General features: G+C 58.2%; 55 protein-coding genes (2 of these 55 cut by a window edge). 15 read left to right on the forward strand and 40 right to left on the reverse strand.

Features of this window, described 5'->3' with window-relative positions; translation table 11 throughout:
* From C5P05_RS08925 to C5P05_RS08935, 3 genes are all read right to left on the reverse strand, one after another.
* Positions 1-1129: the 5' end (the start) of an EAL domain-containing protein gene (locus C5P05_RS08925; RefSeq protein WP_114969488.1), read on the reverse strand. It extends 1529 nt beyond the left edge of the window; the window shows 1129 of its 2658 coding nt (coding positions 1-1129); it begins with the start codon at positions 1127-1129; its stop codon lies off the left edge, out of view.
* 86 nt (positions 1130-1215) lie between these two features.
* Positions 1216-1851, reverse strand: coding sequence for an SIMPL domain-containing protein (locus C5P05_RS08930; protein WP_232834408.1), 636 nt, complete (start codon positions 1849-1851; stop codon positions 1216-1218).
* 222 nt (positions 1852-2073) lie between these two features.
* A complete protein-coding gene (locus C5P05_RS08935; protein ID WP_114969490.1) occupies positions 2074-2364 on the reverse strand; it encodes a hypothetical protein in 291 nt (96 codons plus the stop codon).
* Positions 2365-2530: 166 nt separating this feature from the next.
* Here C5P05_RS08935 and ompR point away from each other — a divergent pair, with 166 nt between their 5' ends.
* Positions 2531-3262, forward strand: a complete 732-nt coding sequence (gene ompR / locus C5P05_RS08940; RefSeq protein ID WP_114969491.1) for a two-component system response regulator OmpR — start codon at positions 2531-2533, stop codon at positions 3260-3262.
* Between the two features lie 50 nt (positions 3263-3312).
* Entirely contained in the window at positions 3313-4704 is a 1392-nt protein-coding gene (locus tag C5P05_RS08945) for an ATP-binding protein (RefSeq protein ID WP_420130735.1), read from the forward strand.
* An 82-nt stretch (positions 4705-4786) separates the two neighbouring features.
* Here C5P05_RS08945 and C5P05_RS08950 read toward each other — a convergent pair whose 3' ends face one another.
* Positions 4787-7165, reverse strand: coding sequence for a YgiQ family radical SAM protein (locus C5P05_RS08950; RefSeq protein WP_114969493.1), 2379 nt, complete (start codon positions 7163-7165; stop codon positions 4787-4789).
* Between the two features lie 124 nt (positions 7166-7289).
* Here C5P05_RS08950 and C5P05_RS08955 point away from each other — a divergent pair, with 124 nt between their 5' ends.
* Both C5P05_RS08955 and C5P05_RS08960 read left to right on the forward strand, forming a co-directional pair.
* Entirely contained in the window at positions 7290-8033 is a 744-nt protein-coding gene (locus C5P05_RS08955) for an MgtC/SapB family protein (protein WP_114969494.1), read from the forward strand.
* A 30-nt stretch (positions 8034-8063) separates the two neighbouring features.
* The gene (locus C5P05_RS08960; protein ID WP_114969495.1) at positions 8064-8984 is read left to right on the forward strand and encodes an acyltransferase; all 921 of its coding nucleotides are present in this window, start codon (positions 8064-8066) and stop codon (positions 8982-8984) included.
* A gap of 53 nt (positions 8985-9037) precedes the next feature.
* Here C5P05_RS08960 and C5P05_RS08965 read toward each other — a convergent pair whose 3' ends face one another.
* Positions 9038-9616 carry an MOSC domain-containing protein gene (locus C5P05_RS08965; RefSeq protein ID WP_114969496.1) on the reverse strand — a complete coding sequence of 193 codons (579 nt, stop codon included), beginning with the start codon at positions 9614-9616 and terminating at the stop codon, positions 9038-9040.
* Between the two features lie 27 nt (positions 9617-9643).
* Entirely contained in the window at positions 9644-10852 is a 1209-nt protein-coding gene (locus tag C5P05_RS08970) for an acyl-CoA dehydrogenase family protein (protein WP_114969497.1), read from the reverse strand.
* Between the two features lie 125 nt (positions 10853-10977).
* On the opposite strand from C5P05_RS08970, the gene C5P05_RS08975 reads away from it, so the two are divergent.
* The 7 genes from C5P05_RS08975 (at position 10978) to C5P05_RS09005 (ending at position 17999) form a co-directional block, all read left to right on the forward strand.
* Positions 10978-12183, forward strand: coding sequence for an acetyl-CoA C-acetyltransferase (locus tag C5P05_RS08975; protein WP_114969498.1), 1206 nt, complete (start codon positions 10978-10980; stop codon positions 12181-12183).
* The gene (locus tag C5P05_RS08980) at positions 12183-13598 is read left to right on the forward strand and encodes an enoyl-CoA hydratase-related protein (RefSeq protein WP_114969499.1); all 1416 of its coding nucleotides are present in this window, start codon (positions 12183-12185) and stop codon (positions 13596-13598) included. The genes C5P05_RS08975 and C5P05_RS08980 overlap by 1 nt, the downstream gene beginning before the upstream one ends.
* A gap of 69 nt (positions 13599-13667) precedes the next feature.
* Positions 13668-14564: an esterase/lipase family protein gene (locus C5P05_RS08985; protein WP_114969500.1), complete on the forward strand. Its 897-nt coding sequence runs from the start codon at positions 13668-13670 to the stop codon at positions 14562-14564.
* A gap of 36 nt (positions 14565-14600) precedes the next feature.
* The gene (locus C5P05_RS08990; protein WP_232834409.1) at positions 14601-15431 is read left to right on the forward strand and encodes an esterase/lipase family protein; all 831 of its coding nucleotides are present in this window, start codon (positions 14601-14603) and stop codon (positions 15429-15431) included.
* Positions 15432-15503: 72 nt separating this feature from the next.
* On the forward strand, positions 15504-16826 hold the full coding sequence (locus C5P05_RS08995) for an HD-GYP domain-containing protein (RefSeq protein WP_114969501.1): 1323 nt from the start codon (positions 15504-15506) through the stop codon (positions 16824-16826).
* Positions 16810-17406, forward strand: coding sequence for a chromate transporter (locus tag C5P05_RS09000; RefSeq protein ID WP_114969502.1), 597 nt, complete (start codon positions 16810-16812; stop codon positions 17404-17406). The genes C5P05_RS08995 and C5P05_RS09000 overlap by 17 nt, the downstream gene beginning before the upstream one ends.
* Positions 17403-17999 carry a chromate transporter gene (locus tag C5P05_RS09005; protein WP_269813913.1) on the forward strand — a complete coding sequence of 199 codons (597 nt, stop codon included), beginning with the start codon at positions 17403-17405 and terminating at the stop codon, positions 17997-17999. The genes C5P05_RS09000 and C5P05_RS09005 overlap by 4 nt, the downstream gene beginning before the upstream one ends.
* A gap of 4 nt (positions 18000-18003) precedes the next feature.
* Here C5P05_RS09005 and rlmB read toward each other — a convergent pair whose 3' ends face one another.
* On the reverse strand, positions 18004-18771 hold the full coding sequence (gene rlmB, locus C5P05_RS09010) for a 23S rRNA (guanosine(2251)-2'-O)-methyltransferase RlmB (RefSeq protein ID WP_114969504.1): 768 nt from the start codon (positions 18769-18771) through the stop codon (positions 18004-18006).
* Between the two features lie 83 nt (positions 18772-18854).
* The gene (locus C5P05_RS09015) at positions 18855-19541 is read right to left on the reverse strand and encodes an ABC transporter ATP-binding protein (protein WP_114969505.1); all 687 of its coding nucleotides are present in this window, start codon (positions 19539-19541) and stop codon (positions 18855-18857) included.
* Between C5P05_RS09015 and C5P05_RS09020 the strand changes: the two genes are divergently transcribed.
* On the forward strand, positions 19540-20238 hold the full coding sequence (locus tag C5P05_RS09020; protein WP_114969506.1) for an arylesterase: 699 nt from the start codon (positions 19540-19542) through the stop codon (positions 20236-20238). The two genes, C5P05_RS09015 and C5P05_RS09020, sit on opposite strands and share 2 nt — an antisense overlap.
* On the forward strand, positions 20235-21311 hold the full coding sequence (gene mnmH, locus C5P05_RS09025) for a tRNA 2-selenouridine(34) synthase MnmH (RefSeq protein ID WP_114969507.1): 1077 nt from the start codon (positions 20235-20237) through the stop codon (positions 21309-21311). Before C5P05_RS09020 ends, mnmH begins: the two co-directional genes overlap by 4 nt.
* 47 nt (positions 21312-21358) lie before the next feature.
* On the opposite strand, the gene C5P05_RS09030 is transcribed toward mnmH, so the two are convergent.
* The 23 genes from C5P05_RS09030 to C5P05_RS09140 all read right to left on the reverse strand — a co-directional run bounded on the left by C5P05_RS09030 (position 21359) and on the right by C5P05_RS09140 (position 43618).
* The gene (locus tag C5P05_RS09030; RefSeq protein WP_114969508.1) at positions 21359-21544 is read right to left on the reverse strand and encodes a hypothetical protein; all 186 of its coding nucleotides are present in this window, start codon (positions 21542-21544) and stop codon (positions 21359-21361) included.
* Between the two features lie 77 nt (positions 21545-21621).
* Positions 21622-22512 carry a DUF2189 domain-containing protein gene (locus C5P05_RS09035; RefSeq protein ID WP_114969509.1) on the reverse strand — a complete coding sequence of 297 codons (891 nt, stop codon included), beginning with the start codon at positions 22510-22512 and terminating at the stop codon, positions 21622-21624.
* Positions 22513-22565: 53 nt separating this feature from the next.
* Positions 22566-23774 carry a PLP-dependent transferase gene (locus C5P05_RS09040; protein WP_114969510.1) on the reverse strand — a complete coding sequence of 403 codons (1209 nt, stop codon included), beginning with the start codon at positions 23772-23774 and terminating at the stop codon, positions 22566-22568.
* A gap of 14 nt (positions 23775-23788) precedes the next feature.
* On the reverse strand, positions 23789-24313 hold the full coding sequence (locus C5P05_RS09045) for a phosphoribosyltransferase (RefSeq protein WP_114969511.1): 525 nt from the start codon (positions 24311-24313) through the stop codon (positions 23789-23791).
* 87 nt (positions 24314-24400) lie between these two features.
* Positions 24401-25777 (reverse strand): adenylosuccinate synthase, encoded by a 1377-nt coding sequence (locus C5P05_RS09050; RefSeq protein ID WP_114969512.1) that lies wholly within the window; start codon positions 25775-25777, stop codon positions 24401-24403.
* An 11-nt stretch (positions 25778-25788) separates the two neighbouring features.
* A complete protein-coding gene (locus C5P05_RS09055) occupies positions 25789-26937 on the reverse strand; it encodes an ATP phosphoribosyltransferase regulatory subunit (RefSeq protein WP_114969513.1) in 1149 nt (382 codons plus the stop codon).
* A 59-nt stretch (positions 26938-26996) separates the two neighbouring features.
* Positions 26997-27185, reverse strand: a complete 189-nt coding sequence (locus C5P05_RS09060; RefSeq protein ID WP_114969514.1) for a DUF2065 domain-containing protein — start codon at positions 27183-27185, stop codon at positions 26997-26999.
* Positions 27186-27201: 16 nt separating this feature from the next.
* The gene (hflC, locus tag C5P05_RS09065) at positions 27202-28101 is read right to left on the reverse strand and encodes a protease modulator HflC (RefSeq protein WP_114969515.1); all 900 of its coding nucleotides are present in this window, start codon (positions 28099-28101) and stop codon (positions 27202-27204) included.
* 9 nt (positions 28102-28110) lie between these two features.
* A complete protein-coding gene (gene hflK / locus C5P05_RS09070) occupies positions 28111-29499 on the reverse strand; it encodes an FtsH protease activity modulator HflK (RefSeq protein ID WP_114969516.1) in 1389 nt (462 codons plus the stop codon).
* Positions 29500-29538: 39 nt separating this feature from the next.
* On the reverse strand, positions 29539-30717 hold the full coding sequence (gene hflX / locus C5P05_RS09075; protein ID WP_114969517.1) for a GTPase HflX: 1179 nt from the start codon (positions 30715-30717) through the stop codon (positions 29539-29541).
* Positions 30695-30943 (reverse strand): RNA chaperone Hfq, encoded by a 249-nt coding sequence (hfq, locus tag C5P05_RS09080; RefSeq protein WP_114969518.1) that lies wholly within the window; start codon positions 30941-30943, stop codon positions 30695-30697. Before hfq ends, hflX begins: the two co-directional genes overlap by 23 nt.
* A 150-nt stretch (positions 30944-31093) precedes the next feature.
* Positions 31094-32437: a ribosome biogenesis GTPase Der gene (gene der / locus C5P05_RS09085; protein ID WP_114969519.1), complete on the reverse strand. Its 1344-nt coding sequence runs from the start codon at positions 32435-32437 to the stop codon at positions 31094-31096.
* Between the two features lie 17 nt (positions 32438-32454).
* Complete coding sequence (gene bamB, locus C5P05_RS09090) at positions 32455-33558, reverse strand: outer membrane protein assembly factor BamB (RefSeq protein ID WP_114969572.1); 1104 nt, start codon at positions 33556-33558, stop codon at positions 32455-32457.
* 41 nt (positions 33559-33599) lie between these two features.
* Positions 33600-34322, reverse strand: a complete 723-nt coding sequence (locus C5P05_RS09095) for a YfgM family protein (RefSeq protein ID WP_114969520.1) — start codon at positions 34320-34322, stop codon at positions 33600-33602.
* 12 nt (positions 34323-34334) lie between these two features.
* A complete protein-coding gene (hisS, locus tag C5P05_RS09100; protein ID WP_114969521.1) occupies positions 34335-35648 on the reverse strand; it encodes a histidine--tRNA ligase in 1314 nt (437 codons plus the stop codon).
* Positions 35649-35656: 8 nt separating this feature from the next.
* Positions 35657-36931: a flavodoxin-dependent (E)-4-hydroxy-3-methylbut-2-enyl-diphosphate synthase gene (gene ispG / locus C5P05_RS09105; RefSeq protein ID WP_114969522.1), complete on the reverse strand. Its 1275-nt coding sequence runs from the start codon at positions 36929-36931 to the stop codon at positions 35657-35659.
* Entirely contained in the window at positions 36931-37848 is a 918-nt protein-coding gene (locus tag C5P05_RS09110) for a helix-turn-helix domain-containing protein (RefSeq protein ID WP_114969523.1), read from the reverse strand. Before C5P05_RS09110 ends, ispG begins: the two co-directional genes overlap by 1 nt.
* A complete protein-coding gene (gene pilW / locus C5P05_RS09115; protein WP_114969524.1) occupies positions 37841-38677 on the reverse strand; it encodes a type IV pilus biogenesis/stability protein PilW in 837 nt (278 codons plus the stop codon). The genes C5P05_RS09110 and pilW overlap by 8 nt, the downstream gene beginning before the upstream one ends.
* 3 nt (positions 38678-38680) lie before the next feature.
* Positions 38681-39817, reverse strand: a complete 1137-nt coding sequence (gene rlmN, locus C5P05_RS09120; RefSeq protein ID WP_114969525.1) for a 23S rRNA (adenine(2503)-C(2))-methyltransferase RlmN — start codon at positions 39815-39817, stop codon at positions 38681-38683.
* Between the two features lie 8 nt (positions 39818-39825).
* Positions 39826-40251, reverse strand: coding sequence for a nucleoside-diphosphate kinase (ndk, locus tag C5P05_RS09125; protein WP_114969526.1), 426 nt, complete (start codon positions 40249-40251; stop codon positions 39826-39828).
* Positions 40252-40402: 151 nt separating this feature from the next.
* Positions 40403-41788: a pseudouridine synthase gene (locus C5P05_RS09130; protein WP_114969527.1), complete on the reverse strand. Its 1386-nt coding sequence runs from the start codon at positions 41786-41788 to the stop codon at positions 40403-40405.
* Complete coding sequence (gene scpB / locus C5P05_RS09135) at positions 41785-42477, reverse strand: SMC-Scp complex subunit ScpB (RefSeq protein ID WP_114969528.1); 693 nt, start codon at positions 42475-42477, stop codon at positions 41785-41787. Before scpB ends, C5P05_RS09130 begins: the two co-directional genes overlap by 4 nt.
* Before the next feature lie 130 nt (positions 42478-42607).
* Positions 42608-43618 (reverse strand): RluA family pseudouridine synthase, encoded by a 1011-nt coding sequence (locus tag C5P05_RS09140; RefSeq protein ID WP_114969529.1) that lies wholly within the window; start codon positions 43616-43618, stop codon positions 42608-42610.
* A 14-nt stretch (positions 43619-43632) separates the two neighbouring features.
* Between C5P05_RS09140 and C5P05_RS09145 the strand changes: the two genes are divergently transcribed.
* Positions 43633-44439 carry an outer membrane protein assembly factor BamD gene (locus C5P05_RS09145; RefSeq protein ID WP_114969530.1) on the forward strand — a complete coding sequence of 269 codons (807 nt, stop codon included), beginning with the start codon at positions 43633-43635 and terminating at the stop codon, positions 44437-44439.
* On the opposite strand, the gene C5P05_RS09150 is transcribed toward C5P05_RS09145, so the two are convergent.
* Both C5P05_RS09150 and C5P05_RS09155 read right to left on the reverse strand, forming a co-directional pair.
* Complete coding sequence (locus C5P05_RS09150; RefSeq protein ID WP_114969531.1) at positions 44402-46414, reverse strand: ATP-dependent DNA helicase; 2013 nt, start codon at positions 46412-46414, stop codon at positions 44402-44404. The genes C5P05_RS09145 and C5P05_RS09150 overlap by 38 nt on opposite strands.
* A 3-nt stretch (positions 46415-46417) precedes the next feature.
* Positions 46418-46621, reverse strand: coding sequence for a YdcH family protein (locus tag C5P05_RS09155; protein ID WP_114969532.1), 204 nt, complete (start codon positions 46619-46621; stop codon positions 46418-46420).
* A 113-nt stretch (positions 46622-46734) separates the two neighbouring features.
* On the opposite strand from C5P05_RS09155, the gene C5P05_RS09160 reads away from it, so the two are divergent.
* Positions 46735-47496, forward strand: a complete 762-nt coding sequence (locus C5P05_RS09160) for a PP2C family protein-serine/threonine phosphatase (protein ID WP_114969533.1) — start codon at positions 46735-46737, stop codon at positions 47494-47496.
* Between the two features lie 47 nt (positions 47497-47543).
* Here C5P05_RS09160 and C5P05_RS09165 read toward each other — a convergent pair whose 3' ends face one another.
* From C5P05_RS09165 to C5P05_RS09195, 7 genes are all read right to left on the reverse strand, one after another.
* On the reverse strand, positions 47544-48170 hold the full coding sequence (locus C5P05_RS09165) for a hypothetical protein (protein WP_114969534.1): 627 nt from the start codon (positions 48168-48170) through the stop codon (positions 47544-47546).
* The gene (zapE, locus tag C5P05_RS09170) at positions 48167-49264 is read right to left on the reverse strand and encodes a cell division protein ZapE (protein WP_114969535.1); all 1098 of its coding nucleotides are present in this window, start codon (positions 49262-49264) and stop codon (positions 48167-48169) included. The genes C5P05_RS09165 and zapE overlap by 4 nt, the downstream gene beginning before the upstream one ends.
* Positions 49265-49342: 78 nt before the next feature.
* A complete protein-coding gene (gene lpdA / locus C5P05_RS09175; RefSeq protein ID WP_114969536.1) occupies positions 49343-50770 on the reverse strand; it encodes a dihydrolipoyl dehydrogenase in 1428 nt (475 codons plus the stop codon).
* Between the two features lie 89 nt (positions 50771-50859).
* The gene (gene odhB, locus C5P05_RS09180) at positions 50860-52116 is read right to left on the reverse strand and encodes a 2-oxoglutarate dehydrogenase complex dihydrolipoyllysine-residue succinyltransferase (RefSeq protein WP_114969537.1); all 1257 of its coding nucleotides are present in this window, start codon (positions 52114-52116) and stop codon (positions 50860-50862) included.
* Between the two features lie 121 nt (positions 52117-52237).
* Positions 52238-55138 (reverse strand): 2-oxoglutarate dehydrogenase E1 component, encoded by a 2901-nt coding sequence (locus C5P05_RS09185; RefSeq protein ID WP_114969538.1) that lies wholly within the window; start codon positions 55136-55138, stop codon positions 52238-52240.
* 183 nt (positions 55139-55321) lie between these two features.
* Complete coding sequence (locus tag C5P05_RS09190; RefSeq protein WP_114969539.1) at positions 55322-57217, reverse strand: propionate--CoA ligase; 1896 nt, start codon at positions 57215-57217, stop codon at positions 55322-55324.
* 105 nt (positions 57218-57322) lie between these two features.
* Positions 57323-57671, reverse strand: partial view of an isochorismatase family protein gene (locus C5P05_RS09195; RefSeq protein WP_114969540.1) — the 3' portion only. The gene runs 254 nt beyond the window's last position; only the last 349 of its 603 coding nucleotides appear in the window; its start codon lies beyond the right edge, outside the window; it ends in the stop codon at positions 57323-57325.

The following is a 57671-nucleotide window of genomic DNA, read 5'->3' on the forward strand; positions in this document are numbered from 1 at the left end:
CATCATGCCGCCCCGAATTGATCAGGGCCAGCGTCTGCCCCACGGCCTCGGCCTCGGTGTAGCCCACACTGTGCGTGAAAGCCTGGTTGACCCGCAGAATGACCTGCTGCGGATCGGTCACGACGATCCCCTCCTGCGCCTCAAAAGCCGTTGCCGCAATGCGCAACTCGGCATCAGCCCGATGTCGCTCCGAGAGATCAATATCGATGCAGAACATTTCAGCCTCCCGCCCCGGCAGGTTCACAAACGCGTGGCTGGAAAACACAGGCACTGCAGAGCCATCCTTGCGCCTCAGCACCAGCTCCCCAGCGGGAATGGGCACCTGGGTTTCAAACATCTGGCGCATGGCCTGGTTCACGCCTTCGCGCATCCCGGGAGGAATGATCAGGTCCTGCAGCTTGCGTCCAATGGCCTCCTCGGCCGTGAATCCGTACAACTGCTCCGACGCCTTGTTCCAGTAGCGGGTCGTGCCATCCGGTGCATACCCTTGTACCGAGACCCCATTGATGTCTTGCAACAAATTGCGAAAGCGGGACTCGGACGCGCGCAGAGCCAACTCGGTTTCATGACGACCTTCACCATCCAGCAACAGCAAGCCCAGAAACAGCGTGGCCGGAGAAAACGTCAGCAGCATTGGCAGGGCAAGGTCGGCAAGACCGGTCTGGGCGTTTCCTGCCGGGAACAGGATGAACAGCAAAACCCCGATGCCGTGAATAAGGAAACCAAACACCAGCAGTTGCACCGCGCCAATTCGGGTCCAACCCTTGTCCACAGCGTGGCGGTAAAGCAGTCCGAGCAATACGCAGGAAACCACCAAAGCCACTGCGATATTGACGCCGCTGCCGCCGAGCCAAAACCGATAGCCCCCCGCGATGACGGCAGAGAGCCCACCTACCAGTGGCCCGCCAAACAAACCCGCCATGCTGAGCACAACAGAGCGCGCATCGACAATTACACCCGGCGTCACTACAACGGGTGTCATCATGCCAACAACACAGATCCCCCCGAAAAGGACCCCCGAAGTCACTTGCCCGGCCACTTTGTGATCACGCCAGAAACGGATGTTGACACCCTGCAAGAAGCTCAGTGCCAGCAACAAGGCGATCCCCTTGACGAGCTCAATGATCAACTGAGTCCTCCCCGGACGTGATGTTTTTTGGATTATGAACCGCAACGGCCCAAATCCAAACCGGAGACTAGCCTGGGAAAAAGACCCTATTTCAGTTGCACCGACCCGGATACTGTCACGACGACCGAAGTCTTGCCTGCTTCAACAGGCAGGGCTGCGTCGACTGAGGCCGCTTTGGCCTCCGCGGCCATCATCCGGGGTCTGGGGGTGAAACCCTGATCGTTGGCGCTGATGTTGACTTCCCGCAGGGTATAGCCGGCAAAACCGAAGCCTCGCGCGATCTCCGTCGCACGCGCCTTGAAACGTTCAATAGCCGTGCCTTGCGCATCACCCTCCACTTTGGTGCGTTGCTCGCGGCTCAGGCCAAAACCCACGCTGCCAATGGTCAGTGTCTGGATCTTGCCGGCGGTACTGCTGATACGGGCGAAATCACGCCCTTCCAGAACCAGTTCGGCCGAGCCCTGCCAGCCAATCGGTTTGCCATCACGGCCATAACGCGGATACAGGCTGAAGTTACCGGTGCGCACGTCAAGCTGGCCCGGCTGCGCCACTTTTTTGGCTTCGACCAGCGCTGCGTCGATGGCGCTCTTGAGCTGGCTTTGCACCGCACCGGCATCGCTGCCGTCGCGGGTCGTGTTCATGGAAATTGACAACAAATCCTGCTGCACCTCCACCGAACCACTCGCCGAAAGCTGCACCACGTTTTGTACCGGAGGATACATATTTTGTTGCGCAAACAGGCTGCTAGCCCCCGTCAATAATGCGTATACAGCTATTATTTTAGTAGCATTTTTCAAGTTGATTTCCCAAGTGAATGAAAGCAGGGATCGTAGCAAGCGGGAGCTGCCAAGGTTTGCCCGGCAATGCATTGAGGTTGGGCCGCAGCAAGCTGCCACGCGCGCGCCCCTCAAACTGGGGAAACAAAGCGCGCTGCTTCTAAAGCGTCATGGACGATCGGAGTTATCCGGGGTGGCCATTTGGCGCTGCTGACGCAACTGCTGCCGGAGGTCCGCCCGCTCCTGCGTCGACAAGTGCCGGATGGCTGAGACGTTCTCAAACATCTGATCCTTGCCTTGCTCCTCCCGCTCTTGCAGTGCTTTCAGGGCAGCCCGCAATTCTGCACGCCGCTGCTCCAGCGCCGCGGGTTCGGGGCGAACCGTCCGACTAACGGCCGTTTGAGCCCAGGCGCCAACAGCGCAAAGCGACAGTAGAAGAAAAAAACGAAAATGCTTCATGATTCAAAGATAACGCCAAATGCCTGCAGGCGTTCACATTGCGCTTGTATGGTCTTGCGTGCCAGGGCAACATTTGTAACAGTGTGTCAACATGCGCTGAAATTTCCGGATTTCACCTCGCCAAGCCTGCAGAATGGCCATTGTTACAAATTCGAGAGGAGCCATCATGAGCCAAGCCCCCAGCCGCAATGACAAAATAATGATCGTCGACGACGACGCCCGCATCCGCGATCTGCTGCGGAGATACCTGACACAAGAAGGCTTTGACGTTCTACAGGCCGAAGACGGCAAGTCCCTGACGCGCATCCTGTTGCGTGAAGCCGTTGACCTGATCGTACTGGACCTGATGATGCCGGGCGAGGACGGATTGTCGATTTGTCGGCGCTTGCGAGCGGCGAACGACAGCACCCCCATTATCATGTTGACAGCCAAAGGCGAGGATGTAGACCGCATCGTCGGCCTGGAGGTGGGCGCAGACGATTACCTGGGTAAGCCCTTCAACCCGCGTGAACTGCTGGCCCGCATCCATGCGGTGCTGCGTCGGCGACCCGTGCAGGAAGCACCGGGCTCGCCGTCAACCGATAACCATGTCGTGACGTTCGGGCCGTTTACCTTTGACCTGGGTGCACGCACGCTGCGCAAGGACACCGAAGACCTGCCGCTGACGACCGGCGAGTTCGCCATGCTGAAGGCGCTGGTACGGCATCCGAGCCAGCCCTTGTCCCGCGAAAAGCTGGCGCAACTGGCGCGTGGCCGCGAGTTCGAGCCATTTGACCGCAGCCTGGATGTGCAGGTGTCGCGCTTGCGCAAATTGGTGGAAGTGGATGCCGCGGCTCCACGCTATATTCAGACCGTCTGGGGTGTGGGCTACGTTTTTGTACCCGATGGTGCAGGTTGAACACCTTGTCATCCACATTTGACACACCGCAGCAGGACCTCACCAGCCCGATGCCCCTGGACACCACACCCGGGGGCCTCAAGGCGGGGGCGCGGGTAGGCCTGAGCCTGTTCTGGCGCACTTTCTTCCTGCTCGCCCTGCTGCTAACGGGCAGCATCCTGGCCTGGCTGCAATCGTTGCGCGCGCTGGAGTTTGAGCCCCGCGCCATCCAGACCGCGCAGCAAATCGCGTCGCTGGTCAATTTGAGTCGCGCCGCCCTGATTCATTCCGACGCCATCGCCCGGGTGTCGTTGATCAAGACCATGACGGAAGAGGAAGGCGTGCGCATCGTGCCGCGCGAGCCTGGTGACACTTATGAGCCGTTTGACACCGATGCGCTGGGCCAGCGCATCTCTCTGGAATTGGGTGCCCGGCTCGGGCCGGGCACGCTCGTGGCGAACAGTGTCAACCACGAGGAAGGGCTGTGGGTCGGATTCATGATCGACGGCGACAACTATTGGATGCGCACCGATCGTTCCCGCTTCAACGGCACGGCCGGAAGGACCTGGATGATCTGGCTTTTGACCGCCGCCGTGCTGTCGCTAGCCGGGGCAGCTCTGATCGCCCGCCTGATCAACCGGCCGCTCAAGCAGCTGTCGTTTGCGGCGAGTCGGGTGCGCGACGGGGATTTCGATGCCAGCACACTGGACGAAACCGTGGCGACCAGCGAAATCCGGGCCGTCAACATCGGGTTCAACCGCATGACCCAGAAGCTGGCAAAGATCGAGCAGGACCGGGCCATCATGCTGGCGGGCATTTCCCACGACTTGCGCACGCCGCTGGCCCGCTTGCGGCTGGAAACAGAACTCAGCGTCGACGACAACGAGGCGCGTGCCAATATGGCGGCCGACATTGCGCAACTCGACGCCATCATCGGCAAGTTTCTGGACTACGGACGCCCCGGCACGGTCAGCCTCAGCACGTTTGCTTTGCGCGAAGTCATCGATGCCTGCCTTTTCAGCGTGCGCAACCGCACCGATATGCGCTTCAATCTGGACCTCGGCGACAACCTGATGGTGCTCGCCGACGAAGTGGAACTGAGCCGCGCGATCACCAACCTGCTGGAAAATGCCCGCCGCTATGGCAAATCGCTGGACAGTGACATTGCCGTGGTAGATATCGTCGCCAAGGCGCGCGACAAGTGGGTGCTGATCCGGGTGCGCGACCATGGCGCCGGCGTCTCGGATGAACAACTCGCCAACCTGACCAAGCCCTTCTATCGTGGCGAAGCCGCCCGCACCGCCGCCAACGGCGCCGGATTGGGCTTGGCCATTGTCGAGAAGACCATTGCCAACATGGGTGGCACTTTTGTCCTGAGCAATACGTCGTCGGGCGGGCTGGCCGCGAACATCAAACTGCAACGCGCACCGAGCAGCACGGTGACGTTATTGAAAAGTCTGTAGGTGTTGAGATCTTGAATTCAATAGCGCTGCTGTCGAATTCAGAGTATTTTCCGCAATTGCATCGCGGGTCCAGGCGTTGATTTCAACGCTTCTTCTGTCCAGACTTCGCAGCGCACCCCGTACCCGTTTCACGCGGCGGCAAACCCGTGTGCTGAGTCAACAACTTGCCCTGAAGCGAGGGTTTGACGGCGCTTACCGTTGAATTCTTGCGCCGCGAACTGCTGTAGTTGCCGTCGGTCAGTGGCTGGAAAGTCGGAATCAAATGGTGTTTGCCATTGCCGATCAGATCGGACCGACCCATCGCCTTGAGTGCCTCACGCAACAATGGCCAGTTGTTGGCGTCGTGGTAACGCAAAAAGGCCTTGTGCAGGCGGCGCCGGCGCTCGCCGCGCACGATGTCCACGGTTTCGCTGTCGCGCGTGATCTTGCGCAGCGGGTTTTTGTTGGTGTGGTACATCGCCGTGGCGGTGGCCATGGGCGAGGGATAAAAGGTTTGCACCTGGTCGGCGCGAAAGCCGTTTTTCTTCAGCCAGACCGCCAGGTTCATCATGTCTTCGTCGCTGGTGCCGGGGTGCGCGGCGATGAAGTAGGGAATCAAGAATTGCTTCTTCCCCGCCTCGGCGGTGAATTTCTCGAACAGGGTCTTGAACTTTTCGTAGCTGCCGATACCGGGCTTCATCATCTTGGTGAGCGGGCCCTGTTCAGTGTGTTCAGGCGCGATCTTGAGGTAGCCGCCGACGTGGTGGGTCACCAGCTCCTTGACGTACTCCGGGCTTTGCACCGCCAGGTCGTAACGCACGCCAGAGCCGATCAGGATTTTTTTGATGCCCTTGAGCGCCCGGCCCCGGCGGTAGATTTTGATCAGCGGGTCGTGATTGGTGGTCAGGTTCTGGCAGATGCCGGGATAGACGCAGCTGGGTTTGCGGCAAGCCGCCTCGATTTCGGGGCTGCGGCAGCCCAGGCGGTACATATTGGCCGTGGGGCCGCCCAAATCGGAAATGGTGCCGGTGAAACCCTTGACCTTGTCGCGCACGTCCTCAATCTCGCGAATCACCGACTCTTCGCTGCGACTCTGGATGATGCGGCCCTCGTGCTCCGTGATCGAACAGAAGGTGCAGCCGCCAAAGCAGCCGCGCATGATGTTGATGGAGAAGCGGATCATCTCCCACGCCGGGATTTTGGTGGCGCCGTCATGGTTGCCGTTCTCGTCGGCATAACTGGGGTGCGGGCTGCGGGCATAGGGCAGATCGAACACCAGATCCATCTCCGCCGTGGTCAGTGGAATGGGCGGCGGCGTGATCCAGACATCGCGCGCCGTGACGCCCTCGCCGTGCGCCTGCACCAGCGCGCGGGCGTTGCCGGGGTTGGTCTCCAGGTGCAGCACGCGGTTAGCGTGGGCATACAGCACACCGTCGGACTTGACTTGTTCGTAGCTGGGCAGGCGAATCACCGAGCGATCGCGCGGCGGAACCTTGACGCTGCCCTTGCCGTAAAGCGCCGCGTTGGGCACAAAGGTCAGGGGCTGAATGACCGGATTTACCTCATTTTTCAAGGCTAATTGGCCTGTAGCCACCGTACCACCTGCAGGAGTAGCTACGTTATTAATAGCATTTTTTTCGCCGTCTTCCTTGGCGCAGGTACTGCCCTGCCCTGCGGCCTGCTCCGACGTCGTCATGTAGGGATTGATGTGAGTCTCTACCCGGCCCGGTTCATCCACGCCGGTGGAGTCAATCTCGAACCAGCCCTGGCCGGACTCGTCGTCCGGGCGGCGCACAAAGGCGGTGCCGCGCACATCGGTGATTTTTTCCACCGGTTCGCGGGCCGCCAAGCGGTGGGCGATCTCGACGATGGCGCGCTCGGCGTTGCCGTACAGCAACAAATCGCACTTGGCATCGACCACGATGGAGCGGCGCACCTTGTCAGACCAGTAGTCGTAATGCGCGATGCGGCGCAGCGAGCCTTCGATGCCGCCCAGCACAATCGGCACGTCCTTGAAGGCTTCGCGGCAGCGCTGGCTGTACACAATGGCGGCGCGGTCGGGCCGTTTGCCACCGATATCACCGGGGGTGTAGGCGTCGTCGCTGCGGATCTTGCGGTCAGCGGTGTAGCGGTTGATCATGGAATCCATGTTGCCCGCCGTCACGCCCCAGAACAGATTCGGCTTGCCCAACACTTTGAAAGGATCGGCGCTTTGCCAGTCGGGCTGGGCGATGATGCCGACCCGGAATCCCTGCGCCTCCAGCATGCGGCCTATCACCGCCATGCCAAAGCTGGGGTGATCCACATACGCGTCGCCCGTGACCAGGATGATGTCGCAGCTGTCCCAACCCAGTTTCTCCATCTCGGCGCGACTCATCGGCAGGAATTTGGCCGTGCCAAAACGGGCCGCCCAGTACTTGCGGTAGCTGGACAGCGGCTTGGCAGCGCGCACGAAAAAGGAGACGTCAACGGGGGCGTTCATAGGAGACACAAGTGGGGGCAACCGGCGAGTGTAAGGTTTTACGCTTGGCAACGCACTGGCGTGGGTACTCGACGCAGCCCGGCCGAGAGACCTTACAGGGTCAAAAATGCGCTATCGTCAGCCCATGCTTTCCCTTGAATCACTGCAAGCCTATTGGTCAGGCCCCATCATGGCCACCAACATCATTGTTTTCCTGAACCTGTTCGGGGCCTTGCTGCTGGGCTTGCTCGTCGGCTACGAACGTTCTTACCACGGGCGCGCCGCCGGCATGCGCACCTATGGCCTGGTCTGCATGGCCAGCGCCGCGTTGACTGTCATCGGTGGCTATTCCTCATCGTGGTACGGTGGTCAAAGCCATTTGACCACCGGGGACGACCCCACGCGCGTGATCCAAGGCATCGTGACCGGCATCGGCTTTCTGTGCGCCGGCGTCATCATGCGCGAGGGCTTCAACATCAGCGGTTTGACCACCGCCGCCTCACTCTGGGCCTCGGCTGTCATCGGCATTCTGGTGGGAGTGGGCTTCTATGCCGCAGCCATGATGCTGGCCCTGCTGAGCGCCGTTTGCATGGTCTGGATTTCAAAACTCGAAGAATGGCTACCTTCCCGCCAGGCCGTGGCCATCAACCTGAAATTCGACAAGAACTTCATTCCCATCGAAAAAGCCTTGCGGGACATGGCGAATGCGCGCGGCTATGACATCGCGGGGGGCACCATCAGCATCATGCTCAAGGATGAAGCGCAGGAATGGAATTTTGTAGCGGTCGCGCGCAGCCGGCAAAAAATGGGGCCGCTATCGGAACTGGCCCAGGGCATGGCCCAATTCAACGGCGTCGACAGCTTCCACCTGGCCTACGCGCGCAACTGACGAACTCTGGGAATGCAGGAATGAATCCAAATGCTTAATTTTTTGCCCGCGCTTCTGGTGGGCCTGATCGCCAGCGTGCTGATGGTGCTCAACGTGCTGTTGTGGGTGCCTTTATTGCTGTTTTTTGCCCTCCTGAAACTGATCATCCCGTTCAAACCGGTGCGCTTGGTGATCGACCCGATCCTGGTACGCATCGCGGAAAACTGGATTTCGGGCAACAGCGGCTGGATGCGGCTGACCCAGCGCACCACCTGGGACGTACAGGGCATTGACGGCCTGAACTACCACAGCTGGTACCTGGTGAACTGCAACCACCAGTCCTGGGTGGATATTCTGGTGCTGCAGCACCTGTTCAACCGGCGCATTCCGCTGCTCAAATTTTTTCTCAAGCAGCAACTGATCTGGGTGCCGGTAATGGGCCTGGCCTGGTGGGCGCTGGATTTTCCCTTCATGCGCCGCCACAGCGAAGAGTTTCTGAAAAAACACCCCGAGATGCGCGGCAAAGACCAGGAAACCACGCGCCAGGCCTGCGAGAAATTTGCGCTGATTCCCACCAGCGTGATGAATTTCCTGGAAGGCACGCGCTTGACGCCGGCCAAACAGCTGCGGCAAAAGTCCCCTTACAAACACCTGCTCAAACCCAAGGCCGGTGGCATGGCGCTGGCGCTCAACGCCATGGGCGACAAGTTCCAGGCCATTCTCGATGTGACGATTGTTTACCCGGACGGCCCGGTCGATTTCTGGCAATTCCTCAAGGGCGAACTCAAACACGTCATCGTCCGGGTGCGCCCCCTGCCCCTTCCCCAAGACTTGGTGCAAGGCGATTACGCGGGCGACCCAGCCGTGCGCGAGGCGTACCAGAAATGGGTACAGCAGCTGTGGCTGGAAAAGGATGCCCAGATCGAGGCCCTCACTTTTAAGCCGAATAAGCCTCTAGCCCCCGTTGCATAAGCGCAAGAAGCTATCAATTACATAGCTATTCAAAGCATCACTCAGAACCTCAGCTAGCGCATGTGCTTGAACATCTTGGCCTTGAATGATTCGATGATGCTCAGGCGGCGCGGGCCGGGCACCAGTTCAAACGACTCCCCGGCGCCGACGGGTCCGGTCTGATCTACCGCCAGGTAAAAACCACAGAACCCGCTTTGCGCCATGGTCTTGACCGCAGCGTTGAAACCCATGGCCGCGTTGAACTTGTAGCAAGGCTCGCGCGGTTGCGTCACCCGCAGTTCGCAGTTAGCGAACCTGAGCACATCGCCCACCCAGACGTCGGTCTCCAGCAGACCTTGCAGTGTCAGGTTTTCGCCAACCGAGCCAAACGGCAAGGCCTCGTCGATGCCAGTCAGCCCGGCTTGGGTCCGGGCCTCGCGCCAGAACGGGTAGTGCTCGCTGGGGTAGGCGTAGACGGCTTTGTCCAGCCCGCCATGGACCGACAAATCGGCCTGTTCGTCGCCGTCCAAGCCCAGGGGCATGACTTGAACCGCGCCTACAACCGGCAGTTTGTGAATCGCCGTCAGGATGGACCGGTCATTGATTTGAACGCGGCGCGCCGGGGCGGTCTGGAGGCTGAGGAGTGTGGGCATGGAGGCTGAATCTTTGGGACGGATGCACTATTTTCCACCCAGGCCCATCGACCGCGTAATCACCTCTTTCATGATCTCGTTGGTGCCGCCGTAGATGCGCTGCACGCGGGCGTCGGCGTAGGCGCGGGTGATGGGGTATTCCCACATGTAGCCATAGCCGCCAAACAGCTGCACGCATTCGTCCATGACCTTGCACTGCAAATCGCTGCACCAGTACTTCGCCATGCTGGCGGTGGCCGTGTCCAGCGTGTTGGCCAGCAGCAGTTCGATGCATTTATCAACAAACACGCGCGCCACCTGCACCTCGGTTTGCAGTTCGGCCAGGGTAAAGCGCGTATTCTGGAATGTGGCGACGGGCTGGCCAAAAACCTTGCGCTCTTTCACATAGTCCACCGTCCAGTCGATAGCGGCCTGCGACGCAGCGACGGCGCCAATGGCGATTTGCAGGCGCTCCCACGGCAGTTGCTCCATCAGGCAGATGAAGCCCCGATTTTCCTGCGCCGGCCCGCCCAGCAGATTGGCCGCCGGCACGCGCACATTGTCAAAAAAGAGCTCGGACGTGTCCTGCGCTTTCAAACCCAGTTTTTTCAACCGTTTGCCCACCGAGAAGCCAGGCATGCCGCGCTCCACCAGCAACAAGCTGGTGCCCTTGGCGCCGGCGGCCGGATTGGTTTTGGCCACCACAATCACCAGATCGGCGTGCCAGCCGTTGGTGATGAAGGTTTTGCTGCCGTTGAGCAGGAAACAGCCATCGGTCTGGCTCTGGCTGCCGGAGGGGCTTACCTGCCCGGAGAGGCTGGGTTGCCAGATGGCCGTGGCCTTGATGCCCTGCAAGTCCGAGCCCGCAGCCGGTTCGCTCATGGCAATGGCGCCAATCATCGCGCCGCTGGCGAGCAAGGGCAGGTACTTTTTCTTCTGTTCTTGGGTGCCGTAGTGCAGGATGTAGGGCGCCACGATCTCGCTGTGCAGGCCGTAGCCGATGCCGCTAAAGCCCGCGCGCGCCAGTTCCTCCATCTGCACCACCGAAAACAGCTTGTCGGCCCCGGCGCCGCCATATTCCTCGGGCATGGTCATGCACAAAAAGCCGTTGTCGCCGGCCTTGTGCCAGACAGCGCGATCCACGTAGCCCTGCTCCTCCCAGTCGGCATGGAAAGGGGCAATTTCCTTCTCCATGAAGCGGCGAAAGCTGTCACGAAAAGCTTCGTGCTCTGGGGAAAAAAGAGTTCTCTGGATCATGGTGTCACCGGGTTGACAGTCAATAGACTATTTATACAAATCATTTGCTTTGCGTAAAGAATATACTGCTTTGCGGCATTTTGCTGTCAAGAATTTACTGAAGCCCACGCTCAACTGGAGATGCCATGACCGAAGCATTTGTGTATGACGCCATCCGCACCCCGCGCGGCAAAGGCAAAAAAGACGGCAGCTTGTTTGAAGTCAAACCGGTCAATCTGCTGGCCGGGGTGCTGACCGAGCTGCAGCGCCGCAACGACTTCGACACCGCCCAGGTGGACGATGTGGTCATGGGCGTGGTGTCGCCGGTGGGCGAGCAGGGTTCCGTCATTGCCAAGATGGCGGCGCTCAAGGCCGGTTGGGACTTCACCTGCTCCGGGGTACAGATCAACCGTTTTTGTGCGTCCGGCCTGGAAGCGGTCAACATGGCAGCCCAAAAAGTACGCTCCGGCTGGGAAGACCTGGTGGTGGCGGGCGGCGTAGAGAGCATGAGCCGCGTGCCGATTGGCTCGGACGGCGGCGCCTGGGCCATGGACCCGGAAACCAGCTTCGCCACCGGCTTTGTGCCCCAAGGCATTGGCGCCGATTTGATTGCCACATTGGAGGGCTTTTCGCGCCAGGATGTGGATGCGTTTGCGCTGGTGTCGCAACAGCGCGCGGCCCACGCCCGTGAAAGCGGCTACTTCGAGCGCTCGCTGGTTCCGGTGAAGGACATGCTGGGGCAAATCATTCTGGCGCAGGACGAGTTCATCAAGCCAAACACCACGCTGGAAGGCTTGGGCGCGCTGAAGCCGGCGTTTGAACAGATGGGCGCCATGGGTTTTGATCAGCTCGCCATCACCCGCTACCCGCAGGTGGCGCGCATCCAGCATGTGCATCACGCCGGCAATTCGTCCGGTATTGTCGATGGCGCTGCCGCAGTGCTGATTGGCTCCGAAGCCGCCGGCAAGACCCACGGCTTCACGCCCCGCGCCCGCATTGTGGCGGCGGCATTGAGTGGCGCCGACCCCACCATCATGCTGACCGGCCCCATGCCGGCCGCGCGCAAGGCGCTGGTCAAGGCCGGTCTCACCATCGACCAGATTGACTTGTTTGAAGTGAACGAGGCTTTTGCCGCCGTGGTGATGCGTTTCATGAAAGAGATGCGAGTACCGCATGACAAGGTCAACGTCAACGGTGGTGCCATCGCCATGGGCCATCCGCTGGGCGCCACCGGTGCCATGATTCTGGGCACCCTGATCGACGAGTTGCACCGCCGAAAACTCCGCTACGGCATGGCCACCTTGTGCGTAGGCGGCGGCATGGGCATTGCCACCATTGTGGAGAGAATCTAATGAAAACCATCCGATACGAACTGCAGGACGGCATTGCCACGGTCACCTTTGACCAGCCCGATTCACCCGTCAACACCATGTGCCTGCAATGGCAGGAAGACCTGTCGGCACTGGCGGCGCAGGTCGTCAAGGACCAGGACGCCATCCAGGGCATCATCCTGGCCTCCGCCAAATCCACTTTTTTTGCCGGGGCTGACCTCAAGGCGGTGATGCGCCTCCGACCCTCGGACGCCCCTGCCGTGTTTGCAGAAATTGAACGGGTCAAGAAGAACTTCCGCACGCTCGAGACCCTGGGCAAACCGGTGGTGAGCTGCCTCAACGGCACGGCTCTGGGCGGCGGCTGGGAGGTGGCGCTGCTCGGCCACTACCGCATTGCCATTGACGAGCCGAAAACTAAATTCGGTCTGCCCGAAGTCACGCTCGGCTTGCTGCCCGGCGCCAGCGGCGTCACCAAGATGACGCGCCACCTCGGCCTGTTGGGTGCACAGCCCTACCTGATTGAAGGCAAGACCTTCTCGCCGCAAGAGGCGAAAGGCTTGGGGCTGGTGCACGCGCTGATCGCCCCGTCCGACGACGCCGCCACCGAGATGCGCACTCAAGCCCTGGCCTGGATTGCCGCCAACCCCGGCGCACAGCACCCGTGGGAAGACAAGGACTACAAGGTGCCGGGCGGCACGCCCGCCAACTCCAAGGTCGCCAACCTGCTGGTGTTGGCACCGGCCATGCTCAGGCAAAAAACGCGCGGCCTGTACCCAGCCCCCGAGGCCATCCTGGCCTGCATGGTCGAAGGCCTGCAGGTGGACGTGCCGACCGCCCTGCGCATCGAGAGCCGCTACCTCGCCAAGCTCATGACCGGCGGCAATGCGCGCGCAATGATCAACACCTTCTTCTTCGACCTGAATGCCGTCAAGAGCGACCCGGCGTTGAACCGGCAGGCCGCCAACGACGTTTTTACCAGCCGCGTCTTCGCCGCCTACGCAAGCGAAGGTGTGGCCATGTGGAGTGAAGGCATCCCGGCTGCGGCCATTGAAAATGCGGGCCTCCAGTGCGGCATGCCAATGGGTCCACTGGCCAGGCTGGACAAAGCGGCGCTGCCTGCACATCCACAGCTTGAAGAACTCGAGACCCCCTGGGACATCACCGAGCTGAAAGACCGCCTGCTCTACCGCCAAGCCATCGAGACCGCGCGTTGCCTGAATGAAAACGCGCTGACCCGCGTGGCGGAAGCCAACATCGGCTCCATCTTCGACATCGGCTTTCCCGCCTGGACCGGCGGCGCCCTGCAGTTCATCTACGGCATGGGCATTGACGCATTTGCCACGCGGGCCAACGAACTGGCAGCCCGCTTCGGAGCCGGCTTTGCACTGACTGACGAGGTCAAGGCCACCCTCCAGCGCTGCCAGCCCGTCTATTGACATGCAGGACCCTCAGACACCACTCATCTTCCTGTGTAATAACGGGTAGCACAAGAAAGCCTGCCCCTTATGTTGTCTCGCCTGCTACGCCGCCTGCTACTGGGCCAAGTCCTGGCCGGTGCCCTGCTGGGCTGGCTGATTGCCAGACGGACGGACACCTCACCATGGATTGCCGCTGTCACGGCCTTGGGCTTCCCCCTGGTGATGGTGCTGCTGGTGGCCAGCACGACCGCCATCCTGTCACGCGCGCCTGGCGCCAACGCTTTGTGGTGGCGTTCGCTATTCAGTGATTTTGTGGCGGTCATCCGGGTTTTCCTGCTCCAGCAGCCGTGGGCCGTAGCCCCGCCTGGCGTGATGCCCGCCACGGCTGCCCCGCCCCGCCGCATACCCGTGCTTCTGGTGCATGGCTACCTGTGCAATCACCGGGTGTGGGATGTCATGGCCCCGCGGCTGCGTGGCGCCGGGCACCCGGTGTTGGCGCTTGACCTGGAGCCCCTGTTCACCTCCATCGACCGCTATGTACCCCTCATCGAACAAGGCGTGGCGGAACTGTGTCGCCAGACAGGTTCAGACAAGGTCGTCCTCCTCGGCCACAGCATGGGCGGGCTGGTCATCCGGGCCTGGATGCGCACCTACGGCACGAGCCGGGTGGCCCGCGTCATCACCCTTGGCACACCGCACGCCGGCACGCGCATGGCCGCCCGCAGTCGGACCGACAACGCCAGGCAAATGTTCTTGCGCAGCCCCTGGCTACAGGATCTGGCGGCCAGCGAGACAGAACCGACCCGCAGCCTGATGCGCATAGGCATCACGCCGCAGGACAACATCGTTTATCCCCAGCGCGAACAGGTGCTCGAAGGTGTGCCGGTCACCGTGTTTGACGGCCTTGGCCACCTCGATCTCTGCCTCAATGGCGCTGTCATTGCCTGGGTGTTGCAGCAGCTGGAAGACCCGGCGCTTCGCTAAGCCACAGATCCCGCCAAGACCTCACAGGAGTTACCCATGTCACGCATGAAGAAGCTGAAAGCGTCGATGACCCAGTTTCCCGACATCGACGCACCCTCGATTTGGCTGCTGGCCCTGGAACAGCGTGCCTTCTGGGAGTTCTGGGCCGGTGTAGCCAGTTTCAAGCCGCTGCAACTGTTGGCGCCGCAAGGCGATGGGCACCCGGTGCTGGTGATTCCCGGTCTTGGCGCCTCGGACACGTCAACCGTCCTGTTACGCAAGTTTTTGGACGACCTGGGTTATGCCACCTACCCCTGGGATCTGGGGCGCAACAAGGGGCTCAAAGAAGAAGGCGCCGAGTTGATGCGGCAACGGCTGAAAGTCATTTTCGATCAGCATGGACGAAAAGTCAGCGTGATCGGCCAGAGCTTGGGCGGCGTGTTTGCCCGTGAATTGGCCCGGTTTGATCCCGACAAGGTCCGCCAGGTTATTACGCTGGGCTCGCCCTTCACCGGCCATCCGCTGGCCTCGACGGGCACCCACCTGTACGAATGGCTGTCCGGCGACCGGCTGGAAGACCTGGACTTCAACCAGCACCTGGCCATGCGCGTCAAGCCACCGGTGCCGACGACCTCGATCTACAGCAAACTCGATGGCGTGGTGGCGTGGGAATGCTCGATCGAAGAGGGTCAGCCTGAGGGCGAGAGCATTCATCTGCGCGGCAACAGCCACATCGGCATGGGCAGCAGCCCGGGCGCCTTGTACCTGATTGCCGATCGCCTGGCGCAGCCCGAAAACGACTGGAAGCCGTTCGAGGCCAGTGGTGTGGCGCGACTTTTCTATGGGACGGACAGCCATCGCAACGCTTCCGGCACGGTCAAGCGCTAGCCCGTGGCGCGCTCGCCAGCCGGCCCCCCGCATCGTATAAGCTAGCAGCATAGCCCTACCTTTGTAAGCACCATGACCGACTCGACCGATAACGAACAGTACTTCACCCAAGCCGTGGCCGAGTTGGGTGAAAAACAACCCGTTATCGCCAGTTGCGCCATCTTCAATGCCAACGGCGTGAAGATCGTCGACAAAGGGACGACGATCAACCTGGGCTTGTACGAACGCCTGATGCAACACAAATTGTCGGCACCCATTGAAAGTTGTGTGAGCAGCAGCAATACGGTGACGGGAAAGTCCTTGAGAGTCAGTGCAGAAGCGATCTTGAATGAGATCCCGTTCTTTGCGCGAATGGCCCCCGACACCAAATCGCGCAAGCTCTTGCTCGACGCCCTTGAAACCATGCCCCTGCCGGCGCCCATCGCGTTTCAGCTGACCATCGCACGCGATGTCCATCCGGAAATTTACCTGCAACTGATCCGGACGGCATTGACTGCGGCTTGGCTTGCAAAAACACCTCTGTTGTCGCGCTTCGACGTCAATATTGCCAGCACAGCCGGCATGCTGCACGACATCGGCATGCTGCACGTCGACCCGCTGTTGCTGTCGCCGGAACATACGCTCAACAGCGCGCTACAACGCCAGCTTTATTCGCACCCCCTAGTCTCCACCATGTTGATCGAACGACACCATCAGTACCCCAAGGAGGTCGTGCGTGCCGTGAGTGAGCACCATGAGTACATGGATGGCTCCGGCTATCCCCGCCACCTGATCGGAGACGCTATCAGTCCACTGGGAAAATTGCTGTCACTGGCCAAAGTGGTTGCAGCCATGTTTTCGCCGGACCGGGACGCGCCGGAACTGCGTTTGTCGGTTTTGTTGCGCATGAATACCCACCGCTACGAGAACACAATGGCGCTCCAGATCATTGGCATGCTGCAGTCACCCGCGGACAGTATGACAACCCAGCTTGAGCATCTCTCCGACCCGATGCAGCTGCTGTTGAATATTGACGAGGCGCTGGGTCAATGGTCTGTGGAACTCACCAAGGACCCAAATCTGAGCGCTGCCCGACGGGAGGGACTGACGCTGGTGGCCGTCCAACTCCAGAAAATCCAGCGCGCGCTGGCCCAGGTCGGCGCGGCACCGGACCAACTCGCCTACCTGGGCAGCGAAACGCTTGACAACAACCTGCTCAACGAGATGACCCTCATTACCCGAGAAGCGGGATGGCAGTTGCGTACGGCGGCGCGCCAGACGCGGAGCCGCTGGCGCGCCGTACCCGGTGAAGCCTATCCCGCCGCCCTGCAGGCGTGGCTGGACTGTGTTGACGCGGTGATTGCCAAAATCGGCGGATTTGAAACTCTGGACCATGTAAGTGCCGAAACAGCTTGAGCCTGGCGCCCGCCCTGAATCGTTGACCGACCTGTTCTGGTCATTCACGAAGCTGGCCCTGCAAGGCTTTGGTGGCGTGCTCGCCGTCGTGCAACGCGAACTGGTGGAAAAAAAACAGTGGCTGACCCTTGAGGAATTCGTGGAAGACTGGGCCGTGGCGCAAATCTTGCCCGGCCCCAATGTGGTCAACCTCTCCTTGATGATTGGCGACCGCTACTTTGGCCTGCGCGGTGCGCTGGTGGCGCTAGCCGGCATGCTGGCCTTTCCGATGCTGATCGTGCTAGCGCTGGCAGCCCTCTTTGCCGGCATTTCGGATGCACCCGGCGTTCAGGGCGCGCTGCGTGGCATGGGCGCCGTGGCGGCAGGCCTGATTACCGCCACCGGGCTCAAACTGATCGGCGCTTTGAAGAAAAATGTAATGGGAGCCCCCGTCTGCTCGGCGCTAGGCGCTATTACTTTCGTAGCAATTGCTTTGCTGCGCCTGCCTTTGGCATGGGTGCTTCTGACGGTGGGCGGACTCGCCTGCGCTTGGGGCTACCGCCAACTTGGCCAGGTCCGCGCACGGGAGGCAGAAAAGTGAGCCTGAGTTTGACGGCCGCCGACTGGTTGGCCCTGCTGACGCACTTCATGTCATTGTCCTTGCTGGCAGTGGGTGGTGCGATTACCACGGCACCCGACATGCATCGCTATCTGGTGGATGAGCAGCACTGGTTAAGCGAGGGCCAGTTCACCTCGTCCATCGCCCTGGCACAGGCTGCGCCTGGGCCCAACGTGCTGTTTGTCGCGCTGCTGGGCTGGAATGTGGGCATGAATGCCGGCGGCGGCATGGATGCGGGTATGCACGCCTGGCTCTTTGCCTTGCTGGGCGTCGGCATTACCATGATCGGCATCCTCTTGCCCAGCACCACGCTAACCTTTGCGGCGGCGCGCTGGGGGCATCAAAACCGGGAGTTGCGGGTGGTACGCGCCTTCAAGCAAGGCATGGCACCGATCGTGATTGCGTTGCTCATCGCCACGGGCTGGATTCTGGCGGTCAGCCATGGCAGTTCGATGAAAAACTGGCCCTTGTGGCTTTTGACCGCCGTGAGCGCATTACTCGTTTGGCGCACCCGGCTGCACTTGCTGTGGTTGCTTGGCGCGGGCGGCCTGTTGGGCTGGCTGGGCTGGGTTTAAGACATCAGCTGCGCTGGCGCACGGCTTCATACAAACACACGCCGCTGGCCACGGACACATTCAGGCTTTCCACCGCGCCGCGCATGGGAATACTGACCAGCTCGTCGCAGGTCTTGGTCGTGAGCTGGCGCATGCCGTCGCCCTCCGCGCCCAAGACCAGCGCCACAGGGCCTTTGAGATCCGCCTGGTAGATGGTTTTGCTGGCCACGTCGCTGGTGCCGATGATCCAGATATTGCGTTCCTTGAGTTCATTCAGGGTACGCGCCAGGTTGGTCACCATGAAGTAAGGCACGGTTTCTGCGGCTCCGCTGGCGACTTTGGCGACCGTGGCGTTGATGCCGGCGGCGTGGTCCTTGGGCGCAATCACGGCGTGCACGCCAGCGCCATCGGCCACCCGTAGGCAAGCGCCCAGGTTGTGCGGATCGGTGACGCCATCGAGCACCAGAATCAGCGGCGCTTCACGCTCGGCCAGCGGTTTTTCGGCCTGCGCCGCTTCCAGGTTCTCCAGCAGTTCGTCCAGCGAATGCACCTGGGCCAGCTCTTGCACCCGCGCGGCCACCCCCTGGTGACCGTGGCCGCCACAAAGCTTGGCCAGTCGGATGCCATCGGCCTCGATCAGGCGGGCACCGACTTCATTGGCTTTTTCAAGAAACTGGCGCATGCGCGCATCGCGACGCGTGGGCTCGAAATAAATCTCGATGATGGATTTGGGCGCGGTTTTGAGACGGACACCGACGGCATGAAAGCCGAATAAAACTTTGGATGAAGACATGCACCAATTATCGTGGCTTGCAGGTTACTATTAAAACAATAGCTACCTGTGCACTACTGACGAGGGCTAGCGGCCTAAAATGCTTAAATTTCGACCACAACGTCAAGCACCTGCCCGGCCTCGATCGTGATGCAGCGGGCACAGCGCGCGGCAATGGCGCGGTCATGCGTCACCAGCACCAGGGTGGTGCCGAGCTCCAGGTTGAGGTCAAACATGAGTTCCATCACTTTTTCACCGGTGGCAAAGTCCAGGCTGCCGGTGGGCTCGTCCGCCAGCAGCACAGCCGGTTTGACCACGAACGCACGCGCCAGCGCCACCCGCTGCTGCTCGCCGCCGCTCAAGACCTTGGGGTAATGGCCCAGACGCTCCGACAGGCCCACGCGGGCCAGCATTTCGGTGGCCGCCTTGCGCGCGTCGCGCCTGCCGCCCAGCTCCAGCGGCAACATCACGTTTTCCAGCGCGGTGAGATTACCGAGCAACTGAAAACTCTGGAACACAAAACCCACTTTTTGCGCCCGGAGATAAGCACGCTGGTCCTCGTTCATGGCAAACAAGTCCTGGCCCGCCAGGCGAACAGTGCCGCGCGTGGGCGTATCCAGACCCGCAATGATGGACAGCAGCGTGCTTTTGCCGGAACCGGAGGCGCCAACGATGGCTACGGTTTCCTTACGGTTCAGCACAAAATCAATATCGCGCAAAATGTCGAGAGTGCCGGTGGAATCCGTGACCGACTTGAAAACATGCTCGACGGAAATAATTGAATCAGACATGAGGCTTTCTTTGTATCGACGTAACTTGTACCGACGACACTTTATCGCGGCGGGCGTACTGGCTGCTCTGGCGGGGACTTGGCCGGCGGCGGGTGCCGCCATTGCCGCACGACCTGCCGGAACCATCCTGGTGGTGGGCGACTCCCTGAGTGCAGAGTATGGCCTCAAACGCGGCAGCGGCTGGGTTGCGCTGCTGGAGAGCAAGCTCAAGGCCGAAAAACTACCAGCCACCGTGGTCAATGCCAGCATCAGCGGCGACACGACGTCTGGCGGACGCTCGCGCCTGGCCGGCTTGCTGGCGCAGCACCAGCCAACCCATGTGATCATCGAGCTGGGCGGCAACGACGCCTTGCGCGGTTTGTCCTTGCGGCTCACCGAAGACAACCTGAACCAGATGACGCAGGCAGCCCAAAAAGCCGGAGCCCGGGTGCTGCTGATTGGCATGCAAGTGCCGCCCAACTATGGCAAGGATTACGGCGCGCGCTTTGCCGCCCTGTTTGCGGACGTGGCCAAAGCCAACAAGGCGGCCTTGGTGCCCTTCCTGCTCAAGGGCATTGCCGATGCGCCGAACGGAACGGCGGGGAATTCAGACGACAACACACGTTTGTTTCAGGCCGACCGCATTCACCCTCGGGAAGAGGCCCACCCCGTCATGCTGGCCAATGTATGGCCTGAATTGAAAAAGTTGCTGAAATGAGCCTGAGCACCCTGCCCGCGACCGAAGTCATCCAGCGCCTGCATGAATTCGATACCGTTATCGATGCGCGTAGCGAGGGCGAGTATCTTGAGGACCATCTGCCCGGCGCCGTGAACTGGCCCACGCTCAACAACGAAGAACGCCGCGACATTGGCACGCTGTACAAGCAGGTCAATGCCTTCGAGGCCAAAAAACGCGGTGCGGCCATCGCAGCCCGCAATATTGCCGGCCATATTGAACGCGAGGTCATCGACAAGCCGAAAGACTGGAAGCCGCTTGCCTACTGCTGGCGCGGCGGCAAACGCAGCGGATCGTTGTCACTCATCCTGTCCGAAATCGGTTTTCGGGTGACGCTGGTCGAAGGTGGCTACAAGGCTTTTCGGGCCGCTGTGGTGCAGGACATTCCGCGCTTGGTGGCTGCGCAGGACTGGCGCGTCATCTGCGGCACTACTGGCTCGGGAAAAACCCGGCTGTTGCAGGCGCTGTTGCAACAGGGGGCACAGGTCATTGATCTGGAAGGCCTGGCCTGCCATCGCAGTTCGGTGCTGGGCGCGATTCCAGGGCTGACGCAACCGACCCAAAAGCGCTTTGATACGCTGGTGTGGGACGCCTTGCGCGGCCTGGAGCCCAACCGACCGGTTTTCATTGAGAGCGAAAGCAAAAAAGTGGGCAATGTGGCAGTGCCGACCTCGCTGATCGAGGCCATGCGCGCAAGCCCTTGCCTGAACCTGGTGCTGCCGGATGCCGAACGGGTTGCCCTGCTGATGGAGGACTATGACTTCTTTGTGCGTGACGTCGAACATTTCTGCAATCGCCTGCAGGTATTGACCGATTTACGGGGCAAGGTCGTGGTCGAAGGCTGGAAAGCCTCAGTCCGTGCCGGGCACATCGAACCGGTGGTACGCGAACTGCTCACGCAGCACTACGACCCGACTTATCTGCAATCCATGCGGCGCAACTTCCAGCAGTTTGAGGACGCAAAAATAATAGCCCCCGACGACCATTCGACGGGGGCTATGGCAGTATTGGCGGAGCAATTGATCAGGGAGACGGTCAGCGCGATGCCTCTTTAGTCAGCGGCAATGTGGTGCCATGGCGCCGGTCAATCGCAAGCGTCAAATCAGGGTTGTGCGGGGGTGTCAGGGTTAGGCGCGGCCTGATCGGTGCTGCCATCCTCAATGGGCGCGCCGTCCTCTGCACCTTCACCAACCTTGCGATCGGCTTTGTGCTTAAGTTTCTCTTCTTTTTTCTTCTTCTTCGCCAGTTCTTTCTGACGCTTCTCGTATCCGTAATTCGGTGTTGCCAATGTATGCTTTCAAGTAGTTAAGGGCACTTTAACATTTCATGACCAGTGCCTGGTATGCCGGGCGTAATTTTATTGCCTCAGGATGCAACAACAGCAGCCTTGTCATCCAGCCAGCGCACAGAACCCCGGTAGGCATGCCAGCTGGCGTGTCCCAGCCAGGGTCCGACGATCAACAGCCCTGCGCCCCAGGGAATGAGCGCCACAAACACCAGCCCAGCCAGCAAGGCGCCCCACAGCAACATCGCGGCCGTATTGCCAAAGACCACCTGCAGGCTGGTAATGGCGGCCGAAATGGCGTCGGTGTCACGGTCCAGAATCATGGGAATGGACACCACGGCCGTGGCGTAAACCAGGCCGGCAAACACACTGCCGACCACCGCATAAACCGCCAGAAACTCCCAATTTTCCGGATTGAAGACAGCCTGGATCACCCCCGTGGTGGAGGGCATGCCGGTGTTGAAGAATACGGCAAACACCACCAGCGACGCCCTACCCCACAGCAGTTCAAGAATGATCAGCACCAGCACCAGCAAGCCCATGCTGCGCAAATGCGAATCCCAGCAAGTCAGGGAGGCGCCCAGATCGGGCGCAATGCCCTGTTCGCGCCGCCGGCTCACCTCATACAAACCCATGGCCAGAAACGGCCCCACCAGCAAACAGCCGGAGGCGATGGACATGACGAATTCGGGTTTATTGCGAAACACCGCCCCCAGCACCGCAGCCATGGCCCAGAAGCAAATGCCATAAAAGAGGCTGATGCCCTTGGCGGCCATCAGGTCCCGCCAGCCAAGCATTAGCCAGCGAAACGGGTCACTCAGGCGCAGGTTGATGATTTCTTTCAGCGGCGCCTCCGAGGGCGGCGGAAAGTACGGCGCGGGCTCGGCCGGGGACACCGACGTTACCGGGGATGCTCTCGAGTGATCGGGATTGCTGCCATTGGTGGCGGTCGAATCGGGGGATAGGTTCATGAAGTCCAGACTACCGAAGTCTGGGCCCCATGCCTATTCAGGTAAACACTGATTCAAGTCAAAGAAGTCTGTAGCGCTTGCGATAAATCAATCCGCAAATCCGCTAGGGCTTCCAGACCCACCGAAAAGCGCACCAACGTGCCCTGTTTCAAGTGCGCAGGCCAGCCACTGCGAATCGATGCCAATTCATAAGGCACGACAAGGCTCATGGGGCCACCCCAGCTGTAACCAACTTTGAACAGCTTGAGCGCGTCGCAAAACGCATCGATCTGGGTTTCGTTGTACTTCGGGTGAAAGATCACACTGAACAGCCCGGCTGCGCCGCCCGGCCCAGGCTGACACAGATCGCGCCAGTGCGCGTGTCCTGGCGAGTCTGGCAGCGCAGGATGCAAAACCTGCACGAATTCGGGACGGGTTTGGCACCAGCGAGCCAACTCGCGGGCAGCCTCGTCATGTGTCCGGTAGCGCAGTGCCATCGTCGGCAGCGACCGCAATACGGCTTCGGCGTCGTTGGCACCCACGCCAAAGCCCAGGCGCATATGCGTCAACTTGAGCTTCATGTGCAGTGACGCATCCCGGGTGATGACGCTGCCCATGAGGACATCGCCGCCACCGCTGGGGTACTTGGTCAGGGCATGCACGGAGATATCGACGCCCAACGTGGGACTGACTTGCGGCGTCAGGTCAAACGGCGCAAAGGCCAGTCCGGCACCCCAGGTGTTGTCCAGCGCGGTGATCACGCCACGGGCCTTGCACAGTCGCACCATCTCGCACAGGTCAGGAAACTCAAGAGTCACCGATCCGGCGGCCTCCAGCCAAACCAAACGGGTCTGAGGGCCGATCTTGGCCTCCAGATCCTGTGGATTCATCGGGTCATAAAACCGGTGGCTGATACCCCAGGCCTTGAGCTCACCCTCGGCCAGGGTCTTGTTCGGACCGTAAGCATTGTCCGGCATGAGCACTTCGTCGCCGGTACGCAGCAGCGACAGGGCCACATTGGCGATCGCCGCCAGCCCGCTGGGAAGCAGCAGACATTGCAGACCACCTTCCAGCGTACACAGACGCTCCTCCAACATGTAGGTGGTGGGTGTGCCATGCAGGCCATAGGTGTAGGCGGTCTTGTCTTTCCACTCGAAGCTGCGCATGGCAGCAACACTCGGGAAGATGACAGTGGACGCCTTGAACACGCCCGGCTGAGGCGCTGCGAAACCCTCGGGGGGCGTATAGGGGTGATGAATCAGCGTCGTGGTGGAATCGGCCATGGTCAGTTGCGCCCTCAAACGCTCCACTTTTGAATCAACTGCTGCGGGCGCAAGGCGTCGTAGCCCTCAAACGGCTGGTGAATCCAGGGGTTTGTCGGCAAGAATTCCACCGAATAGTCGGGCGTGAACGTCGACAGCGCCTTGGTCCAGATCACAGCGCTGCGCAGTTCGGTGATGGGCGCGTAGTTTTCTTTAAGCTGCTTCATCACGGCATTCAGCGTCTTCCCGGAGTCCGCCAGGTCATCCACCAGCAACACTTTGCCGGCAATGTCGCCTTTGGGGGTGGTGATGAAGCGGGCAATGTCCAGGTTGCCCTGTACCGTGCCGGCGTCCGAGCGATAGGAACTGGTCGACATGATGGCCAGCGGTTTGTCAAAAACGCGCGACAGGATGTCGCCCGGACGCAGGCCGCCACGCGCCAGACACAAAATGGTGTCGAATTGCCAGTCGGACTGGTGAATCTTGATGGCCAACTTTTCAATCAGGTTGTGATATTCGTCGTAGCTCACATACAGATGCTTGCCGTCTTCCGTCAACATGGATTTGCTCCTGAATTAATAGCTATATGCGCATATAGCACGAGGGCTACAGCCTTATTTCACTTGAATTTTTTGCTGAACGGCCAATCAGTCAGCCAGGTAGGGGTGGCGCATCATGATGGTGTGATCCCGGTCCGGACTGGTGGACACCATGTGAATCGGAACCCCCGTAACCTGCTCGATGCGTTGCAAATACAGGCGTGCATTGGTCGGTAGCTTGTCATACTGGGTCACGCCCACGGTGCTGTCACTCCAGCCCTCGATGGTTTCGTAGACCGGTTTGCAGCGCTCAATGTCATCGGCGCCCATGGGCAGGATGTCAATCAGCTCTCCATCCAGCTCATAGCCCGTGCACAGCAGCAGCTCTTTCAGGCCGTCAAGCACGTCAAGCTTGGTGATGCACAGCCCGGTCAAACCGTTGACCTGTGCCGAGCGCTTGAGCAGCGCCGCATCGAACCAGCCGCAACGGCGGCTACGGCCTGTGGTGACGCCTTTTTCAGCGCCGATGGTGCTCATGTGATAGCCGGGTGTGCCTTCGACCTCCCAGTCCAGCTCGGTCGGGAACGGGCCACCGCCAACACGGGTGCAGTAGGCTTTGGTAATGCCCAGGATGTAATGCAACATGCCAGGACCGACGCCAGAACCGGCAGCGGCATTGCCTGCCACGCAGTTGCTGGACGTCACATACGGGTAGGTGCCATGGTCCACGTCCAGCAAGGTGCCCTGGGCGCCTTCGAACAACAGGTTGGCGCCTTTGAGGTGTGCCTCATTGAGCTCCCGCGACACGTCGGCCATCATCGGTTTGAGCAATTCGGCGTGGCGCATGGCCTCATCAAAGACGGCCTGAAACTGCACCTGACCATCCACCATGTAGGGTGCAAGCGTGGGGCCGAAATCAAACGCGGCAGAATTGAGATAGGTGCTCAGCACGTGGTTGTGCAAATCCAGCAGTTCACGCAGCTTGGTGGCAAAGCGCTCCGGGTACTTGAGGTCTTGCACCCGCAGCGCCCGACGCGCAATCTTGTCTTCGTAGGCCGGGCCAATACCGCGCCCGGTGGTGCCGATCTTGGCGTTGCCGCCCTTCTCGCGCGCCGCTTCGCGCGCCACGTCCAGCGCGGCGTGAAACGGCAAAATCAAAGGGCAGGCCTCGCTGATGCGCAGGCGCGAACGCAGCTCGATCCCGACTTTTTCCAGGCCCTCGATCTCTTCGAACAGCTTGGCCGCTGACAGCACCACACCATTGCCTATATAGCACTTCACACCTGGACGCATGATGCCGCTCGGAATCAGGTGCAATGCCGTCTTGACCCCATTAATCACCAAGGTGTGGCCTGCGTTATGCCCGCCCTGAAAGCGTACAACGCCTTGCGCACTCTCGGTGAGCCAGTCGACCAGCTTACCCTTGCCCTCGTCGCCCCACTGGGTACCTACGACAACGACGTTACGTCCTTTAGTTGCGATCATTTCAGTATTTCTCAAACGGATTTCACGACCCATTGCCCCGCGACCTGAATCAGCTCGCGATCGCAATGGAACTCATCAACTTCACTGCCATGGCCCGGCAAGGCGCACACGACAGTCTCACCCTGGGCGCGCAAAGACGCGATGGCGCCACGCAAGTCCGCCGCTTCCCGCCACGGCGCCCGTATCGCGGCACGCAAGGGGGGTACTTTGAGCACGCCCACCAAGGCCTTCACATCCAAACTAAAACCAGTAGCGGGGCGATTTCGACCAAACACAGCGCCGACTTCGTCGTAGCGCCCACCGCGCACCAAAGCATCACTGGCGCCCTGGGCGTAGATTGAAAATCGCGCACCCGTGTAGTAGGCATAACCTCTGAGGTCCGCCAGGTCAAAGGTCGCGTTGACCCCCTCCAGATGACTAGCAAGCCACTTTAAATTTGATAGCGCATCACGCACAGCGGGTATGGGCGGGAGCACATTTTCAGCCTCAATCAGGACTTTTTCGTCGCCGTAGAGCTGCACCAGCGCCAACAGGCCCTGACGCGATGAAGACGGAAAATTATGCGTCAAACTTGAAAGTTCGCTACTGTCTTTGGCGGCCAGTGCGGCGTGCACTTGCGCCAGCAAGTCGCCTTCGAGCGACACGCCATCCAGCAAGGCATTGACGATGCGGGCGTCGGCCATATCCACACTCGGCCCTTGCACTTTGGCGACCTTAAGGCAGTCCAGTGCCAGCAACAGCGTTTCCAGATCCGCCTCCAGCCCGGCATGGCCGTAGATTTCAGCACCAAACTGCAGGGGCTCCCGCGTGGCATGGGGTCCACCGGGCCGCGTATGCAACACCGGCCCGCAATAACACAGACGGGTAACGCCCTGACGATTCAACAAGTGTGCATCGATGCGAGCGACCTGTGGCGTGCTGTCGGCGCGCAGACCCAACATGCGCCCGGAAAGCTGATCCACGAGTTTGAATGTTTGCAGGTCAAGCGCCCCACCGACACCGGTGAGCAGCGATTCCAGATGTTCCAATAACGGAGGCATGACCAACTCGTAGCCATAGCAACGCGCCATGTCCAGCAAGTCTCGGCGAAGTTCTTCGATGTGCCGTGCTTCGGACGGCAAGACATCGGCAATGTGATCCGGCAAGACCCAAGCAGACATGTAAATTTTGGAGGAGCTGTTAAAAACGTGATTTTACCGGGCTTGGACGCCGGAATGACTCACAACAGAAACCAAATCAACAGCGCACCGGCAAGAATGCTGCACATTCCAAAAAATCGGAGCTGACCGTCATTCAGTTGAAGAATTTGCGCAAACATCCGGCGCCAGCCAGCAGGGGAAACAAATGGGAAAAGGCCCTCAATCACCAGAACGAGGGCCATGGCCAGCCAGAGGGCGTCGCTGTCCAAGTTATATCTTCAAATATTATTTTTTGGCAGGCGCAGGCCCCGCGCCACCACGAAATGCTTTGAAGAATTCCGAAGAGGATGGGTCGACTACCATGACATCGCTCTTTTTGTTGAAACTGGCCTTGTAAGCATCCAGACTGCGATAGAACTGGGCAAATTGAGGGTCCCGGCCAAAGGCTTCCGCGTAAATGCGGGCCGCTTCAGCATCGCCTTCACCCTTGATCTTCTGGGCATCCCGATAGGCATTGGCCACAGTCACTTCACGCTGCCGGTCGGCATCGGCACGGATCTTTTCGCCTTCAGCCGCACCGGTTGAGCGCAACTCATTGGCCACGCGCTTGCGCTCGGCCTCCATGCGTCGATAAACCGATTCGGTGATGGCATCGACATAATCCGCGCGGGTGATCCGCACGTCCACAACGTCGACGCCCCAAGGCTTACTGCCCTTGACTTTGTCCAGTACCTCTGCCTTGACGCCCGCAGTTATGTCTTCCCGCTTGGTCGCCAAAAGTTCCTTGACCGTGCGCTTGTTGATTTCCTCCTGAAATGCATTGCGCACCACACGGTTCAGTTGATTGGCGCCGTCCGCCTCATTCAGACCCACGTTACGGATGTACTGGGTGGGATCGGTAATGCGCCAGCGCACGTACCAGTCGATCACCATACGTTGTTTTTCAGCTGTCAACATGGGCTCAGTGTCACTGGTCTCCAAAGTTAACAGGCGTTTATCAATATAGGAGACATTTTGAAATGGTGGCGGCAATTTGAAGTTCAAACCGGGCTCGGTAATGACCTCTTTGATTTGACCCAAGGCATACACCACGCCAAACTGCCGCTGATCAACAACAAACAGCATCGAACTGGCAAGCGCCAGAGCGACCAGAAGGGAAGAAAAAATAAAACCTAGCCTGTTCATTCTGGGCTCCTAGCGTGTGTCGCGATCACGGGCACGAGAGTTGTCCCGTGCACGTAAATCAGGTGTGGCGGTGCCGGGCGTGTTCGACGGCACGGCTGGTGCTGTCGATGCAGCGGCATCTGCACCCTGCCCAGTCATCTGCATAATCTTATCCAGCGGGAGATAAAGCAGGTTTGAGCCCTGTTTGGAATCAACCATCACCTTCGTGACATTGCTGTAGATCTGCTGCATCGAATCAAGATACATGCGGTCACGCGTCACCTGAGGTGCCTTCTGATATTCAGCCAACACCGATTTGAATCGTTGCGCATCGCCTTGCGCCTGCGCCACAATTCTTGCTTTGTACGCATCCGCTTCTTCTTTCAGCCGCGATGCAGAACCGACAGCGCGCGGCACCACGTCATTGGCGTAGGCTTGTCCCTCATTTTTGGCACGCTCGCGCTCCTGGCCAGCCTTGAGCACATCGTCAAAAGCTGCCTGTACCTGCTCTGGCGGACGCACGCCGCCTTGCTGCAAGTTAATGCCGACCACATCGATGCCTACTTTGTATTGATCCAGGACCTTTTGCATGATGGCCCGAACCCGAGGCGCTATCTGATCACGTTCTTCAGACAAGGCGCCATCCATGCGCATCTTGCCAACCACTTCACGCACGGCGGTTTCCGCAGCCTGAACCACGGCTTCTGCGGGACTCTTGCTTTCAAAAAGATAAGCCCGAGCGTCATTGAGCCGGTACTGAACAGCAAACTTGATCTCGACAATATTTTCATCTTCGGTCAACATCGCTGACTCGCGCAGGCCCGTCGCCTTGACAACAGTATCTCGCCCCACATCGACTGAACGAATCTGGGTCACAAAGATCAGTTCATGTCGTTGAATGGGATAAGGCAGGCGCCAGTTAAAACCGGCACCCACCGACGATTTGTATTTCCCGAACTGAGTGATGACTGCCTGCTGGCCTTCTTGAACGATGAAAAACCCCGTTCCCAGCCAGATCAGCAGGACAACGCCGGCAATCAGGCCGGCGCCAATACCGGCGCTTTTCATGTCAGGCTGAAAACCACCACCAGAACCATCACCCCCGCCTGAACCACCCCCGGGAATGCCGCGACCAGCATTTTTTACCCCCCCAAACAAGCCTCCGAGTTTGCGGTTGAAGTCACGCCACAATTCATCGAGATCGGGAGGGCCTTGGTTCGGCCCCCGCTTCTGGCCCCGTTCGTTTCCACCCTTCGGTGGCGTAGTTTGCCCATTGGCATCCGAAGGATTAGGCTCTGACTTGTCTCCCTCGGCCGGCTTGTCATCGTTGCGGCCCCACCTTGGATCATTCAGGTTGAACATTCCCCTGATCCGCTCTGGCATATAAGCCCAGCGAAAGGCGCGTAAATGAAGTTTCATCTCTTCTTCTCTTGTGAATCGTTACGGGATTGTGCCCAATCAGGAGGCAGCCTCACGGCTTTCAGGGAAATACTCCCCATCCTGTGCTGGCAAGGCGCCTCCACTCACCATGCGAGCCAACTGCTGTCGAAGCGCCTGAAGACCCTCGCCATTTTTTGCACTAAGGAATATCCGAGGTGTTTGAACCCCATCCAGATCAAAAGTATCTTCCAGCTGCCTGGGCCGACGTTCGGCGTCAAGGACATCCAGCTTGTTAAACACCAATACTTGAGGGATGTCAGCGGCACCAATCTCGCCCAACACGCGCTGAACTTCAGCAATCTGTTCCGGGAAATTGGGACTGGCTGCATCCACGACATGCAACAACAGGTCAGCATCCACCGCTTCCTGAAGGGTTGCCTGAAAGGCATCAATCAGTCCATGCGGTAAATCACGAATAAACCCGACCGTGTCAGACAGCGACACCGAGCGCCCCGCCTCGCCCAGATAAAGCTGGCGGGTTGTGGTGTCAAGGGTCGCAAACAACTGGTCTGCCGCATAGGCGCGAGCCTTGACCAACGCATTGAATAGCGTGGACTTGCCCGCATTGGTATAGCCGACCAGGGAAATATTGAACGCATCGCGTCGCTCGCGCTGACGTCGCTGCGTCTGCCGCTGCCGCTTGACTTTCACCAAACGCTCTTTGATCTTTTTGATATTGTCGCCAATCATCCGGCGATCGAGCTCAATCTGGGATTCGCCGGGACCACCACGCATGCCAATGCCGCCGCTCTGACGCTCCAGGTGAGACCATCGACGGACCAGGCGTGTGCTCAGGTACTGCATTCGTGCGAGTTCGACCTGCAGCTTGCCTTCGTGACTACGCGCTCGTTGAGCGAAGATTTCCAGAATCAAAAGCGTGCGGTCATTGACCGGCATCTCAAGATGTCGCTCGAGATTGCGTTGCTGCGCAGGACTCAGACTTTGATCAAAAAGTACCTCAACAGCGCCCAACTGAGCGGCCAACGATTTGATTTCGTCGGCTTTTCCGCTCCCCACAAATAAGGCGGCGTCGGGCGCTTTTCGTTTACAGGTTATCCTGGCAACTGGATTCAACCCCGCCGTCTGCGCCAGCAAGCCCAACTCTTCGAGCTGCCCATCGAAATTCGGCAATCCAAAATCAACGCCAACCAGTATGGTTGGGGCAGATTGGCGATCAGGCGGCTGCAGGTTCGTCACCCTCACCGGTTGCAAAATTTACTGCGCGCCCTGGCACGATGGTCGAGATGGCGTGCTTATAGACCATCTGGGTGACCGTGTTGCGAAGCAACACCACATACTGGTCAAACGATTCGATCTGACCTTGCAACTTGATCCCGTTGACTAAATAGATCGAGACCGGCACATGCTCCCGACGCAAGGCGTTGAGGAAGGGATCTTGAAGTAACTGGCCTTTATTGCTCACGATATTCTCCGTGTTCTAAGAAAATTAAGAAGGAATGACGATACCACAGCAATGTGCGGTCTAAAGCCGCACGCCCCCAAACCCACAATAAAGTTGACGGCACTCGCGCTGGCGCTAATCAGCTAAGGCAGCGATCTGGCTCACAAACCCTTAGACGGCGGCTTTGTCAGCATAAGGATTAGTCGAGGTTTTGAACTCGATTCGCATCGGCGTGCCAACCAAGTCAAATTCTTTGCGGAAACGCCCTTCCAGAAAGCGCTTATAAGCGTCTGTAACGTGTTCAAGCGAATTGCCGTGAATAATAATAACGGGCGGATTCATGCCGCCCTGATGGGCATAACGCAACTTCGGCCGGTACATACCCAAACGCTTGGGGCTCTGAAACTGTACGGCCTCCAGCAACAAACGTGTCAAGACGGGTGTCGACATCTTGCAATTAGCGGCCTTGTACGCTTGCGCAATGGACGCCCAAAGCGGCCCCAGACCCTGCCTTTTTGTCGCAGAGATCAAATGCATGGTCGCGAACTTCAGAAATGGCAAACGGGTTTCAATGGAGCGCTTGACGAGTTCCCGCTGGTACTCATCCACGGCATCCCATTTATTAACCGCAAGCACGACGGCACGACCGTTTTCAAGAATGTAGCCCGCAATATGGGCGTCCTGATCGGTAACCCCTTGTGTTGCATCAATCAGCAACAATACGACATTGGATGATTCAATGGCCTGCAAGGTCTTGACCACCGAGAATTTTTCGATTGCCTCAAAGACTTTACCTTTGCGACGCAGGCCTGCGGTATCAACCAGCTCGAATTTTTGACCGTTACGCTCAAACGGCACGGAAATCGCGTCCCGAGTCGTCCCCGGCAAATCAAAGGCTACCAATCGCTCTTCACCTAGCCAAGTGTTGATAAGCGTGGATTTTCCAACATTGGGGCGACCAGCAACGGCCAGTTTGATGACGCCAGGCTCTCGCTGATCTTCGGCCTCGTCAGGCTCCGCCAAATGAAGCGGCGCAAGTGCCAGTTCGACCAGAGAATGAATACCCTGACCGTGCGCGGCGGAAATCGCATGAACCTCACCGAGACCAAGTTCAAAGAATTCAACCAACTGCGCACCCGCAAGCATGCCTTCGGCCTTGTTGGCTGCCAACACACAGGGCTTGCCGAGACGGCGAAGGTATTTGGCGATTTCGTGATCCTGTGCAGAAATGCCTTCCCGCGCATCAACGACAAATACCACGACATCTGCTTCCGCCACAGCCTGACGAGTCTGTTTGGCCATTTCCTTGAAAATACCGCTGGCGGCATCTGGCTCGAATCCACCCGTGTCAATGACAATGAACTCGTGTTTGCCTAGCTTGCCATTACCATAGTGACGATCACGGGTCAGCCCGGCGAAATCAGCCACGATCGCGTCACGAGACTTGGTCAGCCGATTGAATAGCGTCGATTTGCCCACATTGGGACGACCGACAAGGGCCAAAACAGGTTTCATGAAATTACGTCCAACACTTACTCAGGCTTGAAGCCAAAAACACCACCGCTGCGGGTGACAACGACCAGCGTTCCACCAGCCAAAACAGGCGCAGCGACAATCGCCGAACCATCGGTAGATACTCTCGTGAGCGCAGATCCGTCTTCACGCGACAACAAATGAACGAGACCCGTGTCATCTCCCACGGCCAATGACCGTCCCACGACCAGCGGGGCGGTCAGTTTGCGGTACCGCAGACGCTCAGACACCCAGGCACGCTCCCCATCCACCCGTTTCCAGGCTACGAGTTTGCCATCACCTTCGGCGCCATATACATACTTGTCATCACCATGCACGCCGACATAACCGATTGCCGGCTTGGTCCAAAGCAAGGTACCACGTGCCGCGTCAACGCAGCCAACAGCGGCCTGAAATGCACGTGCACACACGACATCGCCATCGCGGCTGACACGTCCGACCAAGTCAACCAGGCGTTCAATATCGTTAGTGCCGCGCGGTGACGCAATAGGTGACTCCCAACGAATAGAGCCATTTGAGGGATTGATACCAACGAGACGACCGACCAAGCCCACCACCAAAGTATCACCAACGGCCAACAAAACACCCGCTTGGCGAAGCACCAAAGACTCACCTGGACGCTGCTGCGTCCAGAGTTTGCGCCCTGACTGTGCATCGAATGCCGTTACGGAACGATCGGCGGCGAGCAAAAAGACACGCCCGCCAGCAACCAGGGGCGCCGTAAATCCTTGCGCCGGTATTTTTTGACGCCACGTCTCGCGCCCAGCCTCCAGAACAACCAATTCGTTGCCTCGAGTGACCACCGCCGCAAAGCGACCATCGCTACCAACCCCGGCAGCGATCTGCGCACCGACATTGGTACGCCATAGCTCCGCACCGGTCCGAGTATCAAACGCCCCAACCAAGCCGTCGGAACTGGCAACTGCCACTGTATTGCCGTTTACTTTGACATCAAGTGGAAAGTCGACCAGACCTAGCTTCAACTGCCATGCCAAACCAACGCCCAGCAGACCGGCATTGGGGGGCAACTCGGCAGGCTTAAGCTTCTCAGGCCCACTTGAACAGCCAGACAGGAAACCTGCGACACCAAGTAGCAAGGCCATCAGGGCGACCCTGTTGGCTGCCGTCAATAGAAAATCAAGCTTCACTTTTTCCCTTCCGACGCCGCAGGCACTACGTCAACATTCTTTGCCACAGCAACGTCACTGGGGGTGTTGCCCCCACGCTGGGCAGCCACACCCAGTGCGTTCAACTTAACTTCCACCAAACGCCGATAGTCAGTGCGCTCGTCAAAACTCTTGAAAGCTCTTTCATACTCCGCAAGCGCTTCTTTCTTCTTACCCTGCAACAACAATATATCGCCTTTGCGGTCCGCGACCAGCGCATCAAAGTTGGCGGGAAATGCGCCACTTAATTGTTTCAAGGCCTCATCAAAAGCCTTGGACTCTGTCAATATCCCGGCGAGACGCAGCTTAGCAAGCGCCTGGTAGCCCGGATCAGATGACTTATCGGCAACCCAGTCCAAAGCAGCCTTGGCAGCGTCAATATTACCGACACTGTAGTACTGCTTTGCTACCAGGAGCCCAGCCTGTTGCGCATACGTAGTTGATGCAAAGCGGTCCTTCATGTCTGCAAAAACCCGGTCAATTTTTGCAGTGTCTGCCGACTTCACCACACGCTCAACTTCGTCATACATGGCAGCCGCCTGCGTTGCCTGACTGCGTTGGTAATACTGGTAGAAATTCCAGCTCGCGAATGCACCCAACACCGCAATCAAAGACCAAGTGATGAGATTGCCGTATTGTTTCCAAAAATGTTTGAGCTGGTCGAGTTGCTCTTGTTCTTCTAGATCTAAATGATTTGCCATGAGAATGTGTAATTAAGTCCGCGATTGTAGGGTGGGCGCCCAGTCAGCAATGTCAGCGAGAGATTTGGTGACCTGGGCACCACTGCCATCACGCAACGACTTGACGGTCAGCAGGTTCCTGGAAATCTCATCCGCACCAAAAATAAGGGCGTGACGAGCTCCGCTGGCGTCGGCTCGTTTGAATTGAGACTTCATGCTGCCCATGCCTTCACCCGAACTGGTGTGCATTTGAACACTGACACCTACGGCTCTTAACGACTGCAATGTCTGCAACACCAAGGGCAGGGCAAGAACATCGGGCACGATCGCATAGGCATCAAGAGGCTCCACTACCGTGCCCAAACCCTGCTCTTTGATGAGCTCCAACACCCGATCTACTCCGAGCGCCCATCCAACCGCCGGTGCCGGCTTCCCACCCAATTGCTCGACCAGATAATCATAACGGCCGCCAGCACAAACCGTGCCTTGCGAACCCAGCCGGTCCGTCGTGAATTCGAATACTGTCAGGTTGTAGTAGTCCATGCCCCGAACCAGACGCGGGTTAACTGTGTACGCAACACCGTTGGCATCCAGAATGGATTTCAGCGTATTGAAATGGGCCAGTGAGGCTTCCCCCAAATAGTCGAGCGGCCTCGGAGCCGACTCGACGACCGATTGCATTGCCGGGTTTTTGGTATCGAGAATCCGAAGTGGGTTGCTGTACAAACGCCGCCTGGCATCTTCATCCAGCATATCCGCGTGCAGTTCGAAATGGGCAATGAGGGCCTGTCGGTGCAGCAAACGTTCTTGAGGTTGACCCAGACTGTTAAGTTCGAGTCGAACATCGGTCAAACCCACATCCTTCCACAACGCAACCGCTAGCAAAATAAGTTCAGCATCCACCTCTGCCCCGCCAAAACCAAGCGCCTCGGCGCCGATTTGGTCGAACTGGCGATAACGCCCGCGCTGTGGTCGTTCATGCCGAAACATCGGCCCCATGTAATACAGACGCTTGCCACCGTCGTACAACATGGAATGCTCCACAACCGCCCGCACCACTCCGGCAGTAGCTTCAGGACGAAGCGTCAATGGGTCGCCGTTAAGGCGATCTTCAAAGGAGTACATCTCCTTTTCAACAATATCTGTGACTTCCCCCAACCCCCGCACGAACAGCGGCGTACGCTCAACGATTGGCGTGCGAATGTTCCGGTAGGCGTAGCGTGCCATCAAGATGCGCACTCTATTTTCAAGCCACTCAACCGCTGCTGAATCCGGGGGCAGAACATCGTTCATGCCCTTGACAGCGGTCAGTTTCTCTGACTTTGTCCCAATTTCTTTTTCACTCATGAATTCATTCAAGACGTTTCGGCAGTCGCATGAACAGCAAAACGTTTTTCAACATAGTTTTCAACAATCTTCTGAAATTCCTGCGCAATCGTGTCCCCGCGCAAGGTCAGACGTTTTTCGCCATCAATGAAGACCGGGGCGGCTGGCGCCTCCCCGGTACCAGGCAGACTGATCCCAATATCAGCATGCTTGCTTTCACCTGGCCCATTCACGATGCAACCCATCACCGCGACCTTCAGCTTTTCCACGCCTGGATATTTTTCTCGCCAGATTGGCATTTGAGCCCTCAGGAAGTCTTCAATCTGCTTGGTAAGCTCCTGAAAGGTTGTACTGGTGGTACGACCACAGCCGGGACAGGCAGTGACGCTGGGGACAAATGATCTCAGTTCCAGCGATTGAAGAATCTCGCAGGCAATCACCACCTCCTGGGTTCGGGCCTCGCCCGGCTGAGGTGTCAAGGAAACGCGAATTGTGTCCCCGATGCCCTCCTGCAACAAAATGGAAAGCGCTGTCGCAGAAGCAACTGCTCCCTTGGTCCCCATTCCGGCCTCGGTCAAACCCAAATGAAGCGGGTAGTCGCAACGCTTGGCCAGCTCGCGATAGACCGAAACCAGATCCTGCACGCCACTGACTTTGCACGAAAGAATGATCTGATTCTCATCCATGCCCATCTCCGAAGCGCGACGAGCAGAGGCAAGGGCTGAAGTAATCAAAGCTTCATACATGACCGACTTGGCATCCCAGGGTTTGGGTCGGCGATTGTTTTCATCCATCAAGCCCGCCAGCAATTCCTGATCCAGGCTTCCCCAGTTCACACCGATACGGACGGGTTTTGCCCATCGCATCGCCGCTTCAATCATCAATCCAAACTGCTTATCGCGCTTGTCGCCCTTGCCCACATTGCCGGGGTTGATCCGGTATTTGGACAAGGCTTGTGCGCACGCCGGAAAATCAGTCAGCAATCGGTGACCGTTGTAATGGAAGTCGCCAATCAAAGGAACATCCACGCCCATCCGGTCAAGTTGCTCCCGAACGTGTGGCACGGCCTGTGCCGCCTCCGGTGTATTGACGGTCAGGCGCACCAACTCGGACCCGGCCAACGCCAATTCCTTGACTTGAATTGCGGTGCCGATGACGTCGACCGTGTCCGTATTGGTCATGGACTGAATACGCACTGGCGCATCACCGCCGACGGTGATGATATTTGCACCCCAAACTACACGAGCTTGACGGGACCGGCTCGCTTTGGGTCTCGCTGAATTAATCGGCAATAAAGAATCCATTACTTCACCTCAAAACGAGCAACGTTGTCTTTTGCAATGCGCGTCAGATCAAATGGCTTGCCACGCACCTGAACCTCCATGGTATCGGCCCGCCCCACCACCACCGAAAGCGGCATGACGCCAGATGCACCAACGGTCTCTCCATTTGTCATGGTTTTGCGTACTTGAACCACCCCACTGGCATCAACGGCTTCAATCCAGGACACGCCATGCGACTTAAAGACGATTAATCCTGTTGTTTCACCCGAACCAGACACCATCGCAGGCAGGACACTCGATGATGCAGCGGACGCAGGACGAACTGCCAATGGCGCATCGGCACTTGCCGGTGGCAAGGCGGGTTCCTGGGATGCCGCCACCGCCTCAGCAGGTAGCGAATTCTCAGAGATCATTGGCGCCAGCGTTGGGAGTGACACAATCGAGCCAGTCGCCTCAGACCCCGGGACGCTGCCAAGTCCGGCTCGCTGAATGAATGGAAGAAGAACAAGTGCGGCCACACCAACCAGAAGCAAAAGAACAGCCAGAACAAAAGGCTTGGAGAGTTGGCTCCAGGACAGGAAACCCACCCCATCTCCGGCGACACGAAACGGTGTGTTGATTCCCGACTCATCCGTCTTCAGTCGTGGTGCCATCGTGTGTGGCAATCTCTCCAATATTGGAGCCGGATCAATTTTCAGGGTTCGACAAACGCTGGCAGCAAGAGCGCGAACAAAGACCACGTCTGGTAATAGATCAAATCTGTCTGTTTCAAGCGCATCCAGTTTTTTGACGGGAACTTTTAGCAAGACAGCCAGTGCAGCTATGTGCAACCCTTCCGCTTCGCGCGCTTGTCGCAGCATGGCACCGCCAGATATCTGCGCCGCCGACGTCCGATCGAAGGTCATATCTTCAGAGTTCGGTGAAATATTCTCACTCATCGAATGCACCCCGTTGGTGAGCGCCAGTCTCGCGTGACTGTGGAAAACGTTTCACCAACTGGGCTGCAAGCTGCAGCATGGCATCACGATTTTCCATGCGCCGTTCAACTTTGATCCCCAACCAAAGAGACTCCGCATTTGCCAGCTCACTGTTGTTCAGGCGCCGGACATAGAACTGTGCGCGAATGAAATCGCCTCGCTGGAACAGCAAAGTCGCCAGGTTGTACGCCGTGATGGGATTGCCCGCATCAAACTCGTAAGACTTCAACAGGCTTAATTCAGCTTCTTCTCGCAAACCAGCCCTCATCTGGCACAGGCCTTGAGCCCTGAAGGTTTTGGCCCGCTCTCCATACTGCGGGTTTGAGAGTGCCTGGGAGAAGAGCTGCTGCGCCTCGGGGTAGCGCGCTTGCTGGCAGAGCAACCACGCAAGGTTGTGCATGACATTCGAATCGTGCGGACTGATGGACAGTGCCTTTTTGAAACTCGCTTCTGCGAACCGGAAATCATTGAGGCGCATGTAAATCAGGCCGCGCAGACTGTAGGCGTCACCATATGCGGGATCCGCAGCAATGGACTGCTTGAGTTCATCCAGGGCGATAGTCGTTTGCCCCTGCTCAAAATAGCCAACCGCCAGTTCGAGCCGAATACGAGCACGCTTGCGCGCCTCGGGCTCATCCGAATCAGTCACAACTTCCACCCCGCTGCCCGCGGGTCCAGCCCCAGCCGATGTTGAAGCGCAGCCAGAAATGCCGGCCAATCCAGCCGCAAGCAGGCAAGCTGAGAACAACCATCGCTTGATTTGAAACCATCTCGCCGCATTCATATTCATGCCTCAAGTCTCCTTGAACGCCGCAAACGGCTTCAGCATCACCGTGCGTTGACGCGCGATTCTCTGGCTGATACCTGTACGATCTTTAACGTCACCGGCCAACTGACCACACGCCGCATCAATATCATCGCCGCGAGTTTTACGTATTGTTGTGACAATTCCGGCGTCACTTAATATTGCGGCAAAAGCCTTGACTTGTTCTGGCGCAGATCGAATCAAACCAGATGCAGGAAATGGGTTAAACGGAATCAGATTGAACTTGCACCAAACTCCGCCACTTGCATACTGACGGACCAAGCTCACCAGTTGATGCGCATGCTCGGCTTGGTCGTTAACGCCATCAAGCATGCAGTATTCAAAAGTAATAAAGTCTCTCGGCGCGTAGGCCAAATAACGATTGCAGGCTTCCAGCAACTCGGCAATCGGATATTTTTTATTAAGCGGCACCAGGTTGTCCCGCAAAGCGTCATCCGGCGCGTGCAGGGATACGGCAAGCGCAACTGGACAGTCCTGTGCCAGGCGATCCATCATCGGAACAACACCCGATGTTGAAACCGTCACACGCCGTCGTGACAAGCCATAGCCATGGTCATCCAGCATGACGCGCAATGCAGGTAGTAATTCGGAATAATTCTGCAAGGGCTCGCCCATGCCCATCATCACCACGTTCGAAATGACACGTTCATTACGCTGCAGATGCTTTCTCAAGAAATGCTCGGCAAACCACAATTGGGCGACAATTTCACCGGCTCTCAGGTTTCGGCTAAAGCCTTGGTGCCCCGTGGAACAAAACCGGCACCCAACAGCGCAACCGGCCTGCGAAGAAATACAGAGCGTTCCGCGATCAACTTCAGGAATGAAAACGGCTTCAACCGCATCACCCCCCCCAACGTCAAACAACCATTTGATGGTGCCATCTGACGAAATGTGCTCCGAGATCACATCCAGTGCTTTAACATGGGCACCAACCTTGAGCTTCTCGCGCAAGGACTTTGCGAGATCACTCATATCATCAAAACTGGCCGCGCCTTTTTGATGAATCCATCGAAACAGCTGGACGGCGCGGAACCGCTTTTCGCCCAGCCGCTCACAAAAAACGGCCAAACCCTCGAGGTCGTAATCGAGCAAATTGACCGTCATTGAATGACTTATCGGGAGTAAACGTTCATGCCGGCGAAGAAGAAGGCCACTTCAACTGCGGCCGCTTCAACAGCGTCGGAGCCGTGAACAGCGTTGGCATCAATGCTGTCAGCAAAGTCAGCACGGATGGTGCCAGGGGCTGCTTTTTTCGGATCGGTCGCACCCATGAGGTCACGATTTTTCAACACGGCATTTTCGCCTTCCAGAGCCTGGATCATGACAGGGCCGGAAACCATGAAATCGACGAGGTCTTTGAAAAAAGAACGCTCTTTGTGCGCTGCGTAAAAAGCCTCAGCCTCACCGCGTGACAACTGAACCATCTTGGCTGCGACCACCTTCAGGCCGGCAGCTTCGAAACGTGCGTAAATTTGCCCAATAACATTTTTGGCAACCGCATCGGGTTTAATAATAGAGAGAGTACGTTCGATAGTCATGAGTTTTTCCTGAACTTAATATTTAAATATTTGCCCGTCGGGCAAAGCCAAGAATTTTAACCTGTATGCCACAACAAATGACTTGGGTTGGAAAATAGCCCATGCGGCGCAATCCTAAAACTCAATGACAATGCTTGTGTCGACGAAATTGTTAACGTCCTCGTCCACCTCGACGTTGCCCGCCCCCCGAACCGCCACCACGTCGTTGGCCTTGGCCACTCCCCTGGTCCTGCCGCTGGCGCGTGAAACTATCGGCACCAATATAGCCAAAAGCTGTTTTCATCGGGTCCGGCTGAGCCGCCCCCGCTTGCCGATCGCCAGGCTCCGCACGACTCTTCCGGCCTTGTCCAATATCCTTGGCTCCGCCGGCCGATGCATTACGCTGGCCGCTTCCTGAGCTGCGTGGACCATTGCCACGCCCGCCTCGACGCTGATTGCGCGCTCCGGGCTCACGACCCGACGCATCGCGTCGCGACACGTCCGGTCCGCCTGGACCGGCCTCATCCCCCTGCGCCCTGGAACTTCGCGTGCCGGCTACTTGCATCAATGACTTAATATCGCCCTCGTCCAACTCCATCCAGGCACCGCGCTTGAGACCCCGGGGCAAAACCATGGCACCATACCGAATTCGTATCAATCGACTCACCGCATGGCCGACCGCTTCAAACATGCGGCGAACCTCCCGGTTGCGCCCCTCAGAAATCGTGACTCGGTACCAGCAGTTTGAGCCCTCACCGCCACCCTCTTCAATTGAGCCGAATTGAGCTACTCCGTCATCGAGTTTGACCCCCTCAAGCAGCCGTTGCTTCTCGTCCTTATTCAGAGCCCCAAGCACTCGCACGGCATACTCCCGTTCCAGTCCAAAACGGGGGTGCATCAAGTTGTTTGCCAACTCCCCTGAACTGGTAAACAGCAAGAGGCCTTCGGTATTGAGATCCAGTCGCCCCACCGATTGCCATTTGCCTTGAAACAGCTTGGGCAGTCTGCGAAACACGGTTGGACGATTTTGTGGATCATCGTGTGTCACCACTTCGCCAACAGGCTTGTGGTAAGCGATGACCCGTGCGGGCGGCGCGTCAATTCGAAACCTGATCGGCTTGCCATTGACTTTGACGTGATCGCCAAATTGAATCCGCTGACCGATATGAGCCGGTTCATTGTTGACCGTGATGCGGCCCTCCATGATCAACTGCTCCATCTCAAGTCGCGAACCCATGCCCGCCTGCGCAAGGACTTTATGCAATTTAGGCGTTTCCGCCATCGGCGCAAGTACACGCTTTGCCGGGACGACGTCTGAACTCTCTTCATCCGCGTCGAACTGGCCGGACACCACGTCGTCAAAACGATTTTCTGTATTGGCTGATGCCAGCTTCTTGTCGTCTGCAGGCCGAAGTTGCGAGGTCACGTCACGAATTGATTCATCTACCGTGGCAGGTACCTCAGCCCCTGCGTTTCCCCCCTCAGATAACCGCTCGTCCGGCTGATTCGAGGAATCCGCTTTTATCTGAGCCGGAGTGTCGGCATTGTGTACGGTCATGGTTGAGTCCCCATCAAGAAAAATAAATCGCCGCCAGAACCGGTATCGCCAGTTGTGACCGCTTGTGTCGCTTCGCCGTCGTCATTCACTGTCGGGGCTATAGCGGTAGAAATGTCCAGCTCAGCTTGGGAAGCCAGTTTGCCAATACTGAGAGCCTCCAAGGCACCAGCCTGCTGCGCTGGTGTCTCCAGCAGCGGCAATTGATCAAGGGATTCAAGCCCCAAATCATCCAAAAAATGCTTGGTCGTCGCAAAAAGCGCGGGGCGCCCTATGGCTTCGCGATGACCAATGACCTCAATCCAGCCCCTGTCTTCCAGTTGCTTGAGAAGAAGGGAGTTAACCGCCACACCCCGTATGTCTTCTATATCGCCGCGCGTCACCGGCTGCCTGTAGGCAATGATAGCCAGTGTTTCCAGCGTTGCACGGGTATAACGAGGCGGTTTTTCAGGATGCAGTCGATCAAGATACGCCCTCATTTCAGGCCGACTTTGAAAACGCCAACCTGTGGCTACGCTAACCAGCTCCACCCCACGCTGCGCCCAATCCTGCTGAAGCTCCTGCAACAGAATTTTGAGCGTATCCACGCCTAAGCCGTCGTCAAACAACACACGCATATCGCGCACTTGCAAGGGTTGCTGCGAGCAAATTAGCGCAGTCTCTAGTACGCGCTTGGCATCCGCCGTATTCATGGTATTGCGGTTCCGGAAAACACACCGTCAAGGTGCAAAATCAGTAAGATTCATTGGGGCGCAGCAGGCAGATTGATGAATCCGCAGCGCTTACCCACGGCCGTGTGCCGGGGCGCTATATTTATAGCTATCAGTTCACATTATATGCCAGCCCCCACTGGCTCAGAGCTTGCTCCAAATCTTCCGGCAAGATGGCCTGAAAAACCATGGGCATGAGAGTCACAGGATGGGTAAAGGCGAGACGGCATGCATGAAGGGCCTGTCGGTGCATGCCTGCCGCGACCGTGCCTCCATAGAGTTCATCAGCGACCAACGGATGGTTGATCGCCGCCATATGAACGCGAATCTGATGAGTTCGACCCGTGTGCAAAGTGCATCGAACCAGGCACCCTTGATCGCCGTTTTGAAGGAGTTCTATGTCTGTTCTGGCCAACTTTCCAGGATTTTTACTCATATCAACCACAGCCATCCTCAGCCGGTTACGTGGATCCCGGCCCATGGGGGCATTGACTTCGCGCGTACGTGCACCCACCCAGGGTCGATGGGCCAATGCCACATATTGGCGACTGACCTCTCGCGCGGCGATTAGTCGAATCAACGCATCCATCACCAGACGCGATCGGGCAACAACCATCAAACCACTGGTATCTTTGTCCAATCGATGAACAATCCCGGCGCGCGGCAAATTAGCGGCCTTGGCGTCATAGGCCAACAGGCCATTCAGCAGGGTGCCACTCCAGTTGCCGGGCGCCGGATGAACCACCAATCCAGCAGGCTTGTTGATCACCAACAAATGCTCATCCTCGTAGGCCACATTCAGCGCCATCATTTCCGGCTTGAACGCCTGGCTTTGAGGCGTCGGGCGCAATTCAATAGTCGCAACATCTGCAGCTTTGACCCGAGTCGATGGTTTCCGGATTAATTTCCCATTGATCGTGACCCCATCCAAATCAATCAACTGCTGCAAATAACTGCGGGAGAATTCCGGGACCAACTCGACCAGAGCCTGATCGAGACGCAGTCCATGCTGAGCCTCACCAAAATTCAGGCGGCGTAACTCCACGTCCGGACCAGTGTCTGCCCGGTCTTCCGTATCTTCACTATCGAGTCCGCTCGATATAATCAATTCGGTATTTTTCAAGAAAGTTGTCCCTCATGCTTCAAGCCAAATTATCCGTTGTCTGCGCCTGGTCGCTGGCAGGTGCAGCACTATTGCTGGCTGGATGCTCGACCACCCCAGTAGACCAGACGGCTGGATGGAGCCCCAACAAGATCTACGCTGAAGCCAAAGATGAGCTGAACTCCGGTGGGTACGACAAAGCGGTCGTTCTCTTTGAAAAACTTGAAGGTCGCGCCGCCGGAACCCCGTTGGCGCAACAAGCCCAACTTGACAAGGCCTACGCTCACTACAAAGCTGGCGAGGCGGCCCAGGCCATTGCCACCCTGGATCGGTTCATGAAATTGCATCCCGCCAGTCCGGCGCTTGATTACGCCTTGTACCTTAAGGGCATTATTAATTTCAATGACGATTTGGGCATGTTCGCGGCGATTACCCGCCAGGATCTGGCGGAACGGGATCAAAAGGCAGCCAAAGAATCCTTCGAATCTTTCAAGGAATTGGTCACCCGTTTTCCGGCATCCCGTTACGCGCCTGATGCCAGCCTGCGCATGACCTATATCGTCAACTCCCTGGCCCAGTACGAGGTGCATGTTGCGCGCTATTACTTCAACCGGGGCGCTTATGTGGCAGCGATTAACCGGGCACAAGTCGCAGTCTCCGACTACCAGGGCTTGCCGGCCTCCGAAGAGGCGCTCTTCATCATCGTTAAATCCTATGACGCGCTGGGCATGATGCCGCTGCGTGACGATGCAAAACGAGTACTCGAAAAAAACTACCCCCAGTCTGAGTACCTGACCCGCGGCTTCAAAGCCAGCACGGATCCGTGGTGGAAGGTCTGGTAAGCGCATTAAGCGCCTCTAGCAATTCCTCTTCCGAGCCGATTTTTCGCATCGGCGGCAATGCTGCCAGCAACCGTTTACCGTAGCCCATGAGGGCTAATCGGGTATCACAAACCACCAGCACACCACGATCGGATTCGCGCCGAATCAGTCGACCAGCTCCTTGCTTGAGGGCTATGGCGGCTTCGGGGATAAAGTAACTGTTGAAAACGCTGCGGCCGGCAGCCTCCAGACGCTTGGTACGCGCCTCCACCAGCGGATCGTTTGGCGGCGGAAAAGGAAGCTTGTCAATAACCAACAGTTGCAGCGTGTCTCCAGGCAAATCCACGCCTTCCCAAAAAGAAGCTGACGCCACCAGAATGCAACCGGAACCGCCGTCCCGGTTGCCAAGGCGAAAACGCGCTATCAGCTCGCGCTTCGGTTGCTCTCCCTGCACCAGAATTTCAAGAGCCCCAGAGTCTAAAAAATGCCGCTGCAATGCCTCGCTAACAGTGCGCAAAGCGCGCAGGGTTGTCGTCAGAACCAAGGTGCGGCCCCCAATCACCGGCGCGATTCGGGCCACAAGATCCGCCACCTCCGCGCTGTGGCGAGGGTCACTTGGCTTCGACAAATGCAGTGGCACGTACACGGCGGCTTGCGTGGAATAGTCAAACGGACTGCCCACTCGCAGAACTTCAGCGTCAGTCAGGCCACAGGGCTCGGTAAACCACTTCAATTTGGCGTCGCTCCCCAAGGTGGCGGAAGTAAATATCCAGGACCGCTGCGCCCCATCTTCCTCTATCGGTTGGATGAGCCGCGTCCGGACTGTGTTCGCAATATCCAGCGGCGACTCAATCAGCCTTAGCTGCGCGCCAACATCGAGCCATCGCACTGAGTCAAGCGCACAAGATCCCGAGAAAAACTCCAGCCGCTCGATAAATGCGTTGACTCGCTCGCTCAAGCGCACCAGGTCAGGCGCGATTTCACTGACTGTATCGAGTGCCTGCATGGCTCGCGTACATGCCGCGTGAAGGTCATCCAACGCATCTGTCCACTCCGACGCATTCACCTGCTCCGGCGCCACGCCGACCCAGCGCAGCTTGGCACCGGGATCAATCTTGCCCACTACCATGCGCAAATCACGTGCGGCGTGCTCAGTATCAGACGCCAGTGTTTGCCAATCAACCAGTCCGCGGGCATGCAGCAGACCGCAGGCGAGCATATCGCGGGCAAAGTCGACGAGCTGCCCGGTGCTCAATTGCCTGCCGAGAAACTGCACGCCCGTTTCATTGAGCTGATGTGCCTCATCAAAAATGACGGTCCGCACCGAAGGCAGCAACTCGGCCATGCCCGACTCGCGAACCGCCAAATCGGCAAAAAACAAATGATGGTTGATGACAACAACGTCGGCCGCCAACGCCTCCCGCCGGGCCTGGTTGACATGACAGGTCCGAAACTCGGGGCACTGCGAGCCCAGGCAATTGTCACGCGAAGAGGTAACCACTGGAATAACAGGCGAGCGCTCATCAAGCCCCGGTAGCTCCGCAAGGTCGCCCGTGCGCGTGACTTGCGCCCACTCCTCAATCTTCGCCAAAGTCCGCACCGTCACGCGATCAGGAAGGTGCGCATGTTGCCGGGCTTCGTGCAGACGATGCAGGCACAAATAACTGCCACGGCCCTTGAGCAAAGCGATGCGCACCGGCAGACCCAATGCTTCGGTCAATTGCGGCAGGTCCCGGCCAAACAACTGATCTTGCAGGGTCTTGGTTGCCGTTGAAAGCAATACACGTGCGCCACTTAACAAAGCGGGCACAAGATATGAATATGTCTTGCCAATGCCCGTCCCCGCCTCCACCACCAGCACCCCACCCTCATCAATGACACGTGCAATCGCCGTTGCCATCTCGGTTTGTCCTTCCCGGGGTGCGAACTCCTCCACCGTGCGCGACAACAAACCGCCCGGCGCGAAAGTTTCGCGAACTAGATCCTGCAAGCTCATTCGTCAAGCAGGCTCGTCAGGCGTCAGAATCCGCTCAATTCGCGTCATTTCGTCGCGCAAGCCCAGCCGCCGTTTCTTGAGCCGCCGCATCAAAAGCTCATCCAGCGGATTCTGATCATTTGCGCGGTCGATCATGGCATCAAGATCGCCATGCTCGATGCGCAGCTCAATCAGTCGACGTTCGGGAGAATGCAGGTTGGATTCCAAAATATCAGGGTGAAAGAAACACGAATCTATCGCGCTTGGTTAAGTCATGAGTTGGTTCGATAATACGACTTTCAAACGCATTTATCGGGGTCTAGGCTTTTAAGCTGTCCATCATGTCCAAAGGCTACCGACTCACCGCATCAACGGGCATCCACAAGGGTGATCGTGATTACCAGCAAGATCAGGTCATATTGTTAAGCCACGCCCGCGTCACTGGATGCGTGTTGGCTGTGCTTGCCGACGGCATGGGCGGGCGCAGTGGTGGGCGAAAAGCCTCCGATCAGGTCATGATGACCGCCAAGCAGTTGTTTGAGCGCTACTCTCCAGAGACCGACGACACACCGGCCGCGCTGATGCAGCTGGTCCAGGAAGCGCACACGGTCATCAAATTGACTGCTATTTCATCGGAGGAAGAGCCCCACAGCACGGTGGCGGCATTCTTGATCAATCCTGGGGGCGATTGCTACTGGGCGCATGCAGGTGACTCACGAATTTATCACTACCATGGCAGCAAATTCATCAAGCGAACGATGGATCACTCCTACGTTCAGGTGCTGGTCAACCGCGGCGAGATCACCGAGGAACAGGCCAGCAACCATCCCCAGTCCAATATTCTCATGGGCTGCCTGGGAACAGAAAGCGATCCTCCGGTGGATATCCACTTCATCCCCAAACTGCGCGCCGGTGACGTTTTGATGGCCTGCAGTGATGGCGTCTGGCACTACTTCAATACTGCGGAAATCGGATCCATCCTTTCCAGCCTGTCAGCCCGGGAAGCAACCGAATTCTTGATAGAAAAAGCCCGGTCCCGAGGCCATGGCGGAGGTGACAACCTGTCCCTGGTGGTGGTCAAGCTGGAGCCGCTCGGCTCGTAATTCGGTTCCCAATGACAGTCTGGGCCAGACGCCTGAACGAACTGGCCTCAGGGCTCCACAGGCAATGGTTTTGACGAGGTTCCGGATTTCTCGCTATTGCTCTTTTCCCGACTGGCCCGGTGCTCTTGCGCCTCCTTCAGTTTGTCGTTGTATTGCTTTTGTTCTTCGGCAAGCGCTTCCTTTGAACGCCCCGGCTCAATAGTTTTCTTTGCGCCCACCCGACCTGGCGTCGCGGGACCGGATGCGGCAGTTTTCTGTCTGGCGCGCTCCTCCCGCTCTTGCCGCGCCTCGCGGGCTTCACGGCGTCGGGCAGCCTCTTCTTCCATCTGTTGGGCTGAGGACTTTTCCTTGATACGTTCAAGCTGCTCCTGCGTCTTTCGCTTGCGCTCAGCGTCGTTGAGCGCAAGCTCCTGCTGGCGAAGCTTGCCAAGCACTTCGCGCCGTTGCGCGCGCGCTTTGCGCAGACAATCGGACACCGCAAACCGTGCATAACAGGCCGCTTCGTCGGACTGATAACGCGCCGCCTCGCGCGCCCGCTCAGCCTGAATACGGCTACGCTCACCTTCGCTATCTACTGCAGCAGACGGGACGATGCCAGTGCCAGCGTCTGTTGGTTGAGACCACGCCGTAGCGGTGATCAGAAACAGCGCCAACGTTAAAAATAGTCTCTTCATGTCAAACTTGTGTCAACGACACGACGCTCCAAAGCCAAAAACTCGCTGGATTGCATTTCATTCAAGCGAGACACTGTACGCGGAAACTCGTGGGCCAGGGGGCCTTCGGTGTACAAACCTTCCGGTGGCACTGCCGCTGACATGATCAACTTGACACGCCGGTCGTAAAGCACATCCACCAGCCAGGTAAAGCGACGCGCTTCCGACGCCATGCGCACCGGCATGTGGGGCACATCACTCAACAACACGGTATGAAATTGCGATGCAATCTCCAGGTAATCGTTTTGCGAGCGGGGCCCACCGCACAGCGTTTTGAAGTCAAACCAGACCAAGCCACCGGCCTTTCGGCGGGCTTGAATCGTACGAGCTTCGATATGCAAAGTCGGGTCTTCATCCTGCGTTTCTGCCAGACGGTCAAATGCATCACGCATAGCCACGTCTGCCTCGGCACCGAGCGGGACGTGGTAGAGCTTAAGTTGCTCCAGCGTACGGCGGCGGTAGTCGGTACCGTTGTCCACGTTGACGACCTGGAGTTTTTCGTTCAGCAAGGCAATCGCGGGCAAAATACGGTCACGATGCAGCCCGTTGGGATACAGCTCATCCGGTTTGAAGTTCGATGTCGCAACAAAGCCCACCCCGTTGTCAAACAGGGCTGCCAACAAGCGATGAAGAATCATGGCGTCCGTGATGTCGGCAATGTGAAACTCATCAAAACAGATCAAACGGTATTTTTTCGCAATGCGTTTGGCCAGCACATCGAGCGGATTGACGGTCCCCTGCAGGCCCGCCAGCTCGCGATGGACTTCGCGCATGAACTCATGAAAATGAAGACGGGTTTTCCGCTTCAAGGGGACCGCACCAAAAAAGCAATCCATCAAGAAGCTTTTGCCCCGCCCGACCCCACCATACATGTAAACACCGCGTGGAATGTCGGGACGGTTGATCAGCTTCTTGAAAGAGTTGGAGCGTTTTTCCTTGAAATGTGCCCACGCCCGAGCGCACACCTCCAAGGCATCCACAGCGCGCAGTTGCGCGGGATCTGCGATGTACCCACGGGCGACGAGCTCGGCTTGATAAGCTGCTTTGACGCGCAAAGAGTGAACCAAAATTGCTATAAATTAAATAGCTGCTTGCGCATACTGCACGTGCGCAAACGGCATTTTTTATATAAATTAGAAGTTCAGCGTGCGCTTGTCCACTGCCAGCGCGGCTTCCTTGGTCGCCTCGCTCAGGGACGGATGCGCATGGCAAATACGGGCGATATCTTCGCTGCTGGCCCGGAACTCCATCGCCACCACACACTCGGCAATCAATTCGCTGGCCATGGGGCCGACGATGTGCACACCGAGAATTTCGTCCGTGGTCGCATCGGCCAGCATTTTGACCATGCCGGTCGTATCGCCCAATGCGCGCGCGCGTCCATTCGCCAGAAACGGGAAGGTACCGGCCTTGAAAGCCACGCCATCGGCCTTGAGCTGCTGCTCGGTGCGGCCCACCCAGGCGATTTCGGGGTTGGTGTATATCACCCAGGGGATGGTATTGAAGTTGACATGACCATGCTGACCGGCAATGCGCTCAGCCACGGCAACGCCTTCTTCCTCAGCCTTGTGCGCCAGCATCGGGCCGCGCACCACGTCGCCAACCGCCCACACACCCGGCAAGCTGGTGCGGCACTGATCGTCCACGACAATCGCGCCACGTTCGTCGAGCGCCAGGCCCACCGCTTCGGCGTTCAGGCCAATGGTGTTGGGCACGCGGCCAATCGAGACGATCAGCTTGTCCACTTCCAGCGTTTGGGCTTCGCCCTTGGCATTGGTCCAGGCGACGCTCACGCCCTTCTTGCTCTTCTTGATCTCGCCGACAGTGACGCCGAGTTCAACTTTGAGTCCTTGTTTGACGAAGGCTTTGCTTGCTTCCTTGGCAATCTGATCATCCACCACGCTCAAAAGGGTAGGCAAGCCTTCCAGAATAGTGACTTCAGAACCCAGACGACGCCAGACGGAACCCATCTCAAGTCCGATGACGCCAGAGCCAATCAGGCCCAGTTTCTTTGGCAGTGTGCCGATGCGCAGCGCACCGTCATTGGAAAGAATGGTTTCCTCATCAAACGCCGTGCCGGGCAAGGCCCGGGCATTTGACCCGGTGGCCACGATGATTTGCTTGCCCACCAGCGATTCTTCGGCCGCACCGGCCACCTTGAGCTCGTAGCCGCCCTCGACCGCTTTCACAAAGGAGGCGCGGCCGTGGAAGAAGGCAACCTTGTTTTTCTTGAGCAGGTACTGGATACCGTCGTTGTTCTGCTTGACCACAGAATCCTTGCGCGCCACCATTTTGGCCACATCCATGGTCACACTCTTCACTTCAATGCCGTGGTCGGCAAAGTGATGGTTGGCATGGTCAAAGTGCTCGGAGGACTGCAGCAGCGCCTTGCTCGGGATGCAACCCACGTTGGTGCAGGTGCCGCCCAGGGCCGGACCGCCCTTGCTGTTTTTCCATTCGTCGATGCAGGCAACGTTCATACCCAGTTGCGCCGCACGAATGGCCGCGATATAGCCCCCAGGGCCACCGCCGATGACGATCACGTCGAATTGTTTGCTCATGAGAATTCCAGTAAATTAGTTGCAGAAAAACCCACCGATGCGATGGACCCGGAGTCCGTCCACATGGGTGGGTCTGTCAGGCGTGGCTGTTAGATGTCAAACAGCAGGCGGGCCGGATCTTCCAGCGCTTCCTTCATGGCGACCAGGCCCAGCACGGCTTCGCGGCCGTCGATGATGCGGTGGTCATAGCTCATGGCGAGGTAGTTGATGGGTTGCACCACCACTTGCCCGTTGACCACCATGGCGCGGTCCTTCGTCGCATGCACGCCCAGAATGGCCGACTGTGGCGGGTTGATGATGGGTGTCGACAGCATGGAACCAAAGGTGCCGCCATTGCTGATGGAGAAGGTACCGCCGGTCATTTCTTCCATGCTCATCTTGCCGTCACGCGCCTTGGCGCCATACTCGGCAATCTTCTTCTCGATCTCGGCAAAGCTCATCTGGTCCGCATTACGCAGAATCGGCACCACCAGGCCGCGGGGCGAGCCCACTGCAATACCGATGTCAAAGTAGCCGTGGTAGACGATATCGGTGCCGTCGACTGAGGCGTTGAGCATCGGGAACTTCTTGAGGGCATGAACCGCAGCCTTGACGAAAAAGCTCATGAAGCCGATCTTGACGCCATGTTCTTTCTCGAACTTCTCCTGGAAGCGCTTGCGCATTTCCATCACCGGGCCCATGTTGACTTCATTGAAGGTGGTCAAAATGGCATTGGTGGACTGCGACTGCAAGAGACGCTCCGCCACGCGGGCGCGCAAACGACTCATGGGCACACGTTGCTCGGGGCGCTCGCCCAGGGAGACGACAGGCCCGGCCACTTGAGGCAATAAAGCGGTTGTAGCCCTTGCCGGCATTGCGGGAGCAGCTACCACTTTGGGAGCAGATCCGGAAGCAACCGCACCCAGCACGTCACCCTTGGTCACCCGACCATCTTTGCCGGTACCGGGCACTGAGCCGGCGGCAAGCTGGTTGTCCGCCATCAGTTTGGCCGCCGCGGGCATCGGCACCCCGGCCATCGAGCTCCCTGCGGTCGCGGCCGCAGCCGGCGCAGACGTCATCACGGCAACAGAGGCTGGCACGGCAGCCGCCGCTGTCCCGGCCTTGGCTTCGGTGTCGATTCTGGCAATCAACTGTTCGGCGGCCACGGTGGCACCGTCTCCCACCACCAATTCGACCAGCACACCGGCGGCGGGAGCTGGCACTTCCAACACGACTTTGTCGGTTTCGATCTCGATCAGGATTTCATCGATCGCGACGGCTTCACCGACCTTCTTTTTCCATTGCAGCATGGTGGCCTCAGCCACGGATTCCGACAACTGCGGAACTTTCACTTCTACGATAGCCATATCAATTCTTTCGGTATATTTTTTCGAAGTTTGCGGGACGGGCTTCAGCACTGTCCCCAACTTGCTTTTGAGGGTTTGCGGAACAGGCCTTCAGCGCTGTCCCGCCACTGATTCAATAAAACTATTTACTCAGGACAAAGCCTTTAAGCTTGCCAAACGCGCCTTCGACCAGCGCCTTTTGCTGCTCCTGGTGCAGATGCGAGTAACCCACGGCCGGAGAGGCAGAGGCGGCCCGACCCGAATAGCCCAGTTTTTGACCATCGACCATGTTTTCGTGAATGTAATGCTGCACGAAGAACCAGGCGCCCTGATTTTGCGGCTCATCCTGACACCACACCAGATCGGTCACATTGGGATACTTCTTGAGCTCGGTTGCAAACGCCTTGTGCGGGAACGGATAAAGCTGCTCCACGCGCAAGACAACCACGTCATCTACGCCCTTTTCCTCGCGCTTCTTGATCAGGTCGTAGTACACCTTGCCCGAGCAGGCCACCACTCGCTTGACCTTGTCGGCCTTCAGCTCTTTGTGCTCAGGAATTATGGTCTGGAAGCTGCCCTTGGTGAACTCGGACAGGGGCGACGCCGCGTCCTTGTTCCGCAGCAGGGACTTCGGCGTCATGATCACCAGCGGCTTGCGGATATTGCGCACCATCTGACGACGCAGCACATGGAAGATCTGGCTGGCCGTGGTCGGCTGCACCACCTGCATATTGGTGTCGGCACTCAGCTGCATGAAACGCTCCAGGCGCGCCGAGCTGTGCTCAGGCCCCTGACCTTCGTAGCCGTGCGGCAGCATCAGCGTGATGCCGTTCACGCGGCCCCATTTCACCTCGCCCGAGGCGATGAACTGGTCGATCACCACCTGCGCGCCATTGACGAAGTCACCAAACTGGGCTTCCCAGATGACCAGCGTGTTGGGGTCATTGGACGCATAACCGTACTCGAATGCCAGCACGGCTTCTTCAGACAGGATGGAGTCGATCACCACGAACGGCGCCTGACCATCCGCCACGTTTTGCAGCGGGGTGTAAGTGCCTTCGTCAAACTTCTCACGATTCTGGTCATGCACCACCGCGTGACGGTGGGTAAAGGTTCCACGACCGCAGTCTTCCCCACTCAGACGCACCGGGTAGCCGCTGGCCACCAGTGAAGCAAAAGCCATGTGCTCGCCCATGCCCCAATCCACCGGAATGTCACCACGGCCCATGGCCGCACGGTCGTCGTACACTTTTTTCACCAACTGGTGCGGCGCGATAGTGGAGGGAATGGTCGTCAAGCGGTCTGCCAGACGTTTCCACTCGGCCATTGGAATCGCGGTGTCACCCGCGTCAGTCCACTTCTTGCCCATGTAGGGCGTCCAGTCCACCGCGTACTTGCTTTTGAAATTGGTCAACACCGGATCTACCGTGTGCTTGCCGGCATCCATCGCAGCGCGATAGGCCTTGACCATTTCATCACCCAAATCAGCACCCATACCTTGGGCCGACAGCTTGTCGGCATACAGACGACGCGTACCGGGATGCTGAGCGATCTTCTTGTACATCAGGGGCTGCGTCAGCGCAGGTGTGTCCTGCTCGTTGTGGCCCAGCTTGCGGAAGCAGATGATGTCCACCACCACGTCCTTGCGGAACTCCATGCGGAACTCCAGCGCCAGCTGCGTGGCCAGCACCACCGCCTCGGGGTCGTCGCCATTGACGTGCAGCACCGGCGACTCAATCATCTTGACAATGTCGGTGCAATACAGGGTGGAGCGGCTGTCGCGTGGATCGCTGGTCGTGAATCCAATCTGGTTATTGATCACGAGGTGCACCGTGCCGCCCGTGGAATAACCACGCGTTTCAGCCAGCGCCAGGGTTTCCATGACCACACCCTGCCCGGCAAATGCCGCGTCGCCATGCACCAGCACCGGAAGCACCTGCTTGCCGTGCTGGTCACCACGGCGGTCCATGCGGGCGCGTACGGAGCCCTCCACCACCGGGTTCACGATTTCCAGATGCGATGGATTGAACGCCAGCGACAAATGCACCGGCCCGCCGGGGGTAGTCACGTCGGAGCTGAAGCCCTGGTGGTATTTCACGTCACCGCTGGTCAATTCTTCCGGCGCCGTATGGTCAAACTCGGCGAACAAATCGGCGGGCATTTTGCCCAGCGAATTCACCAGCACGTTGAGACGGCCACGGTGGGCCATACCGATCACGATCTCCTGAACACCTTTGGTGCCAGCCAGTTGAATGAGCTCGTCCAAGGAGGCAATGAAGCTTTCGCTGCCTTCGAGTGAAAACCGTTTTTGTCCCACATATTTGGTGTGCAGAAAACGCTCCAAGCCCTCGCCCGCCGTCAGACGGTCAAGAATATGCTTCTTTTTTTCTGCGGTAAAGGTGGGCTTGCTGCGAATGCTCTCGAGCTTTTGTTGCCACCAGCGCTTCTGGTTCTGGTCCGTGGCGTACATGTATTCGGCGCCAATCGTGCCGCAATACGTCTGATGCAACGCGTTCATCAGCTCGCGCAAGCTCATGCTGTCTTTGCCAAAGAAGGTGTTGCTGGTGTCGAACACCGCTTCCTGATCGGCGTCACTGAAGCCATAGAACGAGGGCTCAAGTTCAGGGATTTTGTCGCGTTCGGTGCGCTTCAGAGGGTCCAGATCAGCCCAGCGCTGACCCACGTTACGGTATGCGGCAATCAATTGCTGCACAGCCGTGCGCTTGCGTCCCATTTCGGCATCCACGCTGGCCAGGACAACTTTGGTGCCACCGCGCTTGGCGCGCTCGGCAAAAGCATTGATCACCGGTTGGTGCGGAACGTCTTTGGCGTTGCTGCCATCCACTGCGGGCACATGCTGCAATGCATCGAAGTAGTCACGCCAGGTGTCGGGCACGCTGCCCGGGTTGGCCAGGTAGTTTTCGTACATCTCTTCGACGTACGGCGCATTGCCACCAAAAAGATAGGTATTGGCCTGATAGGCTTGATATACAGAAGAAGCCGACGACGTCGGATTCGTCCCTTGGGACGTGGTCTCACTCATTTTTCGCTGAACTCCGTTTCCCTTGAGGAAACATTAGCTGGTTAAAGCTGTTGTTGATTAACCTTCCGCGTCACGGCTGGACCGTTTAGCGGATGCGACTGTGGCGATGGAAGGGCCTAGTAACTCTCTCGATTGTGCCACCAAAAGCAGCACCCAAATTTGACGCCTCTTTTCAGCGTCAAACTAAACCGTCATCAGATCCTTGATCTGTTGCAGTGCAGCCGGGTCATCCATGGTTGTCAAATCGCCCGGATCGCGTCCTTCGCAGACCGCCTGAACCGCCCGACGCAGCAGCTTGCCACTGCGCGTTTTGGGCAAGGTGCTAACAAAGCGTACGCGCGCCGGGCGGGCCACGGCACCCAGATCCGTGTCGACAAGCTTCATGATTTCACCCTCCAGTTTGAGACGTGAAGCCTCGTCCGTCAGCAGGCTCGCATCCTTCACCACGGCAAACGCCATGGCCACCTGACCCTTGAGTTGATCGGCCACACCCACCACCGCCACCTCGGCAATGTTGGGATGGGCCGAGATGCTCTCTTCAATCTCGCGGGTGCCCAGGCGGTGCCCGGCCACATTGATCACGTCATCGGTACGGCCCAGAATGAAAAAGTAACCATCGGCATCGCGAATGCCCCAGTCAAAGGTGCTGTAAACCATTTTGCCCGGTACGCTGGACCAATACGTCTTGACGAAGCGCTCATCATCACGCCAGATCGTCTGCAGGCAACCCGGGGGCAAGGGGCCTTCAATGGCAACCACGCCTTTCTGGTTCGGCCCGGTCAACTCTTCTCCGGTCTGGTCATCCAGTAACTTGACATCGAAGCCATACACAGCCTTGCCCGGTGAGCCAAACTTGCTGGAGGCCTGTTCAACCCCATTGCAAAGGGACAGGATCGGCCAGCCGGTCTCGGTCTGCCAGTAGTTGTCAATGATGGGTTTACCCAGACTTTCGCTGATCCACTTGGCGGTCGGCTCATCCAGCGGTTCGCCGGCCAGAAACAGGGCACGCAGACTGGAGAGATCGTATTTGGTGAGCAAGGCCGGGTCTTGCTTCTTCAATACCCGCACCGCCGTGGGAGCGCTGAACATCACGGTGACTTTGTACTTCTCGACCAGACTCCACCAGATACCACCATCAGGACGGGTGGGCAGCCCCTCGTACATGATGGTCGCCATGCCGGCAATCAGCGGTCCGTAAATGATGTAGCTGTGGCCCACGACCCAGCCGATGTCGCTGGTGGAGAAATAGGTTTCACCGGCATTGCCACAGTAGATGTGCTTCATGCTGGCAGCCAGCGCCACGGCGTAGCCGCCGGTGTCGCGCTGCACGCCTTTGGGTTTCCCGGTCGTGCCGCTGGTGTAGAGCGTGTAGCTGGGGTGCGTGGCATCGACCCACTCACATTCCACCACGGTATCCATGTGTTTTTGACGCAGCGCTGCCCACAAATGGTCGCGACCCGCGACCAAATCCATGGCCGACAGCTGACGATCCACCAACAGCACTGCCTCGGGTTTGTAGCTTGAGAGGCGAATGGCCTCATCCAGCAAGGGCTTGTACGCCACGGCTTTGCCGCCACGCGAACCTGCGTCAGCACTGATCACCAGTTTCGGCTCTGCGTCTTCAATGCGTGACGCCAGCGAACCCGAGGCAAAGCCGCCAAACACCACCGAGTGGATTGCGCCAATGCGTGCGCAGGCCAGCATCGCAAAGGCGGCCTCGGCAATCATGGGCATGTAAATCAGCACCCGGTCGCCCTTTTGAACACCCAACTCTTTCAACACAGCGGCCATGCGCTGCACTTCGGCGTGCAGCTCGTGGAAGGAATACACCTTCTCTTCGTTGGTCTCGGTGGAAACGAAGATCAGCGCCGCCTGGTGAGCCCGGTCCTTGAGGTGCCGGTCCACCGCGTTATGACACAAATTGGTGGTGCCGCCCACAAACCACTTGGCAAAAGGCGGGTTGCTGTAGTCGCAAATCTGCTGGGGCTGGGTTTTCCAATCGATGAGTTTGGCCTGTTCGGCCCAAAAAACGTCGCGCTCGGTAAGGGATTGGCGGTGGAATTCGGCATACGCTGTCATTATTTGTCTCCGGTCGGGTCAGTAAACTGAATTCATAATTATGGACAGACAGCTTGCAACAGCCTGACTCAGCGCCCCACCTCCCGCAGAATGCGCTTTGCAGCGCTACTTGATCAAGTCCTGCGCCGCATGGAACGCCGGGTGCTCGGCAGTACGCAGCCACTCGAACGCCACCATCTCGGTTGTCACCAACTCTGCGCCGGCACCGGCCAGGCGATCGAATGCCGCGTCCCGGTTGCGCTCAGTGCGCGAGCTGCAGGCATCTGTCACCACCCAGACATCGAACTCGTCCTCCAGCAAATCCAGTGCGGTTTGCAGCAGGCAAATATGGGCTTCGCAACCGGCGATGACCACCGTATTGCGTTCGACCACATTTGTTACGGTTTTTTGCAGGTGCTTGGGCAGGCTGCGGGCATTCCCACTCACGGGCTTGGGCTGCGGACGAAGCCATTCT

This window comes from Rhodoferax ferrireducens, assembly GCF_003347515.1.
In the GTDB taxonomy this organism is placed as follows: domain Bacteria; phylum Pseudomonadota; class Gammaproteobacteria; order Burkholderiales; family Burkholderiaceae_C; genus Rhodoferax.

What these genes read in the sequence shown, in the direction of transcription:
- C5P05_RS08930 (WP_232834408.1), bottom strand. Translation starts at nt 1,851, where the DNA reads ATGTATCCTCCGGTACAAAACGTGGTGCAGCTTTCGGCGAGTGGTTCG.
- C5P05_RS08935 (WP_114969490.1), bottom strand. Translation starts at nt 2,364, where the DNA reads ATGAAGCATTTTCGTTTTTTTCTTCTACTGTCGCTTTGCGCTGTTGGC.
- ompR (WP_114969491.1), top strand. Translation starts at nt 2,531, where the DNA reads ATGAGCCAAGCCCCCAGCCGCAATGACAAAATAATGATCGTCGACGAC.
- C5P05_RS08945 (WP_420130735.1), top strand. Translation starts at nt 3,313, where the DNA reads ATGCCCCTGGACACCACACCCGGGGGCCTCAAGGCGGGGGCGCGGGTA.
- C5P05_RS08950 (WP_114969493.1), bottom strand. Translation starts at nt 7,165, where the DNA reads ATGAACGCCCCCGTTGACGTCTCCTTTTTCGTGCGCGCTGCCAAGCCG.
- C5P05_RS08955 (WP_114969494.1), top strand. Translation starts at nt 7,290, where the DNA reads ATGCTTTCCCTTGAATCACTGCAAGCCTATTGGTCAGGCCCCATCATG.
- C5P05_RS08960 (WP_114969495.1), top strand. Translation starts at nt 8,064, where the DNA reads ATGCTTAATTTTTTGCCCGCGCTTCTGGTGGGCCTGATCGCCAGCGTG.
- C5P05_RS08965 (WP_114969496.1), bottom strand. Translation starts at nt 9,616, where the DNA reads ATGCCCACACTCCTCAGCCTCCAGACCGCCCCGGCGCGCCGCGTTCAA.
- C5P05_RS08970 (WP_114969497.1), bottom strand. Translation starts at nt 10,852, where the DNA reads ATGATCCAGAGAACTCTTTTTTCCCCAGAGCACGAAGCTTTTCGTGAC.
- C5P05_RS08975 (WP_114969498.1), top strand. Translation starts at nt 10,978, where the DNA reads ATGACCGAAGCATTTGTGTATGACGCCATCCGCACCCCGCGCGGCAAA.
- C5P05_RS08980 (WP_114969499.1), top strand. Translation starts at nt 12,183, where the DNA reads ATGAAAACCATCCGATACGAACTGCAGGACGGCATTGCCACGGTCACC.
- C5P05_RS08985 (WP_114969500.1), top strand. Translation starts at nt 13,668, where the DNA reads ATGTTGTCTCGCCTGCTACGCCGCCTGCTACTGGGCCAAGTCCTGGCC.
- C5P05_RS08990 (WP_232834409.1), top strand. Translation starts at nt 14,601, where the DNA reads ATGTCACGCATGAAGAAGCTGAAAGCGTCGATGACCCAGTTTCCCGAC.
- C5P05_RS08995 (WP_114969501.1), top strand. Translation starts at nt 15,504, where the DNA reads ATGACCGACTCGACCGATAACGAACAGTACTTCACCCAAGCCGTGGCC.
- rlmB (WP_114969504.1), bottom strand. Translation starts at nt 18,771, where the DNA reads ATGTCTTCATCCAAAGTTTTATTCGGCTTTCATGCCGTCGGTGTCCGT.
- C5P05_RS09020 (WP_114969506.1), top strand. Translation starts at nt 19,540, where the DNA reads ATGAGGCTTTCTTTGTATCGACGTAACTTGTACCGACGACACTTTATC.
- C5P05_RS09015 (WP_114969505.1), bottom strand. Translation starts at nt 19,541, where the DNA reads ATGTCTGATTCAATTATTTCCGTCGAGCATGTTTTCAAGTCGGTCACG.
- mnmH (WP_114969507.1), top strand. Translation starts at nt 20,235, where the DNA reads ATGAGCCTGAGCACCCTGCCCGCGACCGAAGTCATCCAGCGCCTGCAT.
- C5P05_RS09035 (WP_114969509.1), bottom strand. Translation starts at nt 22,512, where the DNA reads ATGAACCTATCCCCCGATTCGACCGCCACCAATGGCAGCAATCCCGAT.
- C5P05_RS09040 (WP_114969510.1), bottom strand. Translation starts at nt 23,774, where the DNA reads ATGGCCGATTCCACCACGACGCTGATTCATCACCCCTATACGCCCCCC.
- C5P05_RS09045 (WP_114969511.1), bottom strand. Translation starts at nt 24,313, where the DNA reads ATGTTGACGGAAGACGGCAAGCATCTGTATGTGAGCTACGACGAATAT.
- C5P05_RS09050 (WP_114969512.1), bottom strand. Translation starts at nt 25,777, where the DNA reads ATGATCGCAACTAAAGGACGTAACGTCGTTGTCGTAGGTACCCAGTGG.
- C5P05_RS09055 (WP_114969513.1), bottom strand. Translation starts at nt 26,937, where the DNA reads ATGTCTGCTTGGGTCTTGCCGGATCACATTGCCGATGTCTTGCCGTCC.
- hflC (WP_114969515.1), bottom strand. Translation starts at nt 28,101, where the DNA reads ATGAACAGGCTAGGTTTTATTTTTTCTTCCCTTCTGGTCGCTCTGGCG.
- hflK (WP_114969516.1), bottom strand. Translation starts at nt 29,499, where the DNA reads ATGAAACTTCATTTACGCGCCTTTCGCTGGGCTTATATGCCAGAGCGG.
- der (WP_114969519.1), bottom strand. Translation starts at nt 32,437, where the DNA reads ATGAAACCTGTTTTGGCCCTTGTCGGTCGTCCCAATGTGGGCAAATCG.
- bamB (WP_114969572.1), bottom strand. Translation starts at nt 33,558, where the DNA reads ATGGCCTTGCTACTTGGTGTCGCAGGTTTCCTGTCTGGCTGTTCAAGT.
- C5P05_RS09095 (WP_114969520.1), bottom strand. Translation starts at nt 34,322, where the DNA reads ATGGCAAATCATTTAGATCTAGAAGAACAAGAGCAACTCGACCAGCTC.
- hisS (WP_114969521.1), bottom strand. Translation starts at nt 35,648, where the DNA reads ATGAGTGAAAAAGAAATTGGGACAAAGTCAGAGAAACTGACCGCTGTC.
- ispG (WP_114969522.1), bottom strand. Translation starts at nt 36,931, where the DNA reads ATGGATTCTTTATTGCCGATTAATTCAGCGAGACCCAAAGCGAGCCGG.
- C5P05_RS09110 (WP_114969523.1), bottom strand. Translation starts at nt 37,848, where the DNA reads ATGAGTGAGAATATTTCACCGAACTCTGAAGATATGACCTTCGATCGG.
- pilW (WP_114969524.1), bottom strand. Translation starts at nt 38,677, where the DNA reads ATGAATATGAATGCGGCGAGATGGTTTCAAATCAAGCGATGGTTGTTC.
- rlmN (WP_114969525.1), bottom strand. Translation starts at nt 39,817, where the DNA reads ATGACGGTCAATTTGCTCGATTACGACCTCGAGGGTTTGGCCGTTTTT.
- ndk (WP_114969526.1), bottom strand. Translation starts at nt 40,251, where the DNA reads ATGACTATCGAACGTACTCTCTCTATTATTAAACCCGATGCGGTTGCC.
- C5P05_RS09130 (WP_114969527.1), bottom strand. Translation starts at nt 41,788, where the DNA reads ATGACCGTACACAATGCCGACACTCCGGCTCAGATAAAAGCGGATTCC.
- scpB (WP_114969528.1), bottom strand. Translation starts at nt 42,477, where the DNA reads ATGAATACGGCGGATGCCAAGCGCGTACTAGAGACTGCGCTAATTTGC.
- C5P05_RS09145 (WP_114969530.1), top strand. Translation starts at nt 43,633, where the DNA reads ATGCTTCAAGCCAAATTATCCGTTGTCTGCGCCTGGTCGCTGGCAGGT.
- C5P05_RS09150 (WP_114969531.1), bottom strand. Translation starts at nt 46,414, where the DNA reads ATGAGCTTGCAGGATCTAGTTCGCGAAACTTTCGCGCCGGGCGGTTTG.
- C5P05_RS09160 (WP_114969533.1), top strand. Translation starts at nt 46,735, where the DNA reads ATGTCCAAAGGCTACCGACTCACCGCATCAACGGGCATCCACAAGGGT.
- C5P05_RS09165 (WP_114969534.1), bottom strand. Translation starts at nt 48,170, where the DNA reads ATGAAGAGACTATTTTTAACGTTGGCGCTGTTTCTGATCACCGCTACG.
- lpdA (WP_114969536.1), bottom strand. Translation starts at nt 50,770, where the DNA reads ATGAGCAAACAATTCGACGTGATCGTCATCGGCGGTGGCCCTGGGGGC.
- odhB (WP_114969537.1), bottom strand. Translation starts at nt 52,116, where the DNA reads ATGGCTATCGTAGAAGTGAAAGTTCCGCAGTTGTCGGAATCCGTGGCT.
- C5P05_RS09185 (WP_114969538.1), bottom strand. Translation starts at nt 55,138, where the DNA reads ATGAGTGAGACCACGTCCCAAGGGACGAATCCGACGTCGTCGGCTTCT.
- C5P05_RS09190 (WP_114969539.1), bottom strand. Translation starts at nt 57,217, where the DNA reads ATGACAGCGTATGCCGAATTCCACCGCCAATCCCTTACCGAGCGCGAC.